Source organism: Amycolatopsis thermoflava N1165 (assembly GCF_000473265.1).
In the GTDB taxonomy this organism is placed as follows: domain Bacteria; phylum Actinomycetota; class Actinomycetes; order Mycobacteriales; family Pseudonocardiaceae; genus Amycolatopsis_E; species Amycolatopsis_E thermoflava.
This window is the reverse complement of the sequence record NZ_KI421511.1, coordinates 6,905,122-6,962,081: the sequence shown is the minus strand read 5'-3', so window position 1 is coordinate 6,962,081 and position 56,960 is coordinate 6,905,122. Positions and strand designations below refer to the sequence as shown.

The following is a 56,960-nucleotide window of genomic DNA, read 5'->3' as shown; positions in this document are numbered from 1 at the left end:
CCACGCCTTCCTGGATGCGCGCGCCGCCGGAGTCGTTGATGCCGATGACCGGGCAGCCGATCGACATCGCCAGGTCCATCACCTTGAGGACCTTCTCGCCGAAGACCTCGCCCATGCTGCCGCCGAACACGCTGAAGTCCTGCGAGAACAGGCACACCTGCCGTCCGTCCACAGTGGCGTGCCCGGTGACCACGCCGTCGCCGTAGGGGCGGTTGCCGTCCATGCCGAACTCGGTGCAGCGGTGCCGCGCGAACTGGTCCAGCTCGACGAACGACCCGTCGTCGACGAGCAGGTCGATGCGCTCGCGGGCGGTCAGTTTGCCCTTGGCGTGCTGCCGGTCGATCGCGCGCTTCTCGGCGATGCGCACGGCCTCGTCCTGCCGGGCGGCCAGGTCGGCGATCCGGTAGGCGGTCGTCGGGGCGAACGGGACGTCCACTGCGGTCCTCACTTCCGTGTGATCCGGTCGCCGAGCGCGGCCGCGATGACGGACACGTGCGGCGGGTCGATCATCGAGACGTGGTCGCCGGGCACCCGCACGATCTCCAGGTCCGGGCAGAACTCGTCCCAGCCCAGCGCCTCGTCGGCACGCAGGTAGCGCGGGTCGAGCGCGGTGGTCAGCGGGTGCGGCTCCTGCGCGCGGAACAGCACGACCCGGCCGGGGTAGCGGCCCGGCGCGTACCGCTCCGCGACCCGCGCGTCCACATAGGACGTGTACTGGTGGTGCAGCACGCCTTCGCCCAGTCCGGGCACCTTCTCCGCCAGCTGCCGCATCACGAGCCCGATCTGCTCGCCCTCGCCGAGCCGGGCCAGTTCGTCCCGCGGAATGTCCAGCGCGGCGCCGTAGGTCTGCTCGATGTGCGTGGCGAACCGGTCGAACCGGTCCAGCAGCAGGTCCTCGGCCGGCGCGTCGGCAGGCAGCGGGAGGATGGTGTCGATCAGGAACACCAGCTCCACCGGCTCGTCCAGCTGCCGCGCGCACTCGTAGGCGAGGCAGCCGCCGAACGACCACCCGCCGAGCCGGTACGGCCCGCGCGGCTGGATCTCGCGGATCATCTCCAGGTAGCGGGCCGCCTTGGCCTCGACGGTGTCCAGGTCGTCCAGCCGCTCGAACCCGTAGACCTGGAACTCGCCCGGCAGGTCGCGCACCAGTCGCGTGTAGACACTCGCCGGCCCGCCGGCGGGGTGGAACAGGAACACCGGGGTCCCGGTGCCCGAACGCAGGCAGCGCACCGGGCCGGAGCCCTCGATCCGGTCGCGCAACAGGTCGGCCATCGCCGCGATCGTCGGCCGGTCGAACAGGTTCGCGGGCAGGTCCGCGAGTTCGGCCGACATCGCCGCCCGCAGCTCGGCCGGATCGCCCGGGAAGTCTTCGTGCACCCCGGAGAAGCGGCCGAGCACGTCGTGCCAGTGCCGGGCGACCCACCGCTCGGCGGGATCGCGCGGCCCGACGACGACCTCGGTGACCACGGCCGGGCCGGCGTCGAACCCGGCCTGCTCCGCGAGATGCGCCGCCAGCTCGGCGAGGCTCGCACCACGCAGCAGCATCGGCACCGGCAGCGGGAGGCCGAAGTCCCGCTCGACCGCGCCCCGCGCCCGCATCGCGAGCAGCGAGTCCAGGCCGAGCTGGGTGAGCGGCACGTGCCGGTCGACCTGCTCCGGCGCGAAGCCCATCAGCCCGGCGACCAGCGACGTCAGGTGGTCGGCGATGGCCGCGTGCGCGGTCGCCGGTTCCAGCGCCGCCATGCCCGGCCACGCGGAGGCCGCCGTGCGCCGTGGCACGAGCAGGTCGAAGAACGGCCGGTCGGCGAGTCGCGGGAACAGTTCGAGCACGGCGTCCGCGTCGAGCCGGGCCACGCCGATGGCCGCGCGGTCGCGGGCCAGGACGGCCTCCAGTGCTTCCAGCGCTTCGCCGGTGCCGAGCGGTTCGAGCACCGGGTTCGTCGTGCCGACCACGGCGCCTGCCTCGCCCCACGCGCCCCAGTTGATCGTCGCGGCGGGCAGGCCGTGGGCGCGGCGCCAGGCCACGAGCGCGTCGGCGTACGCATTGGCCGTCGCGTAGGCGGTCTGGCCGGGCGAGCCGAACAACGCGGCCGCGGACGAGTAGACCAGCCACCAGTCCAGGTCGTGGCCGAGCGTGGCCTCGTGCAGGCGCCAGGCGCCCCTCGCCTTCGGCCGCCACGCCGTCGCCACCTGCTCCGGGGTCAGCGACACGGCCGCGCCGTCGGCGAGCACCCCGGCCGCGTGCAGGACGCCACGCAGCGGCACCCCACCGCTGGTCGCGGCCTCGACGAGCCGTTCCGCGACCCCGGGTTCGGCGATGTCCCCCGCCACCACCACCGCGCCGGGCACGTCGACCGCGCGCACGCTCCGGGACGACAGGACGATTCGCGTCGCGCCCCGCTCGGCCAGCCAGCGCGCCGCGACGAGCCCCAGCCCGCCGAGCCCACCGGTGATCACGTAGGCGCCGTCGCGCACCGTCGGCCGCTCGGCCGTCCCGAGCCGGGGCCGGGTCAGCTCCCGGGTGTGCCGGACGCCGCGGCGCCAGGCGATCTCGTCGTCCGGGCCGTCCGCGCGCAGCTCCGCGGGCAGCTGGTCCAGCGACTCCGGGTCGAGGTCGACCAGGCTCGCGTGCAGCTCGGGGTGCTCGAACGCGAGCACCCGCACCAGCGCCCGCAGGCACGCCAGGTCCGGGCGGCCCGCCTCGCCGGAGTCGACCGCGAGCGCCGAACCGGTCACCAGCCAAAGCCGGGCCGGCGATTCGGCGAGCTCTGCGACCACCCGCGTGACCTCGTGCACGAGCTCCAGGCCGTCCGCCTCCCGGGCGAACCACACGACGCCGTCCGGCCGGGTCGCCAGTGCGGCACGCAGAGCCTGCGGGTCGTCCGGCGGGACCACGACCACGCGATCGTCGCCGAACCGCAGGCCCGGCTCGCCGTGGTGCACGAGCACCCAGGTCCGGTCCTCCTCGGCCGCGCCGGGCAGGCCGGTCCGCGTCCAGGACGCCTCGAACAGCTTGCCGGACAACGGAACCGGCAGCGCGGACCGACGGAACCGGCGGGCGTGCACGTCGCGGAACTCGGCCAGCACCGCGCCGTCGGCGGCGACGAGCTGCACCGTGCCACGCAGGTCGTCGCCGGACAGCGAGTCCACGACGGCGTCGACCCGCACCCCGGTCCGCGGGTCGCCGGCGACCGTGACCGCCCCGATCGACATCGGCAGGAACAGCCCGTCGGCCTCGCGCAGCGCCGGTCCGGTCGCGGCGGCCAAGGCGTGCAGGCAGGCGTCGGCCAGCGCCGGGTGCAGCACGTGCCCGGCCGGCTTCGGCAGGTCGACGGCCGCCGATGCGCGTCCCGCCACCGCGGTGACGTCGCGCAGCAGCCGGAACGCCGGGCCGTAGCTCATGCCCATCGCGTCCAGCGCGGCGTAGAGGTCGACCGGCTCACCGTCGACCGGGCCGAGCGGCTCCAGCGGCACCTCCTCGCCGACTCGGGCGGTCGCGTGGCAGACCCAGTCGCCCGGTTTGGTGTGCACGCTGATCACGCCGTCCGCCAGCGACGTCGTGACCTCCTGCTCGGGGCCGAGCGGCAGGATCTGGCGCAGCTCGACGTCGGTGACGCGTGGTCCGGCCGCGGACAGCGCCAGCTCGACGAACCCGGTCGCCGGGAAGATCGGCGTGCCGAACGCCGCGTGGTCGGCGAGCCACGGGTGCCGGTCCGTGCCGATCTCCCCGCGCCACACGCGCTGGCTGCTGCCGGGCACCTCGGCGTGCGTGCCCAGCAACGGGTGGCCTGCCGCCCGTGCCCGCCGGTGAGCCCAGAACCGCTCGTGCCGCCACACCGCGCCGGGCAGGTCGGCTACCGGTTGCTTCGGCTCCCGCGTGGTCAACACGTCGGGGTGGCCGAGCACGTGCAGGCGGGCGAGGCTGGTCAGGAACGCCATTTGCTCGTCGGCCTTGCGGTTCGTCGTCGGCAACCCGGTCGCCCCGGCCTGCTCGATCGCCGCGAGGGCCACCGGGTGCGGGGCGATCTCGACGAACGTGCCGTGGCCGTCCTCCACCGCCGCCGCCAATGCCTGCGCGAACCGCACCGGGCGGCGCAGGTTGGCCGCCCAGTAGTCCACGTCGAACAGCGGCTTGTCCCGCGGATCGTCGAGGACGCTGGTGTAGCAGGGCACCTCCGGGCTGCCCGGCTGCACCGCCAGCCCGGCGCGGAAGCGGTCCAGGATCGCGTCGACCGCTGCCGAGTGCCCGGCCCCGCTCACCGGCAGCAGCTTCGCGAACCGGCCCTGACCCTCCACATGCGACACCAGCGACGCGACCGCTTCGGCGTCACCGGTGACCGTGCACTGCGACGCCGACGCGAACACCGCGACCTCGACCCCGGCGAACTCGGCGATCTCCGTGGCCGACGCCTCGACCACGGCCATCGCGCCCGAGCCGGCCGCGTCGATCTCCCGCAGCAGCCGCGCCCGCGTCGTCATCACGCGCAGACCGTCGGCGACGTCCAGCGCTCCGGCGACCACGGCGGCGGCGACCTCGCCCATGGACTGCCCGAGCACCGCGGCGGGAGTCACGCCGTGCGCCCGCCACAGCCCGGCGAGGGCGACCTGCGTGCCGAACAGCGCCAGCTGCGTCGCGGCGAGGTCCGGCGGCTCGCCGGCCAGCACCTCCCGCAGCGAGAACCCGGCCTCGGCGTGGAACACCGGGTCGAGCCGGTCCACCTCGGCGGCGAACGCGGGCTCGGTTTCCAGCAGCCGCCGTCCCATCCCGGTCCACTGCGAGCCGTAGCCGGAGAACACGAAGACGACCCCGTCGAGCCTGCCCTGCCCCGGCTGCACGTCCCGCAGCGCGGCCGCCAGCTCCTCCCGGCTGGAGGCGACGACGGCGGCGCGCACCGGCAGGTTGTCGCGGCGGTGGGCCAGTGTCGAGGCCACCGCGCTCAACGGGACGTCGGAGGACTCGACCCAGCGGGCCAGCTCGGCAGCCCGATCCCGCAGCCCGTCCGCGGACCGGTCGGAGACGGCGAACACGTGCGGCCCGCCGTCGTCTTCGAACCGCGGGTTCGCCGGCCACTCCTCCAGCACGACGTGCGCGTTGGTGCCGCCGAACCCGAACGCGGACACGCCCGCCCTGGCCACACCGGAGTACCGCGGCCACGGCGCCGGTTCGGTGACCACGCGCAGGCCGTCGAAGTCGATGTGCGGGTTCGGCTCGCGGTAGTGCAGGCTCGGCGGCACCTGCCGCCGGGACAGCGCGAGCACGGTCTTGATGAGGCCGGTGATGCCGGCCGCGCCCTCCAGGTGGCCGAGGTTGCTCTTCACCGAGCCGAGGAGCAGCGGCCGGTCCGCGCCGCGGCCGAGCACGCGCTTCAAAGCCCGGGCTTCGATCGGGTCGCCGAGCAGCGTCCCGGTGCCGTGCGCCTCGACGTAGTCCACAACGGACGGATCCAGCCCGGCCGCGGCGTAGGCGTCCCGCAGCAGCGCGGCCTGCGCCTCCGGGTTGGGCGCGGTGATGCCGTTGGATCGGCCGTCGGAGTTGACTGCGCTGCCGCGGATCACCGCCAGCACCCGGTCGCCGTCGCGGCGCGCCGCACGCAGCGGCTTCAGCACGACGACCCCGCAGCCTTCGCCGCGGGCGATCCCGTCGGCGTGCGCGTCGAACGGTTTGCACCGGCCGTCCGCGGCGAGCACCCCGGCCTCGGTGAAGTTCGCGGTGATCCCCGGGGTGAGCAGCAGGTTCACTCCGCCGACCAACGCGGTGCCGATCTCACCGCGCTGCAGGCTCTGCACCGCCTGGTGGACGGCGACCAGCGAGGACGAGCACGCGGTGTCGATCGTGAGACTCGGGCCGCGCAGGTCGAGCAGGTACGACAGCCGGTTCGCGGCGATGCTCGCGGCGGCGCCGGTGCCGGACCACGCGTCGATCGCGGACACGTCGGTCATCGTCAGGTACCCGTATTCGGCGGCCGACAACCCGACGAACACGCCGGTGCGCGTGCCGCGCAGCGACGACGGTGCGATGCCCGCGTGCTCCAGCGCCTCCCAGGCGACTTCGAGCAACAGCCGTTGCTGCGGGTCCATCGCCTCGGCCTCGCGCGGGGTGATGCCGAAGAAGGCAGCGTCGAAACCCAGCGCGTCGTCGAGGAACCCGCCCCGGCGCGGCAGCGCGGCCACCTCGGCGGCGTCGGCGAAGGACTCCCAGCGGCCTTCGGGCCGGTCGCCGATCCCGTCGCCGCCGGACTCGAGGAACCGCCAGAACTCGCCGGGCGAGGTGATGCCGCCGGGCAGGCGGCACCCGATCCCGACGACGGCGACCGGCTCCCCCGGCTCCGGGGTCCACTGCGCCGCCGCCTCCCGCTCCACATCGGACAGTGCGGCGACGAGGCCGTTGATCGTCGGGTGCTCCCACACCAGGGTCGCGGGCAGCGACCGGCCGAGGAACCGGCCCAGGTCGCCGGTCAGCGTCATCGCGTCGCGGGAGGACAACCCGGTCTCCTGCAACGGCTTCGCCGGGTCGACCGCGGCGGCGGGGATCCCCAGCGTGGTGGCCACCCGGTCCACCAGCCAGGCACGCAGGCCGGTCATGCGAGCCGCCGCGCGTCGAGCGAGCCGTCCAGGTAGCGCTGGCGGGTCAGCGTCCGGCTGATCTTGCCGCTCGACGTTCTCGGCACCTCGCCGGGTTCGGTGAACACGACGTCCCGCAGCCGCAGGCCGTGCACCGCGGACACCTCGGACCGCAGCCAGGCCGCCACTTCGCCGAAGTCGGCCTCGGTGTCGCGGGCTCGTTCCAGCACGACCACCGCCGCTTCGCCGTCCTCGCCCGGCACCGAGAAGGCGGCGGCGGAGTGCGGCCGCACCACCGGGTGCGCTTCGACGGTCTGCTCGACGTCCTGCGGGTAGTGGTTGCGGCCGTCGACGATGATCAGGTCCTTCATCCGGCCGGTCATGAACAGCTCGCCCTCGAACAGGACCCCGAGGTCGCCGGTCGCCAGCCAGTCGCCGGGCTCGCCGGGCACCCGGCGGCCGAAGGTGGCGTCCGGCCGGTTCCAGTAGCCCCGGCCGACGTTCGGGCCGCTGACCCAGATCTCGCCGACCGTGCCGTCCGGGACCGGGACCCCGTCCGGGTCGACGATCCGGATCCGCTGGTCCACCGGCCGTCCGCAGGACACCAGGGTCGTGGTGGCGCCGCCGGAGGCGGGCGTCGCGGTGCCGGCCGCGAGGCGGTCCCGGTCGAAGGTGACCTGCCGCGACGACGATCCGGCGTCGGTCACCGACACCAGCACGGTCGCCTCCGCCAGCCCGTAGGACGCGCGGTGCACCTCGGGCCGTAGCCCGCACTCGGCGAACGCGTCCTGGAACTTCGCGATCGTCGACGGCAGAACAGGCTCGCTGCCGTTGATCAGCGACACGACGCGGCTCAGTTCCAGGTAGCTCTTCTCCCGCTCGGAGACCCGGGACGCGCTGTAGGCGTAGGCGAAGTTCGGCGCGGCGCTGATCGCGCCCGGGCTCGCCGACAACGCACGCAGCCACCGCTCCGGCCGCTCCAGGAACGCCAGCGGATCCATCAGCACCGACGTCAGGCCGCCGACCACGGGCGCGCCGGCACCGAGGATCAGGCCCATGTCGTGGAACAGCGGCAACCAGCTCACCGTCGAGGTGGCGCCGCGTCGCGCGCCATAGGCCCGCAACGCCTGCCGCGCGTTGGTGACCACGTTGTGGTGCGTCAGCATGACGCCCGCCGGGCTGCGCGTCGAACCGGACGTGTACTGCAGGTAGGCGAGGTCGTCCGGGTCCGGCGCCGGCCACTCCCGCGTGCCCGGCTCGGCCGGAACCGCGTCCACCACCAGGATTTCCGGTCCGGTCACCAGGCCCTTGACGTCGTCGCGCTCGTCGTCGACGGTCAGCACGAGCGCGGGCGAGCAGTCGTCGAGCACCGCGGTGAGCCGGTCGCCGTGCCCGGGCAGGGACGGCGCGAACAACGGGACGGCGACCAGGCCGGCGCGGATCGCCGCGAGGAACGCCACCACGTAGTCGGCGGACTGGTTCACCAGCACGGCCGCGCGGTCGCCCGGCTGGGCCAGCTCGCGGGCGCGCTCCGCCACCGCGCTCACGCGGTCGTCGAGTTCGCGCCAGGTCAGGGAAATCGCGTTGCCGTCGGCGCTGGCGCGGTAGTCCAGGAACGTCACGGCGATCTCGTCGCCCTGCACGCGGGACCAGTGTCCGAGCATGGTCGCGAACGAAGAGTTCTCAGTCATCGAGTCCCTCGGGGAATTTCCGTGCCCGAAAAATCCGTGCGCCGGAGGTTATTTTCGGGCTGAATGGGGTGTCAATCGATCGTGTCCGGGTTACTCACCGCGGGACGAGGATCCGGCCGACTCCGTTGTCACGACGGGCAGAACTTTGCGGGCGGGAGCGCGGAACACCCACAGGGCGAGCACCGCGCCGGCGATTTCCAGTACCGCCGCGACGATGAGCCCGGCGGTGTAACCGGTGGCGAGCGCGGGCCCGCCCAGCGCGCCCTCGTCCAGCCGGGCGGCACGCACGGCGGTCAGCACCGCGCCGATCAACGCGACGCCCATGGCACTGGACAGCTCACGGGACGCCGTCAGCAGCCCCGAGGCGGTGCCCGCGTGCCGTTCTTCGATGATTTCCAGGGAGTACGAGGTCAGCGGCGTGGTCAGGGCCGAGCCGGCGCCGATCAGGAGCAGGCCGGGGATCCGCGGCGGCACCTCGGGGATGTGGTTGATCACGGCCACCGCGAGCAGACCGAGCGCCACGACCAGCAGCCCGGCGCACACCGTCCGATGTGGACCGAGACGGGTCATGATCCGCGGCACCGCCGGGGTCACCGCCATGATGGCGACCGCGACGAGCACCAGCGGCAGGCCCGCCCCCACCGGGCTCAGGCCCAGCGAGTCCTGGTGCAGCAACGGGGTGAAGAAGAAGATTCCGGACACCCCGAGTCCCCACAGCAGTTGCACGGCCAGCGCGCCCGTGAACACCCGCTCCCGCACCAGCTCGCGTGGCACGAGCGGCTCCCGCGCGCGGCGTTCCCGCACCGCGAACCAGGCGATCAGGGCCAGCCCGGCCAGCAGCGGCGCCGCCTCGGCCAGCCGGGCGTCGTCGCCGAGTCCGACCATCGCGGCCGCGACCAGCACGAGCCCAGCCGTCACGAGCACCATCGCGCCGAGCGCAGGCCGCCGTGCACCCCGCACTCGTGCGGTGCCCGCGGTCGTCGGCAGCAACACGAGCATGACCAGCACGAACGGCACGTTGCTGAAGAAGATCCAGCTCCAGCCGAGGTACTCGGACAACAACCCACCCAGCGTGGGGCCGAGCGCGAGCGCCACCGCGAGGCACGCCGTCCACAACGTCGCGCCGATGGCTCGCTGCCTGCTGTCCAGGTTGGTGCGCAACAGGCTGAGCAGGGCCGGCACCAGGAACGCCGCGGCCAGGCCCTGCACCACGCGCGCCGCGATCAGCAGCGCACCGGTGGTCGCGAAGCCGCCGGCCACCGCGCCCAGCCCGAAGGCGACGAGCCCGCCGCCCAGCGTGCCCCGCTGCCCCCACCGGTCCACCAGCGTCCCGGCGACCAGCAGCAGGCCCGCGAACGGCAGCATGTAACCGATGCTGACCCACTGCAGCGTCGCGAGGTCCAGCGAGAGGTCGTGCCCGATCGAGGGCACCCCGGCGGCGACGATCGTGTTGTCCAGGGTCGTCACGAACGCGCCGAGCGCGACGACCAGCAGCGTGCGGCCCGCGTTCACGGCCGCTCACCGTGCCGCGTCTTCGTCGTGGAAGTCCTCTTCCAGCTGCTCCGGGCTGTAGTCCAGATCGATCTGGCGCACCGGCATCCCCCGCGCCGACTCGATCGCTTTGAGGCGGCGCATCGCGTGGTCGGCCGCGTACTCCATGACCCCGTCCAGCCGCAAGTCGAACGGGTCGCCGTCGAGCTTCTTCGTGGTCCACTCGATCTGCGCGATGGCGTGCGGTAACAGCGCCTGCATCTCGTCCTGCACGACCTGCCAGTTCGCATCGTCAGCCGCGACGTGGCGGCGGCAGGTGAACGTGCCCCACGCCATGTGCCGCCGTTCGTCGTCGCCGATGCGGCGGATCAGCTCCTGCATCCCGGGCAGGATGCCGTGCGCGCGGCAGGCCCGGTTCCACACGAAGTACCCGGTCAGCGCGAGCACGCCCTCGACGACGTGGTTGTAGACCACCGAGGCGCGGACCTGGTTGGCCGGGCAGGGATCGTGCTTGAGCCGCTCCAGTGCCGTGGGCAGGGCATCGTAGAAGATCGCACGGTAGCCGGGGTTGTCCTCGACGTGCTCGTGCAGGTTCCCGGTGACTCCGACGGCGTCCAGCCACAGCCGGAAGACCTGCGTGTGCTTGGCCTCCTCGAAGCAGAACTGGGTCAGGTACATCTCGTCGGCGAACCGGCCTTCCGCGGCCATCGCGGACAGGAACGGCTGGATGTCGTGCGTGACGGCCTCCTCGCCGCCGGCGAACTGCGCGCACAGCATCGTCGCGGCGAACCGCTGCGCGTCCGACAGCGCCGCCCAGTCCCGCGCGTCCTGGCCGAAGTCGATGTCGGCCGGGTTCCAGAACTTCGCGTTGCCCTTGGCGAACAGGCGCAGCGGCAGGACGTCCCAGTTGAGGCCGCCGGCGCGCAGCGCGGTGAACTCCTCGCGGATGGTGGTGGTCACTCAAGCCCTCCCGGGTTGCACAGGTACGTCGAGCCAGGCCGGATCGGCGGCGGTGGACGCGAAACCAAGCCGCCCGCCGCCGGAGTTCCAGTCCAGGAACAGCGGGTCCTTGGAGTCGATGACGAGCGCGAGGTGGTGGCCCGCGGCGACGGTGTACGCGGTGGGGGTGAACACGAAGTCGGCCGGCAACGGCTGTCCGGGCGTGGCGGTCTTCCAGCTGTAGGGCAGGTAGCTGATCAGGCTGCCCATGCCGATCGGGTCGACGTCGTAGACGTAGGCGACCGCGGTGCCGGTCGCGGCGGGCGGGATCACGGTCAGGTGCGCGTGCATCGAGCCGCGGATCTCGACCGGTTCGCCCGTGGGCGCCTGGTTCCACACCGCGCCACTGCCCGGGTCCACCTGGGGCAGGAAGATGTTCGGCGGGTTGCCGGTCATCGCCTCCAGGCTGTAGGTCGCCAGCGGCACGCCGCCGTCGGCGACGGTGTCCCGGTTCGCCGCCACGCTGCGGCTCCACGCGGCGGGCTGGTCCTGCAGGGTGTCGGCGCCGAGGTAGGCACGCCTCGGCTCGCCCAGCACATCGTCCCAAGTGGACCGATACGCCGGTTGCTGCATCCCGGGGCGGGCGCGGGTGACGACCGGCGGTTCGCCTGCGATCGAGGTTTCGGTGCCCGCCACGTGGGCGTCGAACCAGCGGTAGACCGAGGTCCACGTGTCGCTGGGCAGCCCGAGCAGGCCGCCGGATTCGGTGGCCGCGTGGTCGCCGGGCACGAACTCGGCGCGCTTCGGCACGGTCAGGCGCTGGAAGAACTCGGCCATCTGGCCCGGCGGGAACATCGTCTCGCTCCACGTCTGGATGGCCAGCACCGCAGGCCGGTTCGCGTTGATGCGGTCCAGGTACGTCGCGGGCGAGCGGGGCCGGGACCACTCGATCACGGCCGCCGAGTCGGCGTCGGAGATGCGTGGTTCCAGGTAGGTCCGCAGCATGGCGTCGGTTTCCGCGCTGAGCGTGCCGTTCGCCTTGCCGGACAGGTAGAGCACCAGGCCGGCGAGGCCGTGCCGGGTGTCGTTCGTGCTCAGCGAGGCGACCAGGTCGGCCCACCCGCTCAGCGAGGCCACGGCCCGGATCCGCGGGTCGAAACCGGAAGCGATCAACGCGATCCCGGCGCCGTAGGACACGCCGCCGACTCCGATGTGGGACGGATCCGCGTCGGTGTTGCGCAGCGCCCAGTCGATCACCGCCGTGACGTCGCTGATGTCCTCCGGCCCGGCGACCTCGACCTCGCCCGTCGATTCGCCGAAACCCCGTGCGCCGTAGGACACGACCACGTAGCCGCGGTTCGCCAGGTCCCGTGCCGGAACGATGTTCTGCGTCCGGCCGCCGCCCCACGCTCCGATGAGGACGGCCAGCGGGTGGGGACCCGGCGACGACGGCTCCATCACCATCGAACCGAGCGCGACCCCGTCGGCCGCGTGGATGTCCAGGAACTGCGTGCCGAAACCCCCGGCGGCGGTGGACACTCCCGGAAGGACGGTCCCCAGCAACGCGAGAACGACGGCGGTCACGCGGTGTTTCATCGGGCCGACGCTAACGATCAAACCCTTGCCGTTCAATGGATCCACCCGGCTTTGTCACGTGCGTCAGGGATCGGCGCGGCCGGATGCTCACGACGGCGCGATGGCCACCAGTTCGCCGCGCCCAGCCGGACCATGACGGCGGGCACGAGCAGGCAGCGGATCACGACCGCGTCCAGCAGGACCGCGACGGTCAGCCCGACGCCGGCTTCACGCACGACCCGGCTGTCCACGAACGCGAACGCCGCGAACACCAGCGCCATGATCAATGCGACCGCGGTGATGGTGCGCCCGGTCGAGACGAGCCCGTCGACGATCGCGGTGCACGTGCGGCCGGTGCGGCGCCACTCCTCCTGGATGCGGGAGATCAGGAAGACCTCGTAGTCCATCGACAGCCCGAAGAGGCCCGCGAACAGGAACACCGGCAGGTACGGCTCGATCGGGCCGCCGAACACCGCCACCACCACGCCGATCGTCGCGCCCGCGGTGAGCAAATTCATCACCGCCGCGGTCAGCGGGATCAGCACGCTGCGGAACACCATTGCCAGCAGCAGCACGGAAATCGCCACGACGGCGGCGAGGAAGAGCGGCAAGCGGCTGGTCACCGCGGCCGAGAAGTCGGTCTGCACGGCGACCGCGCCACCGACGTGCCAGCCGGGGCCCGCAACCTCCCGCAGCCATCCCACGAGTTCCGCGGTGGCCGGATCGTCCGGCCCGGTGTGAGGCGTGACGGTCGGGACCGGTCCCGGCGAGACGTCCGCTCTGGTGGCCACGATCTCGCGCAGGGCATCGGCGGCCACTGGATCGGGCCGCTCGGCAACGAGGACCAGCTGGCCGTTCGCGCCAGGGCCGAACCCCTCGGCGAGCAGCGTGTCGGCGACCTTCGTCGGGCTGCCGGGCGGATCGTGGCCGGTGCCGGGCACGCCCAGCCGCAGTCCCAGCGCCGGCGCCGCCAGCACCACGATGACCAGCACCGCGCCGATCGCGTAGGGCGCAGGCCGCCGGGTGACCGAGCGCGCCAGCCCGGCCCAGCCGCGGCCGGGCGCGGAATGCCGGGGCAGCTTCCGCATGCCGGTGAACCGCAGCAGCGCCGGGAGCAGCGTGAGCGCCGCGAGCATGGTGAGGCCTACCGACACCGCGGAGGTGATGGCGATGCCGTTCAGGAACGCCATGCCGACGGTGAACATCCCGGCCAGCGACAGGCACACCGTGACCCCGGCGAACACCACGCTGCGGCCCGAGGTGTCGGCCGCGCGTTCCAGCGCCGCACCCGGTGGCAGGCCTTCGCGCAGCCCCTGCCGGTAGCGGGTGAGCACGAACAACGCATAGTCAATACCGACGCCGAGGCCGAGCAGCGCGGCGATCTCGGTGCTGATCTTCGGCACGGTCAGCAGGTGCGACAGCAGCACGACCACGGCCAGCGCGGACCCGACCGACACCGCCGCGGTGAACACCGGCAGCACCACGCAGGTGAGCGAGCCGAACGTGATCAGCAGAACGATCGCGGCCGCGATCAGGCCGATGCCGGCGTTGCCGAGGTTGGGCGCGCCGACCGTCATCGCCGCAAGCTGCCCCGAGACGCCGACGGTCAGGTTGTCCGTTCGCGCGGTTTCGACGAGTTCCCCGGCCAGTTCGGGGCCGAGCTGGTCGGCGGGGGCGTCGAAGCTGACGACGATCACCGCGGTTCGCCGGTCGGCCGACACCAGTTCCGGCGCGGCGTACAGCGAAACCACTTGGCTGACGTGGTCCAAATCGGACAATTTGCGGAGCAGCGGTTCGATCTGGTCCCTGGCCGCGTCGATCGTGCCGGTGGTGGTGATGACCACGCGTTCGGTGTCGCCCTTGGGCAACAGCTCTGCGGCGCTCGTGCTGTCCGCGGCAGGCAACGCGACCGTGTCCCGGTACGCGGCGCCGGCGTGTTGCGCGGCGAGCACGAGACCGGCGAGGGCGAGCAACCACAACGCGATCACCCAGGGCGCATGCCGGAAGCACCGTGACGCGAGTCCTGCCATCCACCTCCTCCCAACCTGGCCGGAGCGCCAAGCTAACAACGGCGTCCGCGCGGGAACAGGGGTGACGGGGTTTTTCGCTTGCCGGTGACACATTTTCCGCGGCGGGTGCGTTCAGCCGTGACAGTGTCGGCGGGCGAGCGTTGCGTGGTGTGGGCGGATGTGCGTTGATTCGGGACATGGCGACCGGTCAGGCACGGCGACTGTGGCTCTCGCTGCCCGCGGAGCTCGCCCGGCGGTTCCGCCCGCACGCGGACCGGCTGGCGACGAAGATCCTCGACGAGATCCAGCACGCGGTGCCCGAGTACGCGAAGCCGCTGGAGGGGCAGTTCGGCGAGGTGATCGTGCGGGCGATCGAACAGGCGGTGCTGAGTTGCCTGGACAGCATCGAGGACACACGGTCCACACCGGACCGTTGGGGCAAGTTGTTCCACGAGGTGGGCAAGCGCGTGTACCACGACGGCGGGAGCCTGAACTCGTTGCAGGCGGCGTACCGCGCGGGTGGCCAGGCGGCTTGGCGGTACGTGTCGAGCTTCGGCCAGTCGATGCGGTTGCCGGTGCCGATGCTGTGCGTGAGCGCGGAGGCGATTTTCGCGTACGTGGACGAGATCTCGTCGTACTCCGTGGAGGGTTACACGCTGGCCCAGGCGCGCGCGACGGGCACGCTGGAACGGCGGCGACGCCGGCTGCTGGAGCTGATCCTGGCCACGCCACCATCATCGCCCGCGGCGGTCGCGTCGATGGCGAAGGCAGCGCAGTGGACGTTGCCCGAGTGGGTCACCGTGGTCGCGCTGGAGCCGCTGACGGAGGAGCAGTTCGCCCCCACCCTCGGCGACGACGTGTTGCTGGACCTGGAAGGTGCCGAGCCGTGCCTGATCACCCCGGACCCGTCCCGGGATCTGCCGGAGATGCCCCACTGGCGGGCGGCTGTGGGCCCCCGGGTGCGGATCTCGGACGCCGCAACGTCCCTCCACTGTGCGAGGCGCACGCTGGAACTGGCGCGCGGTGGCGTGATCCCGGAAGCACAGGTGGTGCACGCGGCGGACCACCTGACGGCGCTGTGGTTGCTGCAGGAACGCTTCCTGCTGGACGAGTTGTCGGCCCGGGTGCTGGCCCCGTTCGCGTCCCTGACGGCTAAGCAGCAGCTACGGCTGGCCGAGACGCTCCTGGCGTGGCTCAAGTGCAACGGAAGCACGCTGGAAATCGCGCGGTTGCTGGACATCCACCCGCAAACGGTGCGCTACCGGGTGGCACAGCTGACGGAGCTGTTCGGGGCCCGCCTGGGAGACCCCCAGGAGCGGCTGAAGATGCAAATCACGCTGGAAGCGCACCACTTGCTCGGCACGAAGCCGGAGTAGCCGGGTGATAACGGGTTAACGCCGGCCGCAGTAGCTGCGACTGACAGGCATGAAGGCGCGCGTCGCCGGGTTGGTGGCAGCTGTGGTCCTCGCCGTGAGTGCCTGCGGCGAGAAGCCTGCCGCGCCTCCGCCCACGTCCGCGCCGTCCACCAGTTCGCCGTCGGCGGCGACCTCGCCGCCCTCGCCGGTCCCGGTCACACCATCGCCGAGCACGTCCACCCGCCTGACGACCAAGCGCTCGCCGCGTGCGGACAGCGGGCCCGGCTGCGGCCAGCGGGCCGTGAACGCGGGCCGGTTCAACCCGAAATGCCCCGAGTACCAGGGCTACCTCGACCCGGGCGGCCCAGGCCGCGGCAAGACCTCGGGCGACTTGCAGCGCGAGTACGCCTGCGAGCAGGGCTACCTGCCGAAGAGCGAGTGCTGACTACTCCTCCAGCTGCTCCAGCTCCTCGCGCAGCAGGTCCCGCTGCGAGGGCGTCAGGCGGCGCAACTGCAGGTCCAGCACCGCCCGCGCCTGCAGCTCGCTGACGCCGAGCACCTGCTGCACCGCGACCTGCGGGTCCGTCGCCTCCCACAGGGCGTCGACCAGGTCGTGGCGCTGGTCGTAGATCGTCAGCAGCCCGCGCAGCACCGTGGCGCGGTCCTCCCGCGCCCGCCGCCCCCGGGTGCGGAAGAGCGCCGTCCGCAGGGTGGACTTCCCGAACAGCAGACAGGGCGGCTGGGGACGCCGGTGTGCGGTTCCACTGCGGGAACATCTTCGAGGTGTCCCTCCGCGGCGGGTACGACCTGGTCTACGCCTCCGGGTGCTTCCACCACCTGCCGCCGCACCGGCGGCTGAGCAGATCACGGTTGGCGATATGTCGACCGCATCCACGTCGAAGCCCTGGGCAGCCAGGTACCGCGCGTTGCGCCCCGGCCCGCAGCCCACGTCCAGCGCGCGCCCCGGCGGGATCAGGCCGCCCTCGATCCAGGCGACCAGATTCTCGTCCGGCTTGTCCACCCCGAACGGCACGTCCCGGTCCGCGTAGAAGCCGTCCCACCCGCCTCCGCGAACCCCCGGCGCCACCATCCCGTCCAGCAGCCGGAGCACGTCCTCGGTCGAGCGGATCTCCCGGCTCACCGGTACCTCCTGAAGCAGCGTGGACGGGCGGATGCGCGCGGGCAGCAACGCGGCGAGACCGTCATGCCCGGACTCTGTCAGCGGCGCCCCCGCTTCGGCAAGGCCGCCACGCCCGCCTCGGCCACCTCGGTGTCCTGCTCGACCGAACCGGCGCTGACCCCGATCGCCCCGACCACCTCCCGGCCACGCACCAGCGGGATCCCGCCGCCGAAGATGACCAGCCCGCCGTTGGTCACCTCGATCCCGTACAGCGGCGCACCGGGCGCCGCCGCCTCGCCCAGCTGGGCCGTCGTCATCTTCAGCAGCGCGGCCGTGCGCGCCTTGCGGATCGCGATGTCGATGCTGCCGAGGATCGCGCCGTCCTGCCGGGCGAACGCGATCAGGTGCCCGCCGTCGTCGACGACGGCCACGTTCATCGGCTGCTCGATCTCCTCGGCCTTCGCCAGCGCGGCTTCGAGAACCGGCTGCGCATCGGCCAGTGCGAGACGTGGTGCCACGTTTTCTCCTTCACTTGAGCGGAATTCCGACGACCATGCGGGCCGCGTTGTGTCCGAGCACCCGCGCGCGGGACAGCGGCCCGGTCAGGGCGGGCGAACCAGCCGGGCGCTTGGCGTGGTGGACGCACACCTCGTCCGCCACCCCGATCCCGACATCCAAAGAGGACAGGCAGGCCGCCGCGTACCCCAGCACGAGCGCGTCCCCTCCGGACACCTCCTCGACCACCAGCGGCACGCCCTCCTCCTCCAGCCCGGCCCGGATCTCCCGCAGCACGGGCGACTTCGCGTCCAAGCACCGCAGCACCACCGCCGGCCCCCGCATCAGCCCGCCGTTTCCAGCGACACGTCCAGCGCGTGGCTCGCGACCAGCCCGGTCGCCACCGCGTTGCGCGGCCCCTCGCTGCCGCGCACGTTGCCCGTGCCGCACACGATCCCCATCCCGGCCACCGCTTCCGCGATCATGTCCGGGATCTCGAAGTCCAGCGCGGACCCGCCGAGCACCACGACGAACCCGATCTGCCGCAGGTTCCCGCCCGGCGCGACCTGCTCCAGCGCCCGCAACGCGTTGACCACGAACACCTTGTGCTTCGCCGAGCGCCGCACCTGGCGGATCTTCTCCAGGTTGTGCCGGGTGGGCACCGGCCGCATCCCGGCGTCGGACAACACGACCACCCGCGCGAACGCCTCCGCCGGCAGTGGCTCGTCGAAGAACCGCGCGGTGCCGTCCTCCATCCGCACGTGGAAGAAGCTCTCGGCCTTGGCCAGCGGGTACTTCTTGATGTCCTCGGCCAGCTCCCGGTTGTCCAGGCCCAGCTCGGAGTCGATCAGCTTCGTCACCAGGTCGCCCGCCCCGGCCAGGTGCACCGACCGCACCACCCCGTCCCCGGCCACCGCGGCGTCGGTGGAGCCACCGCCGAGGTCGAGGATCGCGACCGGCCGCCCGGTGCCCGGTGTGGTCAGCGCGCCGAGCACCGCCATGTCGGCCTCGACCCCGCCGATCAGCACCTCGACCCCCAGCGCCTCACGCAGCTTCTCGGCGAGCAGCCGCATCGGGCCGCGGCTGGTACGCACCATCGCGGCCAGCGCGACCGCGTTCTCCAGCGCGAACTCCCCGGCGAGCGCGCCGGTCACCTCCTGCGGCACGAACGTGTCGACGGCCAGCACGTCCTGGATCCGCACCGCGCCCACGGCGGTGCCGGTCAGCTCGGACATCGTGTCACGCACCCGCGCCAGCATGCCGCCGACGTGGGTGCCCGCCTCGCCGGTGGCGTCGGTCAACGGCCGGACCCGGCGCAGGGTCGCCATGATCTCCGCGGCACCGGCGTCGATCTCCACCGACCGCTTGACCTGCTCACCGATCAACGTCAGGTTCCCGGCCGGAATGCGCCGCCCGGTGATGTCCCCGCTCGGCGTGCGCACGACGACCGCGGACCGGTTGCCGACCAGGGCCCGCGCGACCGGCGCGATCATCCGCGTCTGCTCGGCGTCGAGGTCGAAGACGGTCGCGATGCCGTAGGAGTTCGACAGGGTCCGGATGGTCCGGCCAGGCTCGGCCACCTCGACCGCGGCCGGCATGCCGAGCGGCACCTTCTCCACCAGCGTGACCTCGTCGACCACCGGGATCGGCGCCGACAACCGGTTCGCGATCAGTGTCGCGTCGTCGGCGAGCACGATCGCGCCGGTGACCTCGACGCCACGCGCGACGGCCTTGTTGATGCCCGCCGCCGCGTCCTCGAAGTCCACACCGGACCCGACCACGCAGATCACCTTCGCGCCCGGCGCGCAGTCCGGCAGCGATCCAAAAGCGACGGTCTCGCCGACGCCGAGTCCCGCGCCGCCGGGCGTGTCCGGGTTGTGCCCGATCATCGTCGACTCGGTCACGATCGTCTCGGTGATCGTCTCCATCGCCAGCCCGCTGATCACCGGCGTGGCCTCGTTGACCAGCACCGCGCTCAGCTCGCGCACCGGCCGCCCCGCGGACGACAGCGCCCGCCGCACGACCTCGACGACCCCGGGCACGTTGTCGGTGGTGCCCTTCACCCCGGACGTCGGCGTGAGCGCCCCGGACAGGTACGTCACGCGCCCGCCCGGACCGATCTCCGCGACACAGGCCTCCGTGGTCGAGTTCCCGATGTCGACGCCAACCACGAGCGCCATCGCGATCAGCCCGCGTCGGCCAGCTGGATCCGCACGTCCAGCTCGACGGGTCCGGCGCCGGGCACCACGAACTCGGTCTCCTTGATGTGCAGCAACGCCGCCTTCGCCTGCCAGCGCGGGCGGGCCATGAAGTCGTTGCGCGCGGGCACCGGCTCCGGCGACTCGCCCTTGGCGTAGCGGGCGGCGTTGCGGCCGACCTTGCGGAAGGTCTCCAGGTCCATCAGCGGCGCCTGCGGGAACAGCTCCAGATTGGACAGTCGCACCAGGTCCTTCTGGTGGATCATCGTGGTACCCCGGGACAGCACACCGACCGCGATGCCCGAACCGGACAGCTTCGCCGCCGCATGGGCGATCACCGCGAGGTCCGAGCCGCCGCGGAACCGGATCACCCGCGCGTGCACGCCCTGCTCCTCGATGCCGGCGAGCAGCTCGCGCAGCACCTCCGCGTGCGGGATGTCCACGATGGTCTTGGTGAAGAAGTCGCCGAACGCGGGCGACAACCCGATGACCACCTCGTCGCTGCGCGTGCCCGGCCCGGCGGGCCCGCGCTCGTCGAGGGTGAGCGTGCGCCGGCTGCCCACACTGGTGTCCGTCATGGCACTCCTCCTCAGACGACTTCCTGCTCCGGGTTCTGCGCGCTCACCACGTGGCGCAGACGCTTCATCTCTTCCCAGCGCGCCCCGGTCGGCCGGTAGCCGCTGCCCGGGCCCGCGTAGTCGTTGACGTCGTTGATCGCGGACAGCGTCTCCAGCTCGGGCGTCAGGATGGCCGACGTGTGCAGCAGGTCCCCGGACACGCGCTGCCGCAGCACCGCCAGCAACGACTCGGCCATGTCGGTGAACCCCGCGCCGTCCAGGGCCTTCACGATGTCCACCCCGGTCACGCCGCGGTCCATCACCGACTGCGCCGCCTTCAGGTCCTCCAGCACGTCCCGCAGCGGCAGGTCCTTGCTGCCGTGCGCGTAGGTGACCGCCTCGACCTCCTTGTCGGTGATCGGCGGCAGGTCGAGCTGGGCGAACACGCCCTGCAGTGCGCGGGCGGCGCGGTTGCGGGCGGCGAGGATCTCCGCCTCCGGCACGTGCCGCAGTCCGCCGTCGACCTGGAGGTCGCGCTGCAGCACGTTCCAGTCGTCGTAGTCCTCGGCATCCACATTGGATCCGGCGAACATGTTGTCGTAGTTCGGCGTCGAGGAGTAGCCCGAGCAGACGAAGTCGGTGCCGGGCAGCAGCTGCGGCAGCAGGCGCGCGACGCGGCGCATGTCCGAGTGCGAGAACGACTGGTCGTTGCCGGAGGCGCACTCGAGGTCGACCATGCTCGCGATCAGGTTCTCCGCGAGCACCGCGCGGATCCCGGCGGGCACCGCGCCGGGCACGCCGATGCAGCTGATCGACCCGTTCTGCAGGCCCTGCACCCCGGCGCCCTTGGTCACCAGGATGCAGCGGATCTCCAGGTACAGCATGGACTTGCCCTCGGCGTTGCCCATCTGCACCTCCGACCCGGTGCCCGAGGTGAACCGCATCTTGATGCCGCGCGAGGCGTAGGCCGAGGCGAGGAACGCCTTGGACCACGGCGTGTCGTCGCCGTCGCAGAACACCGGCTCCGTGCCGTACACCGAGATCGTCTCGGCGTACGCGGTGATCCCGCGCATGCCCAGCTCCAGCTCGGTGGCCTCTTCGAGCGCGCACTGGGTCAGCACGCCCGGGGTCCCGGCCTGGGCGCCGACCTGCAGCGCGATCGCCACCAGCGGCGCGTACCGCACGACACCGAGCGTGGTCTCCAGCTCGCGGAACCCGCGCAGCGAGGCTTCCGCGGCGTCGGCGGCGACCTGCACCGGGTTGTCCCGCGCGCTGGTCGCGTGCGCCTGGTTCGCCGGTGTGCGGCGGGCGCGCATCTTCTGCAGCGCCATCATCATCTCGACCACGTTCATGGTCTTGACGACCTCGAGCAGCTTCGCCGGGGTGAGCCCGCGGGTCAGGGCGAGCACGTCCTGCCGGGTGGCGCGCGGGTCGACCAGCAGGTGCGCGATCTCCACCGCGGGGACCGCCATCGCGTGCTCGGTGGCCTCGACGTCGATGGCGTGGTCGGCGATGAACTGGTCGAGGAAGTCGAACTCGGCCCGCGGCTTGCCGTCCATCTCGACGATCACGCCGTCCTCGACGCGCACGCCCGGCTCCGGGTCGTACGGGCTGTCCATCGCGACCATGCCGACCTCGGGCCACTCCTCGACGAACCCGTCGAGGTTGACCGGCCGCCGCTCCAGAGCCTCGGTCCGCTTCGACCGTCGTGCGCCCGTCATCGGCCGTCCTCCCGTGCCAGGATGTCGCGTCGTTCGTAGACGTCGGCGGCCTCGCGGACGAGCTGCGCGCACAGCGTCGCGGAGTACTTCGACTCCAGTTCGTCGGCGATCTCGCCGAGCTGTTCCTTGGTGGAGGCGCGCGGCCGGAGCGAGTTGTAGATCGACAGCACCAGCTCGTCGGGCAGCGCGGTCAGCTCCGCCGCGCGGCGGAAGTTCTGGGCGAGCTGCGGGCGGCCGACGCGCTCGGCGATCTGGGCCTGCAGGCGCAGGGTCTCCGGCGCGATGCGCAGGTCCTCGGGCGCGACCTCACCGGCGAGCACGGCCGCCATGGTGAGCTCGTCGAGGCGTTTTCCGGTCGGGGTCTTCAGCAGTTCGGGGCGCCGCGCCGCGAGCGGGTAGTCCCGGCCCGGGTCGAGGTCCACCTGGCTCGGAGTAGTCACGGGCCGGACCGTAAGCGGCGTCACGTTGCATCAACGTTGCACTTCGCGGCTCGAGGTGAGTGGCCAATCGGCTCGGCGAACTCCCACTCGAATGGGCCAACGGGCCGCAGCCGCCCCAGCGTGTTGGCACCCCGCCGCGGTCATCCCCGGCACCGTGATGGCCCCTTGCGGTGGCCTGCTCGCCGCTCCCGGCGGCGTGTTCGCCGCGCCGGGCGCCGTGTTGGTCCCTCCCGGCACCACCCCTGCCCTCCCCGGCGGGCGCGGCGGCCACTCCCGCCGGGAGCCGAACACCCGGGCGAACCGCGGCCAACCCAGCGGCGCAACGTCGGTGCAACCCGCGGCTTCGCAACCTGTGCGGCATCCGTACTGCGTCAAGGAGGACCCAGTGACCGATGTGGCACCCCTGCGCCGGCCCGCCGGCCTGCACCGGTTGACCGGCGGCCGCGGCGACCTGCTCGCCGAGTTCTTCGGCACGTTCCTGCTCATCGCCCTCGGCGACGGCTGCGTGGCGATGGCCGTCGCGGGCCTGCCCGGCTCCGGGCGCACCGCCGGCGCCACCACGATCTTCCAGGGCACCGGCGACTGGCTGCTGATCGTGTGGGGCTGGGCCTTCGCCGTGGCCTTCGCGGTCTACGTGGCCGGCGGCGTCAGCGGGGCGCACCTCAACCCCGCCGTCACGCTCGCGATGGCCGTGCGGCGGCGGTTCCCGTGGCGCAAGGTGCCCGGCTACTGGGGCGCGCAGCTGGCCGGCGCGTTCACCGGCGCCGCGCTCGTGTACGCCGTCTACCGCCCGGCGATCAGCGCGTTCGACGCCGCGGCCGGGACGCCGAAGAGCGAGACGACGTTCTCGATCTTCGCGACCGTCCCGGCGCCGTACTTCGCCAGCTGGTTCGGCCCGCTGCTGGACCAGGTCGTCGGCACGGCGGTGCTGCTCGTGGTGGTGCTCGCCCTGATCGACGCCCGCAACAAGGCGGTCTCCCCGAAGATGGGGCCGCTGCTGATCGGCTTCACGGTTGCCGCGATCGGGCTGTCCTTCGGCGCGAACGCCGGCTACGCGATCAACCCGGCGCGCGACTTCGGCCCGCGGCTGTTCGCGTTCTTCGCCGGCTGGGGTGACACCGCGATGGCGCCCTACCTGTGGGTGCCGATCGTCGGCCCGCTGGTCGGCGCCGTGGTCGGCGCGCTGCTGTACGACTTCTTCATCGGTGATGTGCTGCACGCGCGGCAGGTCGCCGAGGAGAAGTTCGTCGGCTAGTCCTCGCCGAGCAGCCACTCCAGGCGGGCCGACGCCACGGCCCGCCTGGGGTCGTCGGCAGGCAGGCGGCGGGTGAGGTGCTCGAACACCTCGACGTCGTCCCGGCCCGTCTCGCTCTGCGCGAACGTCCACAGCACGTCCGGATCGGGGTGCCCGAGCACGGCGGTGCGCACGGCCGCGACCAGCTGCTCCCGCTCGGCGCGGATGGCGGGCGCGTCCGACCGGCTCAGCAGCGGCGCCGGGCAGGCCGCCACCGCCGCGGCGACATCACCGCTGTTCAACGCCAGCCGCACGCGCAGGAAATCGGCCTTGACCTCGGCTCGCAGCTGGTAGGGCTTGGCTCGCATGACGTCGCCGCCGAGCTGACCGCGCAGCCGGTGGATCTCCGCGCGCACGGTCGTCGGGTTGCCGTCGTCGCCGTAGAGCTGCAACGCCAGCTGCTCGGCGGTCAGCCCGGCGGGGTGCAGCGCGAGCAGGGCGAGGATCTCCGCGCGCCGCAGGGTGAGCGGCAGGGCGCGGCCGTTCATCACCGCGGCCGGGTTGTCGCCGAGGAAGGACAGTTCGAGCGTCGGGCGCCGGGTGGCCGTGGTCGTCCGGAGCCGCAGCAGGTACCCCTCCGGCAGCGGCTCGACGTGCGCCTCCCGGCCGTCGTCGAGCAGCACGCGGTCGGCGTCCACCGCGACCCGCTTCGGCAGCCGCCCGAGCCGGTCGGCCGCGATCACCCGCCCGGTCGGGGTGAGCAGCGCGCCCGGCTCGCCACGCAGCCGCGCGAGGTGCGGCATGTTCTTCGTCAGCAGCTGGCCGTCCAGCCACTCCATCCGCCGCCGCAGGTGGCTCTCGGCGAGTTGCGCGGTGGCGTTGACCAGCGAAACCGTCGCCGGGTGCAGCGTGTCGAGCAGCCCGCTGACGTCGATCGCGCCGAGCAGGTCGCCGGTGTCCGGGTCGTGGATCGGGGCGGCCGCGCAGGTCCAGCCGTGGTAGGTCTTCACCAGGTGCTCGGCCGAGTAGATCTGCACCGGGGCGTCCACGGCGAGCGCGGTGCCCATCGCGTTGGTGCCGATCGCCCGCTCCGACCAGCCGGTCCCCTCGCACAGCCCGACCGGGTCGGCCTGGCTGCACAGGTTGGCGGGCCCCTCCCGCCACAGGATCGTGCCCTCGGCGTCGGTGACGATCATGACGTGCCGCGACTCGTCGGCGATGCTGCCCAGCAGTTCCCGCAGCGTCGGCAGAACGGCGTGCAACGGGTGGGCATCGCGGACGTCGGCGACTTCGTCCGGCGCGTAGACGATCGGCGGACGGAAGTCGTCCGGATTGATGTGCGCGGCGAGTGAGCGTTGCCAGGACTCGGAAATCACCGGACGGGGTGAAAACTGCGCGCGAGCACCACTCAGAGTCGCATCGCGAACCTGTTGCAGCACCTCGAACTGCGCCGCCGGGTCCGACGCCAGGTGCAGCGCCGTCGGGGCGTCGGTCACGGTTTCGGCGTCCATTGAGCACTCCGGCGTCGTCGACGGAACGGGCACCGAAAGCATGCCGGGCGCGTGCCGCGTTCGGCAACCGTTGCAACGACGCTGCAACGTCGCCTTCCCTAGCTTGGCGCCCGGTGCGCCGAAGCCGTTCGCACCGAAGACCGATCCAGGAGGCAGGCTCATGACGAAGTACGCCGCGCCGGGCGAAACCGGCAGCGTCGTCGCGTTCGAACCGCGGTACGACCACTTCATCGGCGGCGAGTACGTCCCGCCGGCGAAGGGCGAGTACTTCGAGAACCCGACGCCGGTCACCGGCAAGACCTTCACCGAGGTCGCGCGCGGGACGGCCGAGGACGTCGACCGCGCGGTCGCCGCCGCCACCGGGGCGGCCGCCGCGTGGGGTCGCACCTCCCCCGCCGAGCGCGCCGCCGTGCTGCTCAAGATCGCCGACCTGATGGAAGCCAACCTCGAGAAGCTCGCGGTCGCCGAGTCGTGGGAGAACGGCAAACCGGTCCGCGAGACCCTGGCCGCCGACATCCCGCTGGCGATCGACCACTTCCGCTACTTCGCCGGCGCCATCCGCGCGCAGGAGGGCGGCATCTCCCAGGTCGACGCGGACACCGTGGCGTACCACTTCCACGAGCCGCTCGGCGTGGTCGCCCAGATCATCCCGTGGAACTTCCCGATCCTGATGGCCACCTGGAAGCTCGCGCCCGCGCTCGCGGCAGGCAACTGCGTGGTACTCAAGCCCGCGGAGCAGACCCCGGCGTCGATCCACGTGCTGCTGAGCCTGATCGCGGACGTCGTCCCGGCCGGCGTCATCAACGTCGTCAACGGCTTCGGTGTCGAGGCGGGCAAGCCACTGGCCCAGCACAAGGGCATCCGCAAGGTCGCCTTCACCGGTGAGACCACCACCGGCCGCCTGATCATGCAGTACGCCAGCGAGAACATCATCCCGGTCACGCTGGAGCTGGGCGGCAAGAGCCCGAACATCTTCTTCGCCGACGTCGCCGCCGAGCAGGACGCGTTCTACGACAAGGCGCAGGAGGGCTTCGCGATGTTCGCCCTCAACCAGGGCGAGGTCTGCACCTGCCCGTCGCGCGCGCTGATCCAGTCGTCCATCTACGACCGGTTCCTCGCCGACGGCGTCGCGCGCGTCGAGAAGATCAAGCAGGGCCACCCGCTGGACACCGACACGATGATCGGCGCGCAGGCCTCGAACGACCAGTTCGAGAAGATCCTTTCCTACATCGACATCGGCAGGCAGGAGGGCGCGCAGGTCCTCACCGGCGGCGGGAAGGCCGACCTCGGTGGCGAGCTGGCCGGCGGCTACTACATCCAGCCGACCGTGTTCGCCGGTGACAACAAGATGCGGATCTTCCAGGAGGAGATCTTCGGCCCGGTCGTGTCGGTGACGAAGTTCGACGACTACGACGACGCCATCAAGATCGCCAACGACACGCTGTACGGGCTGGGCGCGGGTGTCTGGTCGCGCGACGGCAACACCGCGTTCCGCGCCGGACGCGAGATCCAGGCCGGTCGCGTGTGGACGAACTGCTACCACGCCTACCCGGCGCACGCGGCGTTCGGCGGCTACAAGCAGTCCGGCATCGGGCGCGAGACCCACAAGATGATGCTCGACCACTACCAGCAGACGAAGAACCTGCTGGTGTCGTACTCGCCGAACGCGCAGGGGTTCTTCTGATCATGAGCCGGGTGGATCTCACCGACGCCGCCGCGGACCTGCTGCGGCGGCTGACCGGACAGCACGGTCCGCTGATGTTCCACCAGTCCGGTGGGTGTTGTGACGGCAGCGCGCCGATGTGCTACCCGGCCGGGGAGTTCCGCACCGGCGGATCCGACGTGCACCTCGGCGACCTCACGGTCGCCGGGGTGCCGGACCCGATCCCGGTGTGGATGTCGGCCGCGCAGTTCGAGTACTGGCGGCACACGCACCTGACGATCGACGTGGTTCCCGGCCGGGGCAGCGGGTTCTCGCTGGAGGCCCCGGAGGGTGTGCGGTTCCTGATCCGGTCGCGGTTGCTGACCGACGAAGAGTTGTCTGCTTTGGACTGAGAGGACGGGGCATGGGCGGGTACGCCGGCGTCTACGAGGAAAGTCTGCGTGATCCGGAGGGTTTCTGGCTGTCCGCGGCGTCGACGATCAGCTGGACGAGGCAGCCGGACCGCGCGCTGGACGCCGAGTACCCGCCCTGGTACCGGTGGTTCCCCGGCGGCAGGCTGAACACCTGCTACAACGCGCTGGACCGGCACGTCGCCGCCGGTCACGGTGACCGCGTCGCGCTGATCTACGACTCACCGGTCACCGGTTCGTCGGCCCGCTACACCTATGCGGAGTTGCTGGACGAGGTCTCGCGGTTCGCCGGTGCGCTGCGCGGGCTGGGCGTCGAGCGCGGCGACCGGGTGGTGCTCTACCTGCCGATGATCCCGCAGGCCGTGATCGCGATGCTGGCGTGCGCGCGGCTGGGCGCGGTGCATTCGGTGGTGTTCGGCGGGTTCGCGCCGAAGGAGCTGGCGGTGCGGATCGCCGACGCGCGTCCGAAGGTGGTGGTGTGCGGTTCGTGCGGCATCGAGCCGGCGCGGGTGATCGAGTACAAGCCGATCGTGGACGAGGCGATCGCGTTGTCTGGCGAGTCGCCCCAGGTGGTGGTGTTCCAGCGGGATCAGGTGCGGGCTGCGCTACGACCGGGTGAACACGACTGGGCTGACCTGGTGGCGGACGCTTCGCCGGTGTCCTGTGTGGAGGTTGCCGCGACCGACCCGTTGTACGTGCTGTACACGTCCGGCACGACGGGCAAGCCGAAGGGCGTGGTGCGGGACAACGGCGGGCACGCGGTCGCGCTGGCCTGGTCGATGGCGAACATCTACGACATCGGGCCGGGCGAGGTGTGGTGGACCGCGTCCGACGTCGGGTGGGTCGTCGGGCATTCCTACATCGTGTACGGACCGCTGCTGGTCGGGGCGACGACTGTGCTGTACGAAGGGAAACCGGTCGGCACGCCGGACGCCGGCGCGTTCTGGCGCGTGATCTCGACGTACGGGGTGAAGGCGCTGTTCACCGCGCCGACGGCGATGCGGGCGATCAAGAAGGTGGACCCGTCGGGTGAGCTCCTGCGGGACATGCCGACGCTGCGGACGCTGTTCCTGGCCGGCGAGCGGCTGGACCCCGAGACGTACCAGTGGGCGACGGCGCGGCTCGGGGTGCCAGTGGTGGACCACTGGTGGCAGACCGAGACGGGCTGGGCGATCGCGGCCAACCCGCGCGGGCTGGAGCCGCTGCCGCTGAAGCCGGGCTCGCCGAGCGTGCCGATGCCCGGTTACGACGTGCGGATCCTGGCGGAGTCCGGCGAGGAGGTGCCGCGCGGCGCGGAGGGCGCGGTATGCGTCCGGCTGCCGCTGCCGCCGGGCACGCTGCTGGGCTTGTGGAACGACGATTCGCGGTACGTGACGTCGTACCTGTCGCGGTACCCCGGGTACTACCTGACCGGCGACGGTGGATTTGTCGACCAGGACGGGTACCTGTTCGTGATGGGCCGGACCGACGACGTGATCAACGTGGCGGGCCACCGGTTGTCGACGGGCGCGATGGAGGCCGTGCTGGCGGCGCATCCCGCGGTGGCGGAGTGCGCCGTGGTCGGGGTGGCGGACTCGTTGAAGGGCCAGCTGCCGCGGGGTTTCGTCGTCTTGAAGGCCGGTGCGTCCGCGGAGGGCCTGGCGGAGGAGCTGATCGCCGCGGTGCGCCGGGACATCGGCGCGGTGGCGGCGTTCCGCTCGGTCACCGTCGTCGACGCGCTGCCGAAGACGCGATCGGGCAAGATCCTGCGCAAATCGATGCGCGCAATAGCCGAAGGCCGCGCCGAGGCAGTCCCGTCGACGATCGAGGACCCCGCGGTGCTGGAAAAGCTGCGGGAGGTGCTTTCCACAGGCGGCTAGCAGACAGCGCGACAACGGGTGGCGCGCGGTTCACCAGCCGGGACATCGCGGGCAGCAGCAGCGTCCGAAACCAGGCCGGAAAACGTCCTTCCCCACCGCATACTGATCGCGTGCGACTGCGGACCCACATCGCGAACTGACGGCGGCTGGATGTTCACCGAGGACGCCGTGGCCGAACTGTCCTCCGGCAGCTTCGACTGCTACGGACGGGAATTCGCGATCACCTGGTTGACAGGCGACGAGGCGGTCGAGGTCCGCAGGCGGTTCGGCGCCTGAGACCGGAGCCGCTCAGGCCGCCGGGCCGTGTGCGAGGACCCGCACCGTCGTGCGGCCCTTCCGGCTGGTCAGCGAGAGGTCCACCCACGTCGCGTTGTTGGTGCGGTCCGCCTCGGTGAACTGCCCCTGCGCGTCTGCCGTGGCGATGAGCCGGTAGCGGCCGTCGGGGATGCCGGTGATGTCCACGAACTGGTCCGGCAGCGTCGACGCGTACCGGTCCGCCCACCCGACCGACAGCCCCATCGTCACCGTGAGCGAACCGCGGTCCCCGCAACCGCTTTCCGAGTACACTTTGGACCGCGGTGCGCCGGGCAGGGAGCGCCGGTAGGAGCTCGTGTCGTAGAAGCAGAACCCGGCCTTCGCGGCCACGCTCACCACGCCGCCGTCCAGCCGCACGAGCTGGTAGGTCTCGAGGTCGCGGATGTGCCAGTGGTCGTGCCCGTCGCCGCCGTACACGAGCCCGGCCGGCACGCCCACGTCCGCCCGCGAGCCGTCCGCCCGCGAGACCCGCTGCACGACCCGGAACGGCGCGTCCACCGACACGCGGGACGCCTCGACCTCGAACGGACCCCGGCCCACGTTCACGATCGTCGCCGAGAACCGGAGCTGCTGCTGGCCGGCCGGGCTCGTCGTGACCTTCACGTCGGTGAGCGGCGCCATGCCGAGGTCGGGACGCAACTCCTCCTCGGCGGACGCGACCCCGGGGACGAACAGGAGAGCCGCCAGCACGAGCGGCCCGATCCGGCGGAGCACGGTTACCTCCGGCAAGAGTCAGCGGTTGCCGGAGACGCACCCCGCGCTCGGCCACATCGACAGGTCAGTGCCCCCGACGGGGTTCGAACCCGCACTGAATCGATTTTAAGTCGACTGCCTCTGCCGGTTGGGCTACGGGGGCACCGTCAGCCTAGGCGAACGGCACCCGTAGCCCCACCGCAGGTCAGGACTTCGAAGCCCGCGTGAACTCTTCCTTCGGGTTGTTGATCTGCCCCAGCGAGACGACCTCGCGCCGGAACAGGCCGCCCAGCATCCAGTCCAGCAGGATGTGCACCTTGCGGTTGAACGTGGGCATCGCCTTGAGGTGGTAGCCGCGGTGGAAGAGCCAGGCCGGGAAGCCCTTGATCTTCAGGTTCAGCGCGTCCGCGACGCCCTTGTGCAGGCCGAGGCCGGCCACCGCGCCGAGGTTCTTGTGGTAGTAGTCCACCGGCTGGCCGCCGCGCAACGTCTTGATGATGTTCTTCGCCAGGTGCCGCGCCTGCCGGACCGCGTGCTGCGCGTTCGGCGGGCAGGTGGCCGTCGGGTCGCTCTCGGTGCGCGACAGGTCCGGCACCGCGGCGTTGTCGCCCGCGGTCCAGACGTCCGGGTGGCCGACGACCTGCAGCGCGGCGGTCGCCTCGACGCGGCCGCGCTTGTCGATCGGCAGGTCCGAGTTGGCCAGCACCGGGTTGGCCTTCACACCGGCGGTCCAGATGATCGTGTCGCTGTCGAACTCGGTGCCGTCCGAGAGGACCACCCGGCCGTTCTCGAACGACTTCGCCGCGGTCGACAGGTAGACCTCGATGCCGCGCTTCTCCAGCTGCTCGACCGTCCACACGCCGAGCGTCTCGCGCACCTCGGGCAAGATCCGGCCCGCGGCCTCGACGAGCACCCAGCGGATGTCCTCGGGCTGGATGTTCTCGTAGTACCGCGTCGCGAACCGGGTCATGTCCTCGAGCTCGGCCAGCGCCTCGATGCCCGCGAACCCGCCGCCGACGACGGTGAAGGTGAGCAGGCGCTTGCGCAGCTCGGGGTCCAGCGTGCTGGCCGCCTCGTCGAGCTTGGTCAGCACGTGGTTGCGCAGGTAGATGGCCTCACCGATGGTCTTGATGCCGATGCCCTCTTCGGCGAGGCCGGGGATCGGCAGCAGCCGCGGCACGGCGCCGAGCGCGACCACGAGCACGTCGTAGTTCAGCTGCTCGATGTGCCCGTCGGCGGCCTCCACCGTGACGGTCTTGCGCTCGTGCTCGATCTTGTTGACCCGCGCGGTGAGCACGTGGCAACGCTTGAGCACGCGCCGCAGCGGCACCACGACGTGGCGCGGTTCGATGGCCCCAGCCGCCGCTTCCGGCAGGAACGGCTGATAGGTCATGTGCGGCTGAGGGTCGACGATCGTCACGGAGGCTTCGTTGGCGCGGAGCTTCTTCTGGAGTCCCAACGCGGTGTAGAGCCCGACGTAACCGCCACCCAGAATGAGGATCCGAGTCGGTTCCGACTTCGCTGCGGCCATAGACACATCTTCCCACTCCCACCGGCTGGGCGCTCGTAGACCCTCCTCACCTGTGACCAGGGTCGCGGACCAGCGCGAAACGATTCAGAGGAGTCCGGCCACAGTGGCCGCACGGCCCAGCACGTCGCGCAGCATGGCCGGGGTGAGACGTCCGGTGAAAGTGTTCTGCTGCGAGACGTGAAATGACCCAAAAAGGTGAAGATCGGGGCTCCCGGACAGGACGAAGTGAGCGCCGTGGCCGAACTTCGGCGCCGGTTTCGGCACCGTCCAGGTCTGCGCCAGCACCGGCAGCAGCGCCTGCCACCCGAACGCGCCGAGCACGACCACCGCGCGGAGTGTCGGAAGTAACAGCTCGAACTCCCGCACCAGCCACGGGCGGCAGTTGTCCCGCTCCGACGGCAGCGGCTTGTTGGCCGGCGGCGCGCACTTGACCGGCGCGGTGATGCGCACACCCCGCAACTCCAGGCCGTCGCCGATGTGGGTGGACGTCGGCTGCGACGCCAGCCCGATGTCGTAAAGCGCCTGGTAGAGGAAGTCGCCCGAGCGGTCGCCGGTGAACATCCGGCCGGTGCGGTTCGCGCCGTGCGCGGCCGGGGCTAGCCCGACGATGGCCAGCGACGCGTCCGCGGGCCCGAACCCGGGCACCGGGCGGCCCCAGTACGTCCAGTCCGCGAAGGCGGCCCGCTTGGTCGCGGCGACCTCCTCGCGCCACGCGACGAGACGCGGGCAACGGCGGCACTCGCTCACCGCCGTGTCCAGTTCGGTCAGTGTGCGGGGTTTCGGTCGGGGCACGTTGTCAGTGTGCTCCGCTAGGTTGGCGACCATGCCGGAAACCCCCGAAGAGGAGACGAAGACCGAGGCCGCGCCCGAGCCGAGCGACGACCTCGTCACCACCCAGCACACGCTCACCGTCAAGCGGCGCAAACTCGCGTACACCGCCCAGACCGGGCGGATCGTGCTGCGCAAGGAAGTGCACACCGACGGCAAGTTCGACGGCCACACCGCCAAGGCCGAGGTGTTTCTCACCTCCTACACACTCGACGGCGCGGAGCCGGGTTCGCGGCCGGTGACGTTCGCGTTCAACGGCGGCCCCGGTTCGGCGAGCGTGTGGCTGCACATGGGCGTGCTGGGGCCGCGGCGGGTGGTGTCCGGCGACGTCGACTCGCCCGAGCCGCCGCCGTACCGCGTGGTGGACAACCCGGAAACCCTGCTGGCGCACAGCGACCTGGTGTTCATCGACCCGGTGTCCACCGGTTACTCGCGGCCGAAGAAGGGCGAAAGCGCCAAGGACTACCACGGGTTCACCGCGGACGTGGAGTCGGTGGCGGAGATCATCCGGCTGTGGACGTCCCGCAACGGCCGGTGGCTGTCGCCGAAGTACCTGGCCGGCGAGTCGTACGGCACGCTGCGGGCGGCGGCGCTGGCCGGGCACCTGCAGGAGCGGCACGGGTTCTACCTCAACGGCCTGATGCTCATCTCGAGCGTGCTGGACTTCGGCACGATCCGGTTCACCGAGGGCAACGACCAGCCGTACCCGCTGTTCGTGCCCACGTACGCGGCGATCGCGCACTACCACGGCAAGCACGGCAAGCGGAAGCTGGCGGACGTGCTGGCCGAGGCGGAGGAGTTCGCCGCGCGCGAGCTGCCGTGGGCGCTGCAGCGGGGTGCGCGGCTGACGCCGGAGGAGAAGGCGGCGGCGGTGCGGAAGCTGGCGTCGCTGACCGGACTGGACGAGTCCTATGTGGACCGGGTGAACCTGCGGATCGAGCACGTGCGGTTCTTCACCGAGCTGCTGCGGGAGCGCGGGCTGACCACGGGCCGGATGGACGGCCGCTTCACGACGTGGGAGCCGGACGGCGGACGCGAACTGATGAGCGACGACGCCTCGGTGTCCCGGATCATCGGGGCGTATTCGGCCGGTTTCAACCACTACGTCCGGTCCGAGCTTGGCTACGAGAACGATCTGCCGTACGAGGTCCTGTCGATGGACGTGGTGCGGAACTGGTCGTACTCGGAGTTCGAAGGCCGCGCGGTGTCCGCGGTGGAGGCGCTGAGCGCGGCGATGCGCGCCAACCCGCACCTGAAGGTGCACGTGGCGCTGGGCTACTACGACGGCGCGACGCCCTACTACGCCGCCGAGCACGTGCTGGCGCACCTGCAAATCCCGGAGAACCTGCGCGGCAACATCGAATCGGCCTACTACCCGGCCGGGCACATGATGTACGTGCACGAGCCATCGCGGGTGCAGCAGTCGAAGGACCTGGCGGAGTTCGTGCGATCGAGCAGCAACCGCTGACGCCGCGTGCCGCCCCGCTCAGCGGGCGGGGCGGCACGGTGGAGGTCCTCACCACGGTGGAGATTGCTCCACTCGGAGCAGTTGGTCCCCGGCAGGCGGGGAACCCGGCCGGCGTGGCGGAGGAACCGGACCCGGCGGTGCTCGCCTCGATGCGCCGCCGCCTGCGCATCGGCTCGACCCTGGTGACGGTCGCTCTGCTCACGGCGGTGCTGGCCGTCGCCGCCGGCTGGGTGAGCATCTCCACAGCCGCCGCTCCCATGGCCGGTCTCGCTGTCGGCGCCAGCCTCGGCTGGTGGCAGTACGCGCACATCCGCTCAGCGTGAGAAGGGCCGCCCCCGCAAGTGCGGGAGCGGCCCTTCCGTCACCACCTCAGCCGCGCAGGTACGCGGCTCCCCTGGTCACCGCGGCGTAGGCGTCCACCGCTCCGTGGCCGTAGAAACCGTTGAACGACGGGCTGCCCTGGCAGGTCGCGGTGTACGAGTCGTCCCGGCCCTCGTCCAGGTAGTCGACCGTCGCGGGCACCGGGCACGCGATCGGCGCCGCCGTGGCTTCGATGATCCGCTGCACCGCGTCCGGGCTCATCGTGATCCCGCCGCGGCTCGCCCGGCCGTACTCGGACACGATCAGCGCCGCCACGCCGCTCGCGTGCGGGGTGGCCATCGACGTGCCCTGCAGGAACTGGTAGTAGGCCGCCCGGCCGTCCTTCGTGACCGCCTTCTGCACGCCCGCGGCCGCACCGTCGGGGGTCACGTTGCCGTCCGCGTCGATCGTGCCCTCGGCGACACCCACGTTGCGCGGGTACGCGGACAGGATCATGTTCTCGTTCGTGCGGTACCAGTCCGTGCCGAACCCGTCGCGGAAGTAGCCGCCCGGCGCGGACACCGAGATCTGCTCCAGGCCGTAGTTCGAGTAGTCCGCCTTCGCGCCGGACGGGCCGAACGCGGAGACCCCGATGGTGTGCGGGCCCTCGACCGGCAGCGACAGGCAGGTCGCGTTGTCGATCGTGCGCGGGTGGGTCGACGACGCCGGGTAGTCCGGGCTCGTCGTGTCCGGCTGCGGCGCGCCCAGGTCGGTGTGCTGGTTGCCCAGCGCCGCGACCTCGGTGACGCCCTTGCGGTAGGCGTAGTTCATCGCCCGCGTCATGGCCTCGGTGATCGTGCGCTGTTCCAGCTGCTGCTCGGCCGAGTCCGCCGGGTTCGAGGCGCAGTTGTAGAGCCACGGGTCGACGTAGAAGCTCATGTTGACGACGTCGACGCCCGCGTCACCGGCGTAGGTGATCGCGTCGACGACCGGCTGGAGGAAGAAGAACCCGGAGTCCTGGCCGGCACGCAGGTTCACCAGTGTCACGTTCGGCGCGACCCCGGAGATGCCGAACCCGTCCGCGGCCGCGGCGATCGTGCCCGCGACGTGGGTGCCGTGCCCGTTGTCGTCGTGGTCGGCCGGGTCGACGCAACCGCGGAACTCGCACGGCCCGTCCACGACCGCACCGGTCGGGTCGGTCGGGATGTCGCGGGTGAAGTTGCGGGACGCGCCGCGGTCGAAGTTGGGGGCGATGTCCGGGTGCGTGCCGTCCACACCGGTGTCGATGATGCCCACCTTGACGCGCTTGTCGCCCGGCTGCACGGTGCGCGACATGTCCGAGCGCACCGACTTGAGGCCCCACAGCTGGTCGTCCAGCGGGTCGGTGCCGGTGGCGCCGGTCGTCGCGCCGCTGCTCTTCGGCGCCTGGCGGCCTTCCTTCTCCACGTCGGACCGCTTGGGCGCGACCTTGCCGGTGGGCGCCTGGCCGATGGCCGTCGCCTTCGCCGCGCCGTAGACCGCGTCGTCGGCCGACACGCGCTGCACGAAGCCGTTCGCCGGGGCGGTGGCCGTGATCAGGCCGACCGCCGTGTTGGTCCGCACCACGGTTCCGCCCGCCGCGCGGACGGCCTGCTCGGCGGCGGCGACGCTCTGTTCGCCGGAGGCCAGCACGGTGAACTCCGTGGTCGGCCCGGACAGCGCGGCGGGTTGTGCGCTCGCGCTGGGAAGAACGACGGCCCCGCCGATCAGCGGGACCGCGAGCGCCGCGATGAGCAACCTGGTTCGTCTCAAGGAACTCCTCCTCATCAGGGTGAGGAGGAACCTACCTTCCGGATCGCCCGATCCGGTACGAAAACCCTACCTTCGTCGGGTGCGGGAGCCGCGGCTCAGGCGAGCGAGAGCGCGATCCCGTCGAGGATGTCGTGCTCGCTGACCACCAGTTCGGCCGGTCCGCCGCGGCGTCCGATCTCCTCGGCGAGGATCTGCACGATCAGCCCGCCGCCGCCGATGACGTCGACCCGGCCGGGGTGGATCACCGGGTTCGCGGCGCGCGCCTCGTGGTCGGCCTCCAGCAGGTGCCCCGACACGCGGGTGATGTCGGCCGGAGTCAGGCGCGACAGGTGCGTCCGCTCCGAGTCGTACTCGGGCAGGTCCTGGGCCACCGCGGACAACGTGGTCACCGTGCCCGCGACGCCGATCCAGGTGCGCGCCTTCGACACGTCCACCACGTCGAACGCCTCGGCCAGCACGCCGGTGGCGAATTCGCGCGCCGCCACGATCTCGTTGGACATCGGCGGGTCCGACTTCAGCGCGCGCTCGGTGATCCGCACGCAGCCGATGTCGACCGACTTCGCCGCGGTGACCGTGGCGCGCTTGCCGTCCCACTCGCCGAGCACCAGCTCGGTCGAGCCGCCGCCGACGTCGACCACCAGGAACGGGCCGTCGTCCGGGTCCTGCTCGCCGACCGCGCCCATGAACGACAGCCGGGCCTCCTCGTCGCCGGAGATCACCTCGGCCTCGACGCCGAGGACCTCGCGCGTCATCGCGAAGAACTCGTCGCGGTTGCTCGCGTCGCGGGTCGCCGACGTGGCGACCATGCGGACCTTCTCCACACCCTTGCGCCGGGCGGCGATGGTGTAGTCCGTCAGCGCGGCGCGTGTGCGCTCCAGCGCCTCGGGCGCCAGCCGTCCGGTCGCGTCCACGCCCTGCCCGAGCCGCACGATCCGCATCTCCCGATGCAGGTCACGCAGGTCGAAGGTGCCGTCGTGACGCTCGGTCAGCTCGGCCACCAGCAGACGGATGGAGTTCGTTCCACAGTCGATCGCGGCAACACGGGGCATGCGCCCACCCTACGGGGTCGGCCCGGTCGTCGAACCCGTGGTCGAGGTCTCCGCGCCCGTCTCGGGCGGCGCGCACGGCGACGGGGTCTCCGACGTGGGCGGCGCCGTGGTGGACGTCGGCGAGGCCGGCGACGTGGGGGATTCGCAGGTCGGCGTGGTTTCCGGGGGCGGGGTGGTCGTGGTCGTGGTCGTCGTTGTCGTGGTGGTGGTCGTCGTCGTGGTGCTGCCCGTGGTCGTGGTGGTGACCAGGTCGGTGCGCCCGGACGGCGACGGCAGGGTGCTGGGCGGCGGCGCCGCGAGGATCGCCGGCGGCGGCGTGACCGGTGGCGGGGTCGGGACGGCGGTCGCGGACGGCGCGCCGACCGGCACGTCGCTGTCCGGCAGCAGGGCGACCCCGCTGCGGTAGGCCTCGGCCCAGCGGATCACCGTTTCCACGTAGGCGTCGGAGTTGTTGTAGCGGTAGATGGCGGCGCGCAGCTGCGCCGGGTCGGCGAGGTCCAGACCGCCGGAGCACAGGTAGCGCGCGGTGGCCAGGGTGGCGTCGTAGATGTTGTTCGGGTCGGCGACGCCGTCGTGGTTGCCGTCGGCGCCGTAGAAGTTCCAGGTGGTCGGGATGAACTGGGTGGGGCCGACCGCGCGGTCCCACACCGTGTCGCGGTCCCAGCGGCCGCCGTCGCTGTCCGGGATCGCGGCCACCGGGCCGACGCCGTTGAGCTGCGGGCCGAGGATCGGCTCGCGCGTGGTGCCGTTCGCGTCGACGTAGCCGCCACGCGCGTGGTTGGACTCGATGCGGCCGATACTCGCGATCAGGGCCCAGTCGATGTGGCACTCCGGGCGTTCGAGCGTCATCATGTCGGCCGCGTTGCGGTAGGCCTTGAGGGCCGTGCCCGGGATGCCGAGAGGGCCGGTGGGCAGGTCCTCCGCGGGGACCGGTTCCGGTGGTTTCGGCAGCTCGCCGTTGACGCTGACGCGCAGGACCTCCGGCGGCGCGCCCTGGATCGGGCCGATCGCGCGGTTCTGGTCGACCGGGGTGGCGGCCGTCCAGGTCTCGGTGCCGCCGCCGGCCAGGCCGGCCGGGATCACGGCGAGGACACCCCCCATGGCGGCGAGCGTGGTCTTGTGGGCCAAGCCGATTCTTCGCGCCTTGCGGCGGGCAGCCCTCACACGAGTCCGGCGCACATCCTCATCCCTCCCCGAGCGGCGACACATCCGATGCTGAACCGCGGGATGTGAAGTCCGTGTTACCGATAAGGGGATCGCCGGAACCGGCCAGAAGTGTTAGCCGGAAGTTCCGACGTTGGTAGGGGTTTTTGTGCGGCGGGTGCGGGTTTTTGTTGGCACGAAGTGGCCAATGGTGGGTGCGCGAGTGGGAATGTCGTGGTGTTACACGGCTTTCGGGCGCGTGGCTCTTGAGGCGAATTGGCGGATCGCTTGCGCCCGAACGGCCCAATGGTGGTGGGCAGGGTTGAACGGACCGTGCAACGGAGGCGCGCTCAGCGCCCAGCACCCACCGCCGACGGAGCTACTTCGCGCAGTCGCCGCTGGGCCAGTCCGCCTTGAGCAGCTCCAGCGTCTCGTCGCCGAACGGGTTCACCCCCGGGCCCATCGCGAGGCTGTGGGCGAGGTGCACGTGCAGGCACTTGACCCGCCCCGGCATGCCGCCCGCCGTGACCTGGTGTCCGAGCGGCTCCAGCGCGTCCCGCTGGGCCAGGTACGACTCGTGGGCCCGCTGGTACGCCGCGGCGAGCTCCGCGTCCTCCGCGAGCCGCTCGGTCATCTCCTTCATGATCCCGGACGCCTCCAGCCTGCCGACCAGCGACGTCAGCCTCGGGCAGGTCAGGTAGTACAACGTCGGGAACGGAGTGCCGTTCTCCAGCCGCGGGTTGGTCTGCACGACGGACGGGTGCCCGCTCGGGCAGCGCGCGGCCACCGCCCGCAGCGCACGCGCGGGCCGGCCGAGCTGCTCGGAGATGATGATCCGGTCAGCCTCGGTGACCGGTTCGAACGAGGGCAGGTCCGTCTTGCTCACGAACCCATTGTCGCAGCCACCGCGCGGTCAGCCGCCGACGGTGCTCCACAACTGCTGATACCACGCGGCATCCCCGGAGGCCACCGGATCCGCAGCGTCCCCCGCAGGCGCAACAGCCCCCTCACCAGGCAGCTGCACGATGTAGGGCGTTTCCCCGGGCATGACGTACCGCAGCCGCCGCCGGGCCTCCGCCTCGACCTGCGCCGGGTCCGACACCGCGGCCTTGCGCTGCTCCAGGAGTTGCACGTCGTGCTGCAGCTGCGCCTGCCGCTGCTCCTGTTCGGCCACCTCGGCGCGCTGCGCGAGGTACGTGCGCAACGGCACGGCGACCGTGAACGCCAGCGCGCACACCACGATCGCGAGCACCGCGGCCCGCCGCGTCGTGGACATCCCCAGCACCCGCGCGGCGCCGGCGCCGGGCTTGCCCTGGCTCCGGCGCAGGCGCGCCTTCCCGGCGGCCACCCGCCGGGCCAGCTGCGGACGGCGCGCGGGCGCCCCCTCCGTACGGCGGGCCGACGAGCCCTCCGTGCGCCGGGGGCGCCTCACGCGCTGGGATCCGCGTTGCGTCATCTACGCCGGTCAGCTCTCCGCCGAGAACCGCGGGAACGCCAGCTCACCGGCGTACCGGGCGGCGTCGCCGAGGGTCTCCTCGATGCGCAGCAGCTGGTTGTACTTCGCCACGCGCTCGCTGCGCGCCGGCGCGCCGGTCTTGATCTGGCCGACCCCGGTCGCGACCGCGAGGTCGGCGATCGTGGTGTCCTCGGTCTCGCCGGAGCGGTGGCTCATCATCGACTTGTAGCCGCTGGACGTGGCCAGCGCGATCGCGTCGAGCGTCTCCGACAGCGTGCCGATCTGGTTCACCTTCACCAGCAGCGCGTTCGCGGCGCCGCGGTTGATGCCGTCCTCGAGGCGGTCCGGGTTGGTGACGAACAGGTCGTCGCCGACGAGCTGGACGCGGTCGCCGATCTGCTGGGTCAGCGCGACCCAGCCGTCCCAGTCGTCCTCGGACAGCGGGTCCTCGATCGACACGAGCGGGTAGGCGTCCACCAACTCGCGGTAGTAGGCGCCCATCTGCTCGGCGGTGCGCTTGCTGCCCTCGAACGTGTAGGAGCCCGCGGAGAAGAACTCGGTGGCGGCGACGTCCAGCGCCAGCGCGATGTCCCGGCCCGGGGCGTACCCGGCCTTCTCGATGGCCGTGGTGATCAGGTCCAGCGCCTCGCGGTTGCTGGACAGGCTCGGGGCGAACCCGCCCTCGTCACCCAGACCGGTGGCCAGGCCGCGGCCCTTCAGCACCGACTTGAGCGAGTGGTACACCTCGGTGCCCCAGCGCAGCGCCTCGCGGAAGGACTCCGCGCCGATCGGGGCGATCATGAACTCCTGGATGTCCACGTCGGTGTCGGCGTGCGCGCCACCGTTGAGGATGTTCATCATCGGCACCGGCAGCACGTGCGCGTTCGGGCCGCCCAGGTAGCGGAACAGCTCCAGCTCGGCCGACTCGGCGGCGGCCTTCGCGACGGCGAGCGACACACCCAGCAGCGCGTTCGCGCCCAGCCGCGACTTGTCCGGGGTGCCGTCCAGGTCGACCAGCTTCTGGTCCACGATCCGCTGGTCGACGGCGTCCACACCGGCCAGCTCGGGGCCGATCTCGTCGAGCACCGCGGCGACCGCGCGCTCGACACCCTTGCCGTTGTAGCGCTTGGGGTCACCGTCGCGCAGCTCGACGGCCTCGTGTTCGCCGGTGGACGCGCCCGACGGGACAGCGGCCCGCGCCAGCGTGCCGTCGTCGAGAGCCACCTCCACCTCAACGGTCGGGTTGCCACGCGAATCCAGGATCTCGCGCGCGCCTACCTGCTCAATGACCGCCACAACTGCTCCTCATCGGTTTGTCCAGCGAAGACGCGACCAGCGTAGCCGCCATCGCAGTTCACCCGGTGGAGGCACGCGTCACTCGTCGGCCCTGACCTCCTGCCACCCGGACGGCAGATCGGCGGTGTCCGAGATCTGCTGCCAGAACGTCCAGCTGTTGCCCCCGCAGTCCAGCACCGTGAACACCCGCGCCCCGTACGGCTGGTCCTGCGGCGGCGGCACGTCGCAGCCCTCCCCGAGCGCCGCGCAGACGTACTCGTGCTGCGCGTCGGCGTCGGGCACGTACACGACGTTGAGCTGCCCGACCGGGCGGTCGACGCCCTTCGCCTCCCAGTAGTCGGCGCCGACCCCGGCGAGCACGATCTCGGCGTCACCGGCGGCGACCACGGCCTGGAAGACCTGGCCGGACGCGTCCACGTAGCGGACCTTCTCGGTGAAGCCGAAGACGCGCACCAGCCAGTCGAGCGCCTCCGTGGCATCGGTGTAGTACAGGTAGGGCGAGAGTCCGAGATACCGCGGTTCTTCGCTCATGACCGGTTAGTGCATCATGCCGCCCCGAGCCACCCTGATCGCCCCTGCCGAAACGCGCTTTCCGGGGGTAACGTCGATCAGAAGATGGAAGACTCAGAGCCCCCGCGGGGAACAGCAGGCCGGCACCCGCTGCACGCTTTTCGCGAGGCGGAGGATCTCGTCGAGAAGCGGCGTCCGCTGGACGCGCTGAAGGCGCTGCAGCCGGTGCTGGAAAGCGAACCGGACAAGCCGAGCGTCCAGCTTCTCGCCGGGCGCGCCTACTTCCACTCCGCCCAGCTCAACCGCGCCGAGCAGGCGCTGACGCGGGTCCTCGAACTCGATCCGTCCGACCACTACGCCCGCTTCGTGCTGGGACGCACGCTCCAGAGGTTGGGACGGCTGGTCGAAGCTCTGGGACAGCTGCGCATGGCCTGGGCGATGAACCCGGTGCCGGAGTACCAGGACGCGTTGTCCGAGGTGAATGCGCGGGTGCGGTTGCAGGAGGGCTGATCGCCGGCTGATGTCTTCGCCGGGGTTCGCGCGGCTTCACAGATCAAGGGATGTCCTCGCCGGACGGGCAGGCTCCGGGATGACCACCCGGCTCGGCGTCGGTTCGAAGATCAGGCGCGTGGCGCTGCTTGGGCGAGTGTGGTGGCGGTGTCGAAGATCAGCTGCGCCTCGGGGGCCAGGGTGGGGCTGCCGGTGATCGCGGCCCACCAGCCTTGCGGGGTGGCCAGGTCGGCGCCCGTCGAGCACAGAGATCTCGCCACGGTCAGCGCGGCGTCGTCGATGTCCTTCGGGTCCGGCTGCTTTCCGTCGCCCGTCGCCCTGGCCGACCACTGCTTCCAGCTGTCCTCCGGGACCGGGAGCGGACCGGTGCCGACCGCCTCCGCCTGGCCGATCGCGGCGAGCGTCGCCCACGACAGGTGGCATCCGGACCACTCCGCGCGCATCCACATCTCCGCCCGGCCGTAACCGGCCAGCAGGCGCGCCGGCAGCTTCGTCGCCGCGGCGATCTCGTTCGACCACGTGTCCAGGGCCCGCAGGTCCGACTCGCGCGGGCGGTCCTCCGGTGCGAGCCGGCCGGGTGGCGGGGCGGTCGCGCCGGGCGGAGGCCCCGAGGTCCGGGCAGCGGCGGCGGGCTGGGTCTGCGGCGGCGTCTCGCCGGGGCGCGTCACGCCGATGGTCAGGATGAGCACCAGCCCGGTCCCGGCCACCGCCGCCCCGGTGAGGACGCGCAGGGAAAACCGCCGGATCCGGGCGTCCCCCGGCTGAGTGGGTTCTGCCACCCGGACAGGTTATCCAGTCCCACTGCCAGAGGAATCACACAACTTCGTTATCGACCCGTTCCCATGCCCGCTAGCTGCGCAAACACAATACGTAGTGCCGGATTTGCGAGGTTACGCCGTTCAGGCGAACAAGATCGGGGTGGACTTTCAGGTGAGCCTTACCTAAACCTAAGCCGTCCGATGCGTCCAGGGAGGCCGCCGTGTTGTTCTCGAGCCTGCTCATCGGCCTCCGGGAAGGCCTGGAGGCCGCCCTCGTCGTGAGCATCCTCGTCGCCTTCCTGGTGAAGACCGGCAGGCGATCGGCGCTGCGCTGGGTCTGGCCGGGCATCGCCGCGGCCGTGATCCTCTCGATCGGCGTCGGCGCGATCCTGACCTTCACCACCGCCCAGTTGTCGTTCGAACAACAGGAACTGCTGGGCGGGAGCCTGTCGATCGTGGCCGTCGGGTTCGTCACCGCGATGATCTTCTGGATGCGCAAGGCGTCGAAGAGCATCGCGGCCGAACTGCGCGGCAAGATGGACGAGGCGCTCGCGGTCGGGCCGCTCGCGGTCCTGCTGCTGTCCTTCCTCGCCGTCGGGCGGGAAGGCCTGGAGACCGCGGTCTTCTTCTACGCCGCCGTGCAGACCGCGCAGGGCGGCACCACGCAGCCGTTGATCGGGTTCGCCGTCGGCATCGCCATCGCCGTCGCGATCGCCTACGGCCTCTACCGCGGTGCCATCCGCTTCGACCTCGGCAAGTTCTTCACGATCACCGGCGTGCTGCTGGTGTTCGTCGCGGCCGGTGTCCTCGGCTACGGCCTGCACGACCTGCAGGAAGCCGGTTTCCTGCCCGGCCTGCACACCCTCGCCTTCGACGCGTCCACCGCCATCCCGGAGACCTCGTGGTACGGCGCGCTGCTCAAGGGCGTCTTCAACTACTCGCAGCAGACGACCGTGCTCCAGGCCATCGCCTGGATCGCCTACGTCGTGATCGTGCTGCCGCTGTTCCTGCGGCGGCCCGCAGACAGGACCACCCCCGTGGTGGCCGGTTCCAAGGAGTGACCTTGCGCAAGACCCCACTCGCCGCCGCGGGACTCGGCGCGCTGCTCGTACTGTCCGCCTGCTCCGGCGGTGACCAGAACGCCGCTGCCGGCGGCCCGATCACGGTGGACGCCACCGACACCGCGTGCACCGTGTCGGCGACGACCGCGAACGCGGGCAACGTGACGTTCGAAGTGACCAACAAGGGCACCAAGGTCACCGAGTTCTACCTCTACGCCGAGGGCGACCGGATCATGGGTGAGGTCGAGAACATCGCCCCGGGGCTGACCCGGAAGCTGACCGTCGAGGTGCCCGAAGCCGGCACCTACCAGACGGCGTGCAAGCCGGGCATGACCGGGGACGGCATCCGCGGCGCGTTCACCGTCACCGGTGGCGCCACGCGCCAGGCCGACGCCAACACCAAGCTGGGCGACGCCACCAAGAGCTACGCCACCTACGTGGCCAGCCAGAGCGACGCGCTGCTGACCGAGACGCAGAAGTTCGCCGACGCCGTCAAGTCCGGCAACGTCGACGACGCCAAGGCCCGCTACGCGCCGACCCGCGTCTACTACGAGCGCATCGAGCCGGTCGCGGAGAAGTTCGGCGACCTCGACCCGGCCATCGACGTCCGCGAGGCCGACCTCGAAGAGGGCCAGCAGTTCACCGGCTTCCACCGGCTGGAGAAGGACCTGTGGGTCACCGGGCTGCAGGCCGACAGCGCGCAGGTCGCCGACAAGCTCGTCGCCGATGTCACCACCCTGGTGACGCAGGCGAAGGCCATCCAGCTCACACCGCTTGACCTGGCCAACGGCGCCAAGGAACTGCTCGACGAGGTCGCCACCGGCAAGATCACCGGCGAGGAGGAGATCTTCTCGCACACCGACCTGTGGGACTTCCAGGCCAACCTGGACGGCTCCGAGGCCGCGATCCAGGCGCTGCGACCGGTGCTGGCCGAACGCGACCCGCAGTTGGTGTCCGAAGTGGACGCGCAGTTCAAGAACGTGCAGACCCTGCTCGACGCGCAGCGCGCCGGCGACGGGTTCAAGTACTACACCGAGCTGTCCCAGGACCAGATCCGCGAGTTCGCCTCGGCCGTGGACGCGCTGAGCGAACCGCTGAGCAGGACCGCGGAGGTCGTCGCGCAATGACGCAGGTGTCCCGCCGCCGGCTGCTGGGGATCGCGGGTGCCGGCGTCGCTCTCGCCGGAGCCGGCGCGGCGGCCGGCGCCGGGATCGATCACGCGCTGTCCGCTTCGGAAGCGCAGGCCGCGCCGGAGATCGTGCCCTTCCACGGCGAGCACCAGGCCGGGATCGTCACACCCGCGCAGGAACACCTGCACTTCGCCGCGCTCGACGTGACGACGAAGGACCGGGCGAAGCTGGTTTCGTTGCTGCGCAAGTGGACCGACGCCGCCCGCCGGATGACCGCCGGGCAGGAAGTGGTCCAGGGTGGCGCGGTGGGCGGCGCGGGCGCCGCGCCGCCGGGCGACACCGGCGAGGCGCTCGACCTGCCCGCGGCGTCGCTGACGTTGACGATCGGGTTCGGCCCGTCGCTGTTCGACGACCGCTTCGGGCTCGCAGGCAAGCGGCCGGCCGCGCTGGCCGACCTGCCCGCGTTCCCGAAGGACAACCTGGACCCGGCCCGCAGCGGCGGTGATCTCTGCATCCAGGCGTGCGCGAACGACCCGCAGGTCGCGGTGCACGCGGTGCGCAACCTGGTGCGGATCGGGTTCGGCACCACCGAGGTGCGCTGGTCGCAGCTCGGGTTCGGGCGCAGCGCCTCGACGTCGACGTCGCAGGTGACACCGCGGAACCTGTTCGGCTTCAAGGACGGCACGAACAACCTCAAGGCCGAGGACCCGGCCGCGCTGGCGCAGCACGTGTGGGTCGCGCCGGGCGACGGCCCGGAGTGGATGGCGGGCGGCAGCTACCTGGTCGCACGGCGGATCCGCATGCACATCGAGACGTGGGACCGGACGTCGCTGGACGAGCAGGAGCGGATCGTCGGCCGCGCGAAGGGCACGGGGGCGCCGCTCGGGCAGGCCGCCGAGTTTGACCCGGTCGACCTGCACGTCGGTGGCGCGGACGGCGAACCGCTGATCGCCACGGACGCCCACATCCGGCTGGCGTCGGCGGAGAACCTGAACGGGGCCCGGATCCTGCGCCGCGGCTACAACTTCGTCGACGGCTCGGACGGCGTCGGGCACCTCGAAGCGGGCCTGTTCTTCATCTGCTTCAACCGCGACCCGCGCACCCAGTTCGTGCCGATGCAGAAGGCGTTGTCGGCGAAGGACTCGATGATGGAGTACGTCGAACACACCGGCTCGGCGCTGTTCGCGGTTCCGCCCGGCGTGACCGAGACCGGCTACTGGGGCGAGTCGCTGTTCGCCTGAGGCCAGTGGGCGCGCCAGGCGTCGGCGTCCATCGCCGCCGGGTCCAGTCCGGCCGCCCTGGCCGCCTTCTCCGCCGCCCGCACGTCCGCCGCGAACCGCTTCGCCACCGCGCGCAGCTCGCCCTCCGGGTCGACCCCGGATCGCCGCGCGGAGGCGGCCAGCCGGAACAGCTGCTCGGCGGGCGAATCGCCACCGGGGAACAGCTCCGCGGGCAGGCCGGCGCGGCCGGTGCGCTGCCCCAGCTTGCCCGCCAGCGCCACCGCGGGCTGCCCGAGTGCCACACCGTCCACGCTGGACTCGCGGCGCTTCTCGGCCTGCTTCAGCTCCTCCCAGCGCACCTGCTGGTGCGCCGCGGTGTGCACGCGCTCGGCGTCGGTGAACACGTGCGGATGCCGCCCGACCAGCTTGGCGACCAGCGCGGACGCCACCGCGTCCACGTCGAACGGGTCCTCGGCGTCCTCGGCGGCCACCCGCGCGTGGAAGAGCACCTGGAGCAGCACGTCGCCCAGCTCCTCGCGCAGCGCGGCGCGGTCGCCCTCCTCGATCGCGTCCAGCAGCTCGTAGGTCTCCTCGACCAGGTACTGCCGCAGCGAGTCGTGGGTCTGCTCGGCGTCCCACGGGCAACCGCCCGGGGAGCGGAGCCGGTCCATCACCTTCGCGGCCTCGACCAGACCCGCGCCGGAGGGCTGGGCGATCACCCGCGAACCGGCCCGCACCAGGGCCGCCACCGCGGGGTCTTCGGCGTCCGCGGCGAACAGCACCACCGGGCCCGGCTCGGCGGCCAGGTCGTCCGGCGCCGGCTTCGCGCCCAGCAGGTCGGCCAGCTCACTGTCGATCCCGGACGCGTACACGGTGTGCGCGCTGCGCAGGAACGGCACGGCGGCCGGCGGGATCCCGGCGTCCGGGTAGGGCAGGAGCACGACCGTCACGGCTGTGCGGCACCCTTCACCGGCACGACGGCGCCGGTGGTTTCGGCGCTGCTCGGAGCGAGGTTCATGGCCACAGGATCCCACACGCCGTAGCGCGGGTTGATGCGAACGCCGGCCTCCTCGACGTACGGCTGCAGCAGCCGCTGGCCGATGGCCGCGAGCTGCCCCGCCGACGGCTGCGTGACCTGCTCGCCCGACGACGGCGCGTTCAGGTTCCGCTCCCGCACGATCGCGACGATCCACACCGCCTGCTCCTGGCTCGGCTGGAACGCGACCACCGTGCCGGGCTGTACCCCGAACAGGACCAGCGTGGCGAGGTCCGGGGCTTGCGCGGCCGGCACCACCTCGCCGGTGCTCGTGCGCTCCCCCGCGGCCGCATCGGCCCGGATGACCTCGGCGGCGGCCGTCGGGCTCTGCGCCATCTCCTCGGCCTTGGCGATCGCGCGCTCCCGCCGGTCCAGCGGCTGGTCACCACCGATGTCGGAGGACACCGAGGTGTAGTCGAACGTGACCGACATGCGGTCGAGGTACTTCTGCCCCAGCGCCTGCAGCAGCAGGCTGTCGGTGATCACCTCGCGGTGGTCGCGCACCCGGTTGGCGATCTGCTGCGCCAGCTGCGAAGGATCCGCGCCCGCGGTGTCGACCGGGTCGGCGAGCGGGTCGGCGGCGAGGAACTGGTCGAGCAGCCGGGGGTCGACGGCCAGCCCCTCCCGCTGGGCGGCGCGCATGAGGACGTCGTGGACCACCAGCTGGCGCACGATCTCGCGGCCGAGCAGGTCCAGCTTGTGCTGCTGGGACAGCTGCTGCGCGACCGGCTGCTCGCGCACGGCCTTGTCCAGCAGGTCCTGCACCTGGTCCACGGTGACCTCGCGGTCGCTGAAGATCACGGCGGAGCCCACCTGGCTCGGCCCGGACCCGCAGCCGGCGAGCAGCAGGCAGGCGGCGAGCGCGGCGAGCAGCGACCGGGAGCGACCCATGATCCGCATCACACCGCGTACCCTCTCATACCGGACCCGAACGGGCGAACCTCACTGCCCCTGCGGCCACCGCACGTGCGCGTCGTGCTCGGGGTGCTTGCGCAGGTACGCCGCGATGAACGGGCACAGCGGCACGATCGTCTTGCCGCGCTCCACCACGTCCTCGACGGCCGCCTTGGCGAGCTTCGAGCCGAGGCCCTGTCCGGAGAACGCGTCGTCGATCTCGGTGTGCGTGAAGATCACGTTGTCGCCGCGCTCGCGGTACTCGGCGAACCCGCCCAGCTTGTCCTCGACGAAGATCTCGTAGCGGCTCTTCTCTTCGTTCCGCGTGACCACGGCGTCTCCTAACCGACGGGGGCGGGTTTCTTGGTCAAGTTGATCAGTAGCTTGGTGCACCAGTCCAGCAATGCGTCGTCACGCAGCGCGGGCGCGCCCATGCGGCCGCCCGCCGGGCCTTCGGTCGGCTTCGGCACCGTCACCATCCGCATCGCGGCCTTGTAGTTCGCCTTCGGGTACAGCCGCTTCAGCCGCACCATCTGCGAGTCCATCAGCTCCAGCGGCGCGAAGCGGATGTTGTTGCCCTGTGCGGAAACCTCGGTGACGCCCGCCGAGCGGCAGACGTGCCGGAACCGCGCCACCGCGAGCAGCCGCTGCACCGGAGCGGGCGGCTGGCCGTAACGGTCGATCAGCTCCTCCTCGACCGCGCGCAGCTCGTCGTCGTCCACCGCGGCCGCGATCTTGCGGTAGGCCTCCAGGCGCAGCCGCTCGCCGGGGACGTAGTCGTGCGGGATGTGCGCGTCCACCGGCAGGTCGACGCGGACCTCGCGCAGCTCCTCCTCCTCGGCGGGCGCCTCGCCGGCGCTGCGGCGGAACACGTCGACCGCCTCGCCGACCAGCCGCACGTACAGGTCGAACCCGACGCCCGCGATGTGCCCGGACTGCTCGGCGCCGAGGATGTTCCCGGCGCCGCGGATCTCCAGGTCCTTCATCGCGACCGCCATGCCCGCGCCCAGCTCGGTGTTCTGCGCGATCGTCGCGAGCCGGTCGTGCGCGGTCTCGGTCAGCGGGCTCTCCGGCGGGTACAGGAAGTACGCGTAGCCGCGCTCCCGCCCGCGCCCGACGCGGCCGCGCAGCTGGTGCAGCTGCGCCAGCCCGAGCAGGTCGCCGCGCTCGACGATGAGCGTGTTCGCGTTCGAGATGTCCAGGCCGGTTTCCACGATCGTCGTGCAGACCAGCACGTCGTACTCGCGCTCCCAGAAGCCCTGGATGATCTTTTCGAGCTTCTCCTCGTTCATCTGGCCGTGCGCGGTGACCACCCGCGCCTCGGGCACCAGCTCGCGGATCCGGCGCGCCGCCTTCTCGATCGAGGACACCCGGTTGTGCACGTAGAACACCTGGCCGTCGCGCAGCAGCTCGCGCCGGATGGCGGCGGCCACCTGCTTGTCGTCGTACGCGCCGACGTAGGTCAAGATCGGGTGCCGGTCCTCCGGCGGGGTCAGGATCGTGGACATCTCACGGATGCCGGCCAGCGACATCTCCAGCGTGCGCGGGATCGGCGTGGCCGACATGGTCAGCACGTCGACGTGCGTGCGCAGCGCCTTGATGTGCTCCTTGTGCTCGACGCCGAACCGCTGCTCCTCGTCGACGATGACCAGGCCCAGGTCCTTGTAGCGAATGCCGGTCTGCAGCAGGCGGTGCGTGCCGATCACGATGTCGACGGTGCCGTCGGCGAGCCCGGCCAGCGTCGCCTCCGCCTCGATCTTGTCGGTGAACCGGGACAAGCCCTTGATGGTCACCGGGAACGACGCCATCCGGCCGGCGAACGTGTTCAGGTGCTGCTGCGCGAGCAGGGTGGTCGGCACCAGCACCGCGACCTGCTTGCCGTCCTGCACCGCCTTGAACGCCGCGCGCACCGCGATCTCGGTCTTGCCGTAGCCGACGTCACCGCAGATGACGCGGTCCATCGGCACGCCGCGCTCCATGTCCGCCTTGACCTCGTCGATCGCGGCGAGCTGGTCGTTGGTCTCGGTGAACGGGAACGCGTCCTCCAGCTCGCGCTGCCACGGCGTGTCCGGCCCGAACGGGTGGCCGGGCGAGGCCTGGCGGGCCGCGTAGAGCTGCACCAGCTCGGCCGCGATCTCCTTGACCGCCTTGCGCGCCTTGGCCTTGGTGTTCTTCCAGTCCGAGCCGCCCAGCTTGTTCAGCGTGGGCAGCTCGCCGCCGACGTAGCGGGACACCTCGTCGAGCTGGTCGCTCGGCACGTACAGCCGGTCGCCCGGGTGGCCGCGCTTGGACGAGGCGTACTCCAGCACCAGGTACTCGCGGGTGGCGCCGCCGACGGTGCGCTGCACCATCTCCACGAACCGGCCGATGCCGTGCTGATCGTGCACCACGTAGTCGCCGGGCCTGAGCGCCAGCGGGTCGACCGCGTTGCGGCGGCGGGAGGGCATCTTCGTGCCCAGGTCGCGCGTCGCCGAGCCGGCGGTGGCGCCGCGGCCGGTCAGGTCGGCCTCGGTGAGCACGACCAGCCGCAGCTCGGGAGCGACGAACCCCTCGGCGAGGCCACCGCAGGCGACCGTGACGATGCCCGGCGCGGGCTGGTCGAGCAAGCCGTCCGCGGCGTGGGTCGCGGAGATCCCGGCCGTGGACAGCTGCTCCACCGCGCGGGCGGCGGTGCCGTGCCCGGCCACCACGAGCACCGCGGTGCCGTCCGCCGCCAGGTGCGCCCGCAGGTCGGCGACCGCGCGCTCCAGGTCACCGCGGTAGGCGGGCGAGGCCTCCACGCCGATGCGGATGACGTCGGCGTCCTCGCTGGTCAGCTGCGACAGCGTCCACCACGGACGGCCGGTCTCGCCGGCGTGCTTGGCGACCTCTTCGAGGTTGCGGTACGCCGACGCGCCCAGGTCGATCGGCGCCTGACCTCCCCCGGCGGCAGACATCCAGGACGCTTCCAGGAACTCCTGCCCGGTGCGCACCAGGTCGGCGGCGCGGGCGCGGATCTTCTCCGGGTCGGCCAGCACGACGTGCGTGCCCTCCGGCATCGCGTCGGTGAGCAGCTCCAGCTCGCCCTCGCACAGCACCGGGATGAGGGCCTCCATGCCCTCGACCGGGATGCCGCCGGCCAGCTTGGTGAGCATCTCGGCCAGCTGCGCGTCGGCCTCGTACTGCTCGGCCAGCTCGCCGGCGCGGGCCTTCACGTCCGGCGTGAACAGCAGCTCCCGGCACGGCGGGGCGTAGACGGAGGACAACTCGCCGGGCAGCGACCGCTGGTCCGACACCGCGAACGCGCGGACCTCGCTGACCTCGTCGCCCCAGAACTCGACCCGGTACGGGTGGTCGGCCGTCGGCGGGAAGATGTCCAGGATGCCGCCGCGGACGGCGAACTCGCCGCGCTTCTCGACCATGTCCACGCGCGTGTAGGCCAGCTCGACCAGCCGCTCCAGCAGCGGCTCGAACTCCTCCTCCTCGCCGACGCGCAGCTCGACCGGCGCGAGGCTGCCAAGCCCCGGCGCCATCGGCTGGATCAGGCTGCGGACCGTGGCCACCACCACGCGCGGGGCGCGGTCGGTGTGCAGGCGGTGCAGCACGTCCAGGCGGCGGCCGACGGTGTCCGCGCGCGGGGACAGGCGTTCGTGCGGCAGCGTCTCCCAGGACGGGAAGTCGGCCACCGCGTCGGCGCCGATCAGGCTCGCGAGCGCGGCCGTCAGCTCCTCGGCCTCGCGGCCGGTGGCGGTGACGGCCAGCACCGGGCGGCCCGCCCCGGCGTCGGACGCCAGCGCGGCGACCACCAGCTGGCGGGTGGCCGTGGCGCCGGAGAGTTCCAGCAGGGGCGCGCCGGCCCGCTCGATCACCGCGCGCAGGGCGGGGTCGGGCAGGACGGCGGAGAGCAGGCCGGACAACTGCGGGTCGGACACGAAAACGATCTCCCTGGAGCACGCGGGCACACCCCTGCCCGGGCTGGCGGAGGGATCAGGGGCTCTCGTGTTCCAGGGTACGTCGCAGGGGCGACAAAATTTCGGCGAGTCCCGCGAGCTGGTGGTCGATCTCGCGCGGATCGAGCGCCGCGATGCGCAGCAGGATGTGCCGGGCCCCGGCCTCGGCGAAGCGCCTGAGCTGGGCGATCACCTCGTCCGGGCCGCCGGTGATCATCACCTGGATCTTTCCCACCCAGTCGAGTGGCGCCTGGTAGGTGGCCTGGCAGTACTCCTCCAGCGCCGCCGTCCCCCCGCCGAGGTGGACGGTCGCGAAGAGGGCGGGCGTGACGTCGCGGCCCTGCTCGCCGATGGTGGCCAGGCCGCTCGCGTAGTCGGCCGGGTCGGGCGGGTACGGCAGCCAGCCGTCGTACAGTTTCCCGGCGCGGCGCAGCGCGGCCGGGGTGATGCCGCCGAGCCAGACCGGCGGGCCGCCGGGCTGGGCGGGGCGCGGCACCTCGGGCAGCCAGTCGTAGTGCAGGACCTTGCCGTGGAAGGACTCCGGGTGGCCGGTCCACAGCTGCTTCCACAGCGCCACGGTGTCGTCGAGGTACGAGAAGCGGGTCTTGAAGTCCACGCCGACCAGGTCGAACTCGTGCTCGCTGCGGCCCGGGAACCCGGCGCCGACGCCGATGATCAGCCGTCCGCCGGAGACGAGGTCGAGCGAGGAGATCGTGAGGGCGGCCTGCGCCGGGTGGCGGTAGGCGGGGATGAGGGTCGCGGTGCCGAGCCGCACGGTTTCGGTGGCCTGCGCGACGGCGGTGAGCAGGGTCAGCGGCTCGACCCTGGCGCGCGACAGCGAGTCGCCCGCCCAGACCGAGTCGAAACCGAGGCGCTCGGCGCGCACGGCGATGTCCACGATGTCGGTGACCGAGCCGCCGGCCGCGAGCTGGGCCTGCCCGGCGGGCAGGAGTAGTCCGATCTGCATGCGCTCACGGTGTCGCCGGGGCGCGCTGGCAGCAATTCCCGCCCGGGAATGATCAGGCGGGGCCGCCGGGCCCGATCTCGAACGGCTGCCGCACCGGCAGGTCGGGCTGCTCGGTCTCGACGACCTCCACCAGGTCGTCGGGCAGCACGCGCGGCGGCAACTCGCCGAACCGCGCGAACCGGAGGAAGGCCAGCTCTTCGTCGGTGAACCGCTCGGGCACCCGGCACCTCCAGTCGGTCATTCCCCGCCGGGAATGGCGGGCGACGCACCCCCGGTAGTAAGCATGCGGGGTGACGACGGCTTTTGGAAGTGCCCTCAAGGACTGGCGCACCCGGCGGCGCCTGTCCCAGCTCGAACTCGCCCTCCGCGCGGGCACGACGCAGCGGCACGTCAGCTTCATGGAGAGCGGCCGGTCGGTGCCGGGACGCGGCATGGTCGTGCGCGTGGCCGAGTCGCTGCAACTGCCGCTGCGCGAACGCAACGCGCTCCTGCTCAGCGCCGGGTACGCCCCGACCTATCCGGAGACCGACCTGTCAGATCCGGCGCTGCGGCCGGTGCTCGACGCGCTGGAGCGGCTCCTCGACGGGCACGAGCCGTACCCGGCGATCGTGGTGGACCGGTTCGGCGACCTGGTCGCGACCAACAAGGCCGCGGACGTCCTCACCGAGGGCGCCGCGCCCGAGCTGCTCGAACCGCCGGTCAACGTGCTGCGCCTGGCCCTGCACCCGCATGGGATGGCGCCGCGCATCGGGAACTTCGACGACTGGGCGCGCCACGTGCTGGAGCGGCCGCGGCAGGAACACGCCAAGGCCCCCCACCCCCGCCACGCCGAACTGCTCGCCGAGCTGGAGGGCTACCTGCCCGGGCCGCCGAACCTGGACGCCGACCACCTCGGGTTCGCCGTGCCGCTGGTCCTGCGCACCTCCCGGGGCGAGATGCGGCTGCTCACCGCGATCACCACGTTCGCCACCGCGGTCGACGTCACGGTGTCGGAGCTGCGCCTGGAGACGTTCCTGCCCGCCGACGACGAGACCGCGCACATCCTCACCCGATGAGCGACCCGCCCGCCTTGCCCACCAGCAGCGCGGCCACCACCCACACCACCGCCGCGGTCATGCTCACCACCAGGAACCGCGGGTACGGCACCGCCGCCGCGCCGGCCACCCGCGGCATCAGCGTCCGTGCCCCGGCGAGGAACCGCGCCGCGAACACCGCCACCACCCCGTACCGCGCGATGCGCGACTCGACCCGGCGCCAGCGGGCCGACCTGATCCGCCGCCCCAGCCTGCGCCCCTCCAGGTAGGCCAGCTGATCGCCGAACACGGCCGCGGCCGCGACGACCGCCATCGCCAGCCACAGGTTCACCGTGCCCTGCCCGGCGAGGAAGCCGACGAGCAGCAGCGTCGACAAAGTGGGCAGCACGATTCCCGGCAGCAGCGCGGTTTCCGCGGCGATCACCGCCGCCGCGACCAGGTAGACCAGCGCGGGCGGGAGGGTGGCGATGGCGTCGATCACGGCGTCACGGCCGCTCGGTGCACGAAGGCGGGCGGCAGGTTGCCCCACACCACCCGGCTGCGGCCGACGAACCCGAACCGCCGGGCCAGCGCGGCCTCGAACCGCCTGGCGGCGGGCAGCCACGCGGCGTGCAGGTAGGCGAAGGTCGCGAACCGCCCACCCGGTACGAGGACCTCGCCAACCTGGTCGAGGACGCGCTCCTGCCGGGCGCGCGGGAACAGCGCCCACGGCAGCCCGGACACCACCACGTCCGCCGTGCGCACGTGCCGGGCCAGGTGCTCGGCCGACCCGGTGATCACCTCGACGCGCTCGTGCCGCTGTGCGAGCGCCTCGGCCAGCCGCGGGTTGACCTCGACCGCGGTCAGCCGCGCGCCGGGACCCAGCCGGGTGAGCAGGGCTTCGGTGAACACCCCGGTGCCGGGCCCGAGTTCGACGACGTGCGCCGCCCGTTCCACGCCGATCCCGGCGACCACGGCCGACGCCAGGCGCCGGGAGCTGGCCGCGATCGCGCCGGTGTGCGCGGGGGCCCGGAGGAATTCCCTGGTGATGGACATGTCTCCGACGCTAGGAACGCCACCGCCCGGACACCTCGGCATCGCGGCCGCACGTTCTCCTCCTCCAGCAGGAGATCGCCGTGGGACGATCGGGACGTGGAGATCACCACCTGGTACCTGGAGCAGACGGACCCGGCCGCGATCCGGCCGTCCGCGGCGCCGGGCGAGCCGGTCGCCATCACCCGCGCCGAGGTGCCGAGCCCGGAGTTCAACCGCTTCCTCTACACCACCGTCGGCGGCGACTGGCAGTGGACCGACCGGCTCGGCTGGGACCGGCAGCGGTGGCTGGACCTGCTGGCGCAGCCCGGTTACGAGACCTGGGTGGCGTACGTGCGCGGCACACCGGCCGGGTTCGCCGAACTGGACGGCACCAAGCCGGGCGAGGTGGAACTGGCCTACTTCGGGCTGCTGCCCGCGTTCACCGGCCGCGGGATCGGCGGGCACCTGCTGACCGTGGCGCTGCGGCGGGCGTGGGACCTGCCGGAGCGCCGGCCGGGCGCGGAGCCGATCAGGCGGGTGTGGGTGCACACCTGCACGCTCGACGGGCAGCCCGCCGCGCTGGCCAACTACCAGCGGCGCGGCCTGACGATCTACCGCACGGAAACCCGCGATCAAGACCCGGACTTCACCGGACAACCGGCACAATGATCCCATGCGCCGCATCGGGGCCGTACTGCTCGCCGTCCTGGCCGTCACGGCTTGCTCGTCTTCGCCCGCCCAGGACCTGCCGTCGACCCCGACCACGGTCGCCGCGCCCACCACGGTCAGCGGGCAGAGCCTCGCGCTGAAGGTGGACGTCGTGACCGGCGGGCTGCAGCACGGCTGGGACGTCGGGTTCCTGCCCGGCGGTTCGATACTCGTCACCCAGCGGCCGGGGCGGCTCGCGCTGGTCCGCGGCACCGCGGTCACCCAGGTCCAGGCCGACTTCTCCGATGTGTGGGCGCGTGGCGAGGGCGGTCTGATGGGGATGGTCGTGCACCCGGACTTCGCCGCCAGCCGCCGGTTCACCACCTGCCAGACGCACCAGGAGGGCGGCCGCGCGGTCGACATCCGGCTGGTCACCTGGACGCTGTCGGCGGACGAGCGCAGCGCGACGAAGGTGCGGGACCTGCTGACCGGGCTACCGGTCAACCAGAGCGGCCGCCACTCCGGGTGCCGCCCGGAGATCGCCGCGGACGGGGCGCTGCTCGTCGGCACCGGCGACACCGCGCGGCCGGACGTCTCGCAGGACCGGCACAGCCTCGGCGGCAAGGTACTGCGCGTCGACCTGAACACCGGCGCGCCGCTGCCGGACAACCCGTTCATCTCCTCGGCCGACCCGAACGAGCAGCGGATCTACAGCTACGGGCACCGCAACATCCAGGGCGTGGCGGTGCGGCCGGGCACCGGGCAGATCTTCACGGGCGAGCACGGGCCGACGTTCGACGACGAGATCAACCTGATCCGCCCCGGCGGCAACTACGGCTGGGACCCGTCGCAGGGCGGCACCGTCGACTCCTACGACGAGGACGTGCCGATGACGGACCTGCAGCGGTTCCCGGACGCCGTCCGGCCACTGTGGACCTCCGGGGACATCACCGAGGCGATCTGCGGCGCGGCGTTCGTGTCCGGGCCGCAGTGGGGCGCGCTGGACGGCAGGCTCGCCGTGGTGGCGCTCAAGGGCCAGAAGATGCTGATGTTCACGGTGGACCAGGCGGGCGCGGTCACCGAGGTCTACCTGCCGGCCGAGTTCGACGACACGTACGGACGGCTGCGCGCGGTGCGCAGCGGCCCGGACGGCGCCTTGTACGTGACCACCTCGGACGGCAACGACGACAAGCTCCTGCGCATCACGCCCGCTGCTTGACGCGCGACGGCCGGTTGCTCAGCAGGTAGCCCACACCGATGACCACCGCCACGATCGGCGTGACGTAGAGGGCCACCCGGGTGTCCTCGCCGAACCCGAGCAGCACCACGACCAGCGCGAGGAACGCCAGCGCGAGGTACCCGGTCCACGGCGCGCCGGGCATGCGGAACTCCGAGGCGGGCAGCTCGCCGCGGTCACTGCGGCGGCGGTAGACCAGCTGGCACACCACGATCACGCCCCACGTCCACAGCACCCCGACGGTGGCGACGCTGGTGATGTAGGCGAACGCCTTCTCCGGCACGACCGCGTTGATCAGGATGCCGGCCGCCAT

Annotated in this window: 51 protein-coding genes and 1 tRNA gene (2 of these 52 only partly in view); 16 read left to right on the top strand and 36 right to left on the bottom strand. The window is 71.9% G+C overall.

The features are described from left to right. The 7 genes from AMYTH_RS0134595 to AMYTH_RS46300 form a co-directional block, all read right to left on the bottom strand. Positions 1-448, bottom strand: the 5' portion of a protein-coding gene (locus AMYTH_RS0134595) for an acyl-CoA carboxylase subunit beta (protein ID WP_027934062.1). 1,145 nt of this gene lie to the left of the window's left edge; 448 of the gene's 1,593 nt are visible here — the first part of the coding sequence; it begins with the start codon at positions 446-448; the stop codon falls past the left edge of the window. Further along, positions 445-6,582 (bottom strand): type I polyketide synthase, encoded by a 6,138-nt coding sequence (locus AMYTH_RS0134590; protein ID WP_027934061.1) that lies wholly within the window; start codon positions 6,580-6,582, stop codon positions 445-447. The genes AMYTH_RS0134595 and AMYTH_RS0134590 overlap by 4 nt, the downstream gene beginning before the upstream one ends. Further along, a complete protein-coding gene (locus tag AMYTH_RS0134585; protein ID WP_027934060.1) occupies positions 6,579-8,252 on the bottom strand; it encodes a fatty acyl-AMP ligase in 1,674 nt (557 codons plus the stop codon). Before AMYTH_RS0134585 ends, AMYTH_RS0134590 begins: the two co-directional genes overlap by 4 nt. 90 nt (positions 8,253-8,342) lie before the next feature. Continuing rightward, positions 8,343-9,764, bottom strand: a complete 1,422-nt coding sequence (locus tag AMYTH_RS0134580; protein WP_027934059.1) for an MFS transporter — start codon at positions 9,762-9,764, stop codon at positions 8,343-8,345. A 6-nt stretch (positions 9,765-9,770) separates the two neighbouring features. Beyond that, the gene (locus AMYTH_RS0134575) at positions 9,771-10,703 is read right to left on the bottom strand and encodes a R2-like ligand-binding oxidase (protein WP_027934058.1); all 933 of its coding nucleotides are present in this window, start codon (positions 10,701-10,703) and stop codon (positions 9,771-9,773) included. Next, positions 10,704-12,278 (bottom strand): CocE/NonD family hydrolase, encoded by a 1,575-nt coding sequence (locus AMYTH_RS0134570; RefSeq protein WP_027934057.1) that lies wholly within the window; start codon positions 12,276-12,278, stop codon positions 10,704-10,706. It abuts the gene before it with no gap. A 32-nt stretch (positions 12,279-12,310) separates the two neighbouring features. Continuing rightward, positions 12,311-14,287: an MMPL family transporter gene (locus tag AMYTH_RS46300; protein ID WP_037322915.1), complete on the bottom strand. Its 1,977-nt coding sequence runs from the start codon at positions 14,285-14,287 to the stop codon at positions 12,311-12,313. A 176-nt stretch (positions 14,288-14,463) separates the two neighbouring features. Here AMYTH_RS46300 and AMYTH_RS0134560 point away from each other — a divergent pair, with 176 nt between their 5' ends. Next, the gene (locus tag AMYTH_RS0134560; protein ID WP_027934056.1) at positions 14,464-15,642 is read left to right on the top strand and encodes a helix-turn-helix domain-containing protein; all 1,179 of its coding nucleotides are present in this window, start codon (positions 14,464-14,466) and stop codon (positions 15,640-15,642) included. 49 nt (positions 15,643-15,691) lie between these two features. Beyond that, entirely contained in the window at positions 15,692-16,066 is a 375-nt protein-coding gene (locus AMYTH_RS49245; RefSeq protein WP_157360710.1) for a hypothetical protein, read from the top strand. Here AMYTH_RS49245 and AMYTH_RS48255 read toward each other — a convergent pair whose 3' ends face one another. The 7 genes from AMYTH_RS48255 to AMYTH_RS0134515 form a co-directional block, all read right to left on the bottom strand. Continuing rightward, entirely contained in the window at positions 16,067-16,762 is a 696-nt protein-coding gene (locus AMYTH_RS48255; protein WP_084022733.1) for a class I SAM-dependent methyltransferase, read from the bottom strand. Between the two features lie 77 nt (positions 16,763-16,839). Continuing rightward, complete coding sequence (locus tag AMYTH_RS0134540) at positions 16,840-17,259, bottom strand: GlcG/HbpS family heme-binding protein (protein ID WP_027934053.1); 420 nt, start codon at positions 17,257-17,259, stop codon at positions 16,840-16,842. Positions 17,260-17,269: 10 nt separating this feature from the next. Further along, entirely contained in the window at positions 17,270-17,581 is a 312-nt protein-coding gene (locus AMYTH_RS0134535; RefSeq protein WP_037322914.1) for a glycerol dehydratase reactivase beta/small subunit family protein, read from the bottom strand. Beyond that, positions 17,581-19,416, bottom strand: a complete 1,836-nt coding sequence (locus tag AMYTH_RS0134530) for a diol dehydratase reactivase subunit alpha (protein ID WP_027934051.1) — start codon at positions 19,414-19,416, stop codon at positions 17,581-17,583. Before AMYTH_RS0134530 ends, AMYTH_RS0134535 begins: the two co-directional genes overlap by 1 nt. A 5-nt stretch (positions 19,417-19,421) precedes the next feature. Next, the gene (locus AMYTH_RS0134525; RefSeq protein WP_020419373.1) at positions 19,422-20,012 is read right to left on the bottom strand and encodes a propanediol/glycerol family dehydratase medium subunit; all 591 of its coding nucleotides are present in this window, start codon (positions 20,010-20,012) and stop codon (positions 19,422-19,424) included. A gap of 11 nt (positions 20,013-20,023) precedes the next feature. Then, positions 20,024-21,712 carry a propanediol/glycerol family dehydratase large subunit gene (locus AMYTH_RS0134520; protein ID WP_027934050.1) on the bottom strand — a complete coding sequence of 563 codons (1,689 nt, stop codon included), beginning with the start codon at positions 21,710-21,712 and terminating at the stop codon, positions 20,024-20,026. Further along, positions 21,709-22,152, bottom strand: coding sequence for a diol dehydratase small subunit (locus AMYTH_RS0134515; RefSeq protein WP_223842968.1), 444 nt, complete (start codon positions 22,150-22,152; stop codon positions 21,709-21,711). Before AMYTH_RS0134515 ends, AMYTH_RS0134520 begins: the two co-directional genes overlap by 4 nt. A gap of 385 nt (positions 22,153-22,537) precedes the next feature. Between AMYTH_RS0134515 and AMYTH_RS0134510 the strand changes: the two genes are divergently transcribed. Further along, on the top strand, positions 22,538-23,407 hold the full coding sequence (locus AMYTH_RS0134510; protein WP_027934049.1) for an MIP/aquaporin family protein: 870 nt from the start codon (positions 22,538-22,540) through the stop codon (positions 23,405-23,407). Here the strand turns inward: AMYTH_RS0134510 and AMYTH_RS0134505 are convergent. Next, complete coding sequence (locus AMYTH_RS0134505; protein ID WP_027934048.1) at positions 23,404-24,897, bottom strand: GAF domain-containing protein; 1,494 nt, start codon at positions 24,895-24,897, stop codon at positions 23,404-23,406. The two genes, AMYTH_RS0134510 and AMYTH_RS0134505, sit on opposite strands and share 4 nt — an antisense overlap. A gap of 160 nt (positions 24,898-25,057) precedes the next feature. On the opposite strand from AMYTH_RS0134505, the gene exaC reads away from it, so the two are divergent. From exaC to AMYTH_RS50975, 4 genes are all read left to right on the top strand, one after another. Beyond that, entirely contained in the window at positions 25,058-26,581 is a 1,524-nt protein-coding gene (gene exaC, locus AMYTH_RS0134500) for an acetaldehyde dehydrogenase ExaC (protein WP_027934047.1), read from the top strand. 2 nt (positions 26,582-26,583) lie between these two features. After that, the gene (locus AMYTH_RS0134495) at positions 26,584-26,952 is read left to right on the top strand and encodes a DUF779 domain-containing protein (protein ID WP_027934046.1); all 369 of its coding nucleotides are present in this window, start codon (positions 26,584-26,586) and stop codon (positions 26,950-26,952) included. An 11-nt stretch (positions 26,953-26,963) separates the two neighbouring features. After that, on the top strand, positions 26,964-28,829 hold the full coding sequence (locus tag AMYTH_RS0134490; protein WP_027934045.1) for a propionyl-CoA synthetase: 1,866 nt from the start codon (positions 26,964-26,966) through the stop codon (positions 28,827-28,829). 150 nt (positions 28,830-28,979) lie between these two features. Next, positions 28,980-29,105 (top strand): hypothetical protein, encoded by a 126-nt coding sequence (locus AMYTH_RS50975; RefSeq protein WP_267283910.1) that lies wholly within the window; start codon positions 28,980-28,982, stop codon positions 29,103-29,105. A gap of 12 nt (positions 29,106-29,117) precedes the next feature. Here AMYTH_RS50975 and AMYTH_RS0134480 read toward each other — a convergent pair whose 3' ends face one another. From AMYTH_RS0134480 to AMYTH_RS0134465, 4 genes are all read right to left on the bottom strand, one after another. Beyond that, positions 29,118-29,858 (bottom strand): lysyl oxidase family protein, encoded by a 741-nt coding sequence (locus tag AMYTH_RS0134480; protein WP_027934044.1) that lies wholly within the window; start codon positions 29,856-29,858, stop codon positions 29,118-29,120. A gap of 68 nt (positions 29,859-29,926) precedes the next feature. Further along, positions 29,927-30,000, bottom strand: a tRNA-Leu gene (locus AMYTH_RS0134475). Positions 30,001-30,042: 42 nt separating this feature from the next. Continuing rightward, a complete protein-coding gene (locus AMYTH_RS0134470; RefSeq protein WP_017984860.1) occupies positions 30,043-31,368 on the bottom strand; it encodes an NAD(P)/FAD-dependent oxidoreductase in 1,326 nt (441 codons plus the stop codon). A gap of 84 nt (positions 31,369-31,452) precedes the next feature. Further along, a complete protein-coding gene (locus AMYTH_RS0134465) occupies positions 31,453-32,193 on the bottom strand; it encodes a uracil-DNA glycosylase (RefSeq protein ID WP_208722392.1) in 741 nt (246 codons plus the stop codon). Between AMYTH_RS0134465 and AMYTH_RS0134460 the strand changes: the two genes are divergently transcribed. Further along, positions 32,192-33,664 (top strand): S10 family peptidase, encoded by a 1,473-nt coding sequence (locus AMYTH_RS0134460; protein WP_027934042.1) that lies wholly within the window; start codon positions 32,192-32,194, stop codon positions 33,662-33,664. The genes AMYTH_RS0134465 and AMYTH_RS0134460 overlap by 2 nt on opposite strands. Before the next feature lie 113 nt (positions 33,665-33,777). Further along, complete coding sequence (locus tag AMYTH_RS0134455; RefSeq protein WP_027934041.1) at positions 33,778-33,987, top strand: hypothetical protein; 210 nt, start codon at positions 33,778-33,780, stop codon at positions 33,985-33,987. Positions 33,988-34,033: 46 nt separating this feature from the next. On the opposite strand, the gene AMYTH_RS0134450 is transcribed toward AMYTH_RS0134455, so the two are convergent. From AMYTH_RS0134450 to AMYTH_RS0134420, 7 genes are all read right to left on the bottom strand, one after another. Beyond that, positions 34,034-35,755 carry a S8 family serine peptidase gene (locus AMYTH_RS0134450; protein WP_431907926.1) on the bottom strand — a complete coding sequence of 574 codons (1,722 nt, stop codon included), beginning with the start codon at positions 35,753-35,755 and terminating at the stop codon, positions 34,034-34,036. Between the two features lie 95 nt (positions 35,756-35,850). Further along, positions 35,851-36,804: a Ppx/GppA phosphatase family protein gene (locus AMYTH_RS0134445; protein ID WP_027934039.1), complete on the bottom strand. Its 954-nt coding sequence runs from the start codon at positions 36,802-36,804 to the stop codon at positions 35,851-35,853. Positions 36,805-36,813: 9 nt separating this feature from the next. Further along, a complete protein-coding gene (locus tag AMYTH_RS0134440) occupies positions 36,814-37,905 on the bottom strand; it encodes a lytic transglycosylase domain-containing protein (RefSeq protein ID WP_228685074.1) in 1,092 nt (363 codons plus the stop codon). A gap of 421 nt (positions 37,906-38,326) precedes the next feature. Beyond that, positions 38,327-38,833, bottom strand: a complete 507-nt coding sequence (locus tag AMYTH_RS0134435) for a DUF501 domain-containing protein (protein WP_017984867.1) — start codon at positions 38,831-38,833, stop codon at positions 38,327-38,329. A gap of 27 nt (positions 38,834-38,860) precedes the next feature. Then, complete coding sequence (locus AMYTH_RS0134430) at positions 38,861-39,379, bottom strand: FtsB family cell division protein (RefSeq protein WP_084022732.1); 519 nt, start codon at positions 39,377-39,379, stop codon at positions 38,861-38,863. Between the two features lie 33 nt (positions 39,380-39,412). Then, entirely contained in the window at positions 39,413-40,699 is a 1,287-nt protein-coding gene (eno, locus tag AMYTH_RS0134425) for a phosphopyruvate hydratase (RefSeq protein ID WP_017984869.1), read from the bottom strand. Between the two features lie 78 nt (positions 40,700-40,777). Beyond that, positions 40,778-41,230, bottom strand: a complete 453-nt coding sequence (locus tag AMYTH_RS0134420; RefSeq protein WP_017984870.1) for a VOC family protein — start codon at positions 41,228-41,230, stop codon at positions 40,778-40,780. Between the two features lie 84 nt (positions 41,231-41,314). On the opposite strand from AMYTH_RS0134420, the gene AMYTH_RS0134415 reads away from it, so the two are divergent. After that, on the top strand, positions 41,315-41,719 hold the full coding sequence (locus tag AMYTH_RS0134415; RefSeq protein ID WP_017984871.1) for a tetratricopeptide repeat protein: 405 nt from the start codon (positions 41,315-41,317) through the stop codon (positions 41,717-41,719). 110 nt (positions 41,720-41,829) lie between these two features. Here the strand turns inward: AMYTH_RS0134415 and AMYTH_RS0134410 are convergent, their stop codons facing one another. Next, positions 41,830-42,498, bottom strand: coding sequence for a lysozyme family protein (locus AMYTH_RS0134410; protein ID WP_027934036.1), 669 nt, complete (start codon positions 42,496-42,498; stop codon positions 41,830-41,832). A gap of 200 nt (positions 42,499-42,698) precedes the next feature. Here AMYTH_RS0134410 and efeU point away from each other — a divergent pair, with 200 nt between their 5' ends. From efeU to efeB, 3 genes are read left to right on the top strand one after another with little or no spacing between them, the layout of a single operon-like run. Beyond that, positions 42,699-43,538, top strand: coding sequence for an iron uptake transporter permease EfeU (gene efeU / locus AMYTH_RS0134405; protein ID WP_027934035.1), 840 nt, complete (start codon positions 42,699-42,701; stop codon positions 43,536-43,538). After that, positions 43,535-44,665 carry an iron uptake system protein EfeO gene (gene efeO / locus AMYTH_RS0134400; RefSeq protein ID WP_027934034.1) on the top strand — a complete coding sequence of 377 codons (1,131 nt, stop codon included), beginning with the start codon at positions 43,535-43,537 and terminating at the stop codon, positions 44,663-44,665. The genes efeU and efeO overlap by 4 nt, the downstream gene beginning before the upstream one ends. Further along, entirely contained in the window at positions 44,662-45,909 is a 1,248-nt protein-coding gene (gene efeB, locus AMYTH_RS0134395) for an iron uptake transporter deferrochelatase/peroxidase subunit (RefSeq protein ID WP_027934033.1), read from the top strand. Before efeO ends, efeB begins: the two co-directional genes overlap by 4 nt. Here efeB and AMYTH_RS0134390 read toward each other — a convergent pair. Genes AMYTH_RS0134390 through AMYTH_RS49240 form a run of 6 tightly spaced genes read right to left on the bottom strand, consistent with a single transcriptional unit; the run spans position 45,882 to position 52,955 of the window. Beyond that, a complete protein-coding gene (locus tag AMYTH_RS0134390; protein WP_027934032.1) occupies positions 45,882-46,838 on the bottom strand; it encodes a MazG family protein in 957 nt (318 codons plus the stop codon). The genes efeB and AMYTH_RS0134390 overlap by 28 nt on opposite strands. Then, positions 46,835-47,815: a hypothetical protein gene (locus tag AMYTH_RS0134385; RefSeq protein WP_228685072.1), complete on the bottom strand. Its 981-nt coding sequence runs from the start codon at positions 47,813-47,815 to the stop codon at positions 46,835-46,837. The genes AMYTH_RS0134390 and AMYTH_RS0134385 overlap by 4 nt, the downstream gene beginning before the upstream one ends. 51 nt (positions 47,816-47,866) lie before the next feature. After that, positions 47,867-48,151 (bottom strand): GNAT family N-acetyltransferase, encoded by a 285-nt coding sequence (locus AMYTH_RS0134380; RefSeq protein ID WP_027934030.1) that lies wholly within the window; start codon positions 48,149-48,151, stop codon positions 47,867-47,869. Positions 48,152-48,159: 8 nt separating this feature from the next. Continuing rightward, positions 48,160-51,729: a transcription-repair coupling factor gene (gene mfd, locus AMYTH_RS0134375; RefSeq protein ID WP_084022875.1), complete on the bottom strand. Its 3,570-nt coding sequence runs from the start codon at positions 51,727-51,729 to the stop codon at positions 48,160-48,162. A gap of 55 nt (positions 51,730-51,784) precedes the next feature. Then, complete coding sequence (locus AMYTH_RS0134370; RefSeq protein WP_027934028.1) at positions 51,785-52,714, bottom strand: LLM class flavin-dependent oxidoreductase; 930 nt, start codon at positions 52,712-52,714, stop codon at positions 51,785-51,787. 52 nt (positions 52,715-52,766) lie between these two features. Next, the gene (locus tag AMYTH_RS49240) at positions 52,767-52,955 is read right to left on the bottom strand and encodes a hypothetical protein (protein WP_148085724.1); all 189 of its coding nucleotides are present in this window, start codon (positions 52,953-52,955) and stop codon (positions 52,767-52,769) included. A 49-nt stretch (positions 52,956-53,004) separates the two neighbouring features. Here AMYTH_RS49240 and AMYTH_RS0134360 point away from each other — a divergent pair, with 49 nt between their 5' ends. Then, the gene (locus tag AMYTH_RS0134360) at positions 53,005-53,769 is read left to right on the top strand and encodes a helix-turn-helix transcriptional regulator (protein ID WP_027934027.1); all 765 of its coding nucleotides are present in this window, start codon (positions 53,005-53,007) and stop codon (positions 53,767-53,769) included. Here AMYTH_RS0134360 and AMYTH_RS0134355 read toward each other — a convergent pair. Both AMYTH_RS0134355 and AMYTH_RS0134350 read right to left on the bottom strand, forming a co-directional pair. Then, positions 53,759-54,229, bottom strand: coding sequence for a DedA family protein (locus tag AMYTH_RS0134355; RefSeq protein ID WP_027934026.1), 471 nt, complete (start codon positions 54,227-54,229; stop codon positions 53,759-53,761). The genes AMYTH_RS0134360 and AMYTH_RS0134355 overlap by 11 nt on opposite strands. Then, entirely contained in the window at positions 54,226-54,783 is a 558-nt protein-coding gene (locus AMYTH_RS0134350; RefSeq protein WP_027934025.1) for a class I SAM-dependent methyltransferase, read from the bottom strand. Before AMYTH_RS0134350 ends, AMYTH_RS0134355 begins: the two co-directional genes overlap by 4 nt. Positions 54,784-54,879: 96 nt before the next feature. Here AMYTH_RS0134350 and AMYTH_RS0134345 point away from each other — a divergent pair, with 96 nt between their 5' ends. After that, positions 54,880-55,431, top strand: coding sequence for a GNAT family N-acetyltransferase (locus AMYTH_RS0134345; RefSeq protein WP_017984884.1), 552 nt, complete (start codon positions 54,880-54,882; stop codon positions 55,429-55,431). 4 nt (positions 55,432-55,435) lie between these two features. Continuing rightward, entirely contained in the window at positions 55,436-56,629 is a 1,194-nt protein-coding gene (locus tag AMYTH_RS0134340) for a PQQ-dependent sugar dehydrogenase (protein WP_027934024.1), read from the top strand. Here AMYTH_RS0134340 and AMYTH_RS0134335 read toward each other — a convergent pair. Then, positions 56,613-56,960 carry the 3' portion of an amino acid permease gene (locus AMYTH_RS0134335; protein ID WP_027934023.1) on the bottom strand. The gene runs 1,032 nt beyond the window's last position, so 348 of the gene's 1,380 nt are visible here — the last part of the coding sequence; its start codon lies off the right edge, out of view; its stop codon occupies positions 56,613-56,615. The two genes, AMYTH_RS0134340 and AMYTH_RS0134335, sit on opposite strands and share 17 nt — an antisense overlap.

What these genes read in the sequence shown, in the direction of transcription:
- AMYTH_RS0134465 (WP_208722392.1), bottom strand. Translation starts at nt 32,193, where the DNA reads ATGGTCGCCAACCTAGCGGAGCACACTGACAACGTGCCCCGACCGAAA.
- AMYTH_RS50975 (WP_267283910.1), top strand. Translation starts at nt 28,980, where the DNA reads ATGTTCACCGAGGACGCCGTGGCCGAACTGTCCTCCGGCAGCTTCGAC.
- AMYTH_RS0134505 (WP_027934048.1), bottom strand. Translation starts at nt 24,897, where the DNA reads ATGGACGCCGAAACCGTGACCGACGCCCCGACGGCGCTGCACCTGGCG.
- AMYTH_RS0134490 (WP_027934045.1), top strand. Translation starts at nt 26,964, where the DNA reads ATGGGCGGGTACGCCGGCGTCTACGAGGAAAGTCTGCGTGATCCGGAG.
- AMYTH_RS0134525 (WP_020419373.1), bottom strand. Translation starts at nt 20,012, where the DNA reads ATGACGGACACCAGTGTGGGCAGCCGGCGCACGCTCACCCTCGACGAG.
- AMYTH_RS0134530 (WP_027934051.1), bottom strand. Translation starts at nt 19,416, where the DNA reads ATGGCGCTCGTGGTTGGCGTCGACATCGGGAACTCGACCACGGAGGCC.
- AMYTH_RS0134350 (WP_027934025.1), bottom strand. Translation starts at nt 54,783, where the DNA reads ATGTCCATCACCAGGGAATTCCTCCGGGCCCCCGCGCACACCGGCGCG.
- exaC (WP_027934047.1), top strand. Translation starts at nt 25,058, where the DNA reads ATGACGAAGTACGCCGCGCCGGGCGAAACCGGCAGCGTCGTCGCGTTC.
- AMYTH_RS0134590 (WP_027934061.1), bottom strand. Translation starts at nt 6,582, where the DNA reads ATGACCGGCCTGCGTGCCTGGCTGGTGGACCGGGTGGCCACCACGCTG.
- AMYTH_RS0134560 (WP_027934056.1), top strand. Translation starts at nt 14,464, where the DNA reads ATGGCGACCGGTCAGGCACGGCGACTGTGGCTCTCGCTGCCCGCGGAG.
- AMYTH_RS49240 (WP_148085724.1), bottom strand. Translation starts at nt 52,955, where the DNA reads ATGACCGACTGGAGGTGCCGGGTGCCCGAGCGGTTCACCGACGAAGAG.
- AMYTH_RS0134570 (WP_027934057.1), bottom strand. Translation starts at nt 12,278, where the DNA reads ATGAAACACCGCGTGACCGCCGTCGTTCTCGCGTTGCTGGGGACCGTC.
- AMYTH_RS0134440 (WP_228685074.1), bottom strand. Translation starts at nt 37,905, where the DNA reads ATGGGGGGTGTCCTCGCCGTGATCCCGGCCGGCCTGGCCGGCGGCGGC.
- AMYTH_RS0134340 (WP_027934024.1), top strand. Translation starts at nt 55,436, where the DNA reads ATGCGCCGCATCGGGGCCGTACTGCTCGCCGTCCTGGCCGTCACGGCT.
- efeB (WP_027934033.1), top strand. Translation starts at nt 44,662, where the DNA reads ATGACGCAGGTGTCCCGCCGCCGGCTGCTGGGGATCGCGGGTGCCGGC.
- AMYTH_RS49245 (WP_157360710.1), top strand. Translation starts at nt 15,692, where the DNA reads ATGAAGGCGCGCGTCGCCGGGTTGGTGGCAGCTGTGGTCCTCGCCGTG.
- AMYTH_RS0134415 (WP_017984871.1), top strand. Translation starts at nt 41,315, where the DNA reads ATGGAAGACTCAGAGCCCCCGCGGGGAACAGCAGGCCGGCACCCGCTG.
- AMYTH_RS0134420 (WP_017984870.1), bottom strand. Translation starts at nt 41,230, where the DNA reads ATGAGCGAAGAACCGCGGTATCTCGGACTCTCGCCCTACCTGTACTAC.
- AMYTH_RS0134495 (WP_027934046.1), top strand. Translation starts at nt 26,584, where the DNA reads ATGAGCCGGGTGGATCTCACCGACGCCGCCGCGGACCTGCTGCGGCGG.
- AMYTH_RS0134370 (WP_027934028.1), bottom strand. Translation starts at nt 52,714, where the DNA reads ATGCAGATCGGACTACTCCTGCCCGCCGGGCAGGCCCAGCTCGCGGCC.
- AMYTH_RS0134585 (WP_027934060.1), bottom strand. Translation starts at nt 8,252, where the DNA reads ATGACTGAGAACTCTTCGTTCGCGACCATGCTCGGACACTGGTCCCGC.
- AMYTH_RS0134445 (WP_027934039.1), bottom strand. Translation starts at nt 36,804, where the DNA reads ATGCCCCGTGTTGCCGCGATCGACTGTGGAACGAACTCCATCCGTCTG.
- AMYTH_RS0134535 (WP_037322914.1), bottom strand. Translation starts at nt 17,581, where the DNA reads ATGCGGGGGCCGGCGGTGGTGCTGCGGTGCTTGGACGCGAAGTCGCCC.
- AMYTH_RS0134460 (WP_027934042.1), top strand. Translation starts at nt 32,192, where the DNA reads ATGCCGGAAACCCCCGAAGAGGAGACGAAGACCGAGGCCGCGCCCGAG.
- AMYTH_RS0134470 (WP_017984860.1), bottom strand. Translation starts at nt 31,368, where the DNA reads ATGGCCGCAGCGAAGTCGGAACCGACTCGGATCCTCATTCTGGGTGGC.
- AMYTH_RS46300 (WP_037322915.1), bottom strand. Translation starts at nt 14,287, where the DNA reads ATGGCAGGACTCGCGTCACGGTGCTTCCGGCATGCGCCCTGGGTGATC.
- AMYTH_RS0134385 (WP_228685072.1), bottom strand. Translation starts at nt 47,815, where the DNA reads ATGGGTCGCTCCCGGTCGCTGCTCGCCGCGCTCGCCGCCTGCCTGCTG.
- AMYTH_RS0134520 (WP_027934050.1), bottom strand. Translation starts at nt 21,712, where the DNA reads ATGACGGGCGCACGACGGTCGAAGCGGACCGAGGCTCTGGAGCGGCGG.